Genomic DNA, 56,279 nt, shown 5'->3' on the forward strand with positions numbered 1-56,279 from the left:
CCGTTCAGACGGTTTGAAGTTCGTACGGTAGAGATGCAGTGCCTGGTGCAGCATATCGGGTGCAAAGTGTGAGGCAAATGCAAACGGCAGGCCGAGCTGTGCTGCCAACTGAGCACTATACAGGCTCGACCCCAGCAGCCATACCGGGATCTTTTCGCCGTAGCCCGGCACAGGGCGCACGTGCGGGTTCGGATCGCGCGCATCGAACCAGTCCACCAGCTCAGCAACATCACGCGGGAAGTTATCAATGTCACCACTCATATGGCGGCGAAGTGCGCGCATGGTCGGCTGGTCGCTGCCAGGCGCGCGGCCAAGCCCTAAATCAATTCGGCCGGGATAGAGAGTATTCAGCGTGCCAAACTGCTCGGCAATCACCAGCGGGGCATGGTTAGGCAGCATTACGCCGCCGGAACCAAGGTGCAGAGTCGTGGTGTTCGCTGCCAGATAACCAATCAGCACTGAGGTGGCAGCGCTGGCGATACCAACCATATTGTGATGCTCAGCCAGCCAGTAGCGGTGATAGCCGCGTTTTTCGGCCAGTTGAGCAAGAGCAAGTGAGTGCGAAAAGGCTTCTCTCGCGGAGGCACCTTGAGGGATCGGTGCCAGGTCCAGCACCGAAAATGGAATGGTTTTAGCGGTCATAGCAGCTCACTTTGTCGACGGTCAGTCTTTAATACTGCATCAAAGTTTAGTAACCGTTGTTAACAAAGTGAGCCTTTTTTAGGCCTGAAGTTCCAGGCCGGCGAGACGCTTCCAGTAACCATTGCAGTCACTATTAGCGGTAAGCGGCAGCGGAGACGAACCATTTTCGTTAGCGCGGAAGGCATCCAGCATCGCAAACACGTTGGTATCCAGCGGAGATAAGCGCACCATGTCCACCAGCCCGTTCATCGATGCCAGTTCGTTGCCGAGGTTGTAAACATAGCCACTCATGGTCTGAATACCGTTCAGGACAAAGACCTGCTGATTTTCCTGCGACAGCACACTGCGTCCGTTTGGATATTTGATGCAGCAGGTTTCGCATTCGTCTTTCGGGCGGTCTTCAGAGCGCGCGGTAAAACAACGCGCAGAGTAGGCCAGCGGCAGGTGGCCATAGCTCAACACTTCCACGTCGAACTGGTTACGGATACCCAGCTCTTCGCACTGTGTCAGCAGGTTTGCCAGCCAGTCGCGGGAGAGTTCGACCGGCATGCACCAGCGCGTCATTCCTTGTTTCAGCAGCAGACGCAGCGTGACGGCGTTATAGCAGTTCAGGGCATGTCCGGCGACAAACGGCAGTTTGCGTTCGGCGCACATGTTCACCACGCCAAGATCGCTTGCCTCTATCAGAAAATCACCGTTTTCCACATAGCGTTTCAGCTCGCCCAGTTCGGATGAGGCCTGAACCAACGCCAGGGTTGAGAGCACAATCTGCTTGCCGCTTCCCGCCAGGCTTTTGGCCATATCAAGCCAGTCACCCACTTTTGTTGCCCGGCGCTTGCTGCATACTGCCTCGCCGAGGTAAATCACATCGGCGCTGCTTGTCGCCGCCTGCTGGTAGAAATCTTCCAGTGTCTCTTTTGACCAGTAGTAAAGCACAGGCCCTAATGAATATTTCATGGTCTTCTCACTGCCATTTACGGTGATACGCGCCCAGCGTAGTTTGCGTGCCTTCGGACATTGAACCGAGCGTGTCCATCCAGGCGGGTTGCGGCGCATAGTTTTGTGGGTCTGCCATGCAGCGATCGATGGCCTGACGCCAGACTTTCGCTACCTGGCTCACATAGGCAGGGCTACGCTGGCGACCTTCGATTTTCACGGAAGCAATGTTTGCCGCCAGCAGTTCCGGCAGCAGCTCCAGCGTATTGAGGCTGGTGGGTTCTTCCAGTGCATGATAGCGCTCGCCATCGACCAGATAACGGCCTTTGCACAGCGTCGGGTAGCCTGCGTTTTCGCCGTCCTGATAACGGTCGATCAGCACTTCATTCAGGCGGGATTCCAGCCCTTGCGGCGTTTGCTGCCAGCGAACAAAGCGGGCAGGGGAACAGGCCCCCACAGTGTTCGGGGATTCACCGGTTAAATATGAGGAGAGATAGCAACGTCCTTCCGCCATGATGCACAGGCTGCCGAACGCAAAAACTTCCAGCGGAACTGGCGTGACGCGAGCGAGTTGCTTAACCTGATGAATAGAGAGCACACGCGGCAGTACCACGCGGGCCACGTCAAAATGGCGATGGTAAAAGCGAACGGCTTCTTCGTTGGTGGCGGATGCCTGAACAGAGACATGACGCTCAATATGCGGATAACGTTCTGCTGCATACTCAAGCATAGCGAGGTCGGCCAGGATCAGCGCATCGGCCCCTAGCTGTGCCGCCATGTCCACTGCGCGTTGCCAACGGGCGTAGCCATCAGGATGGGCAAAGGTATTGATAGCAATATGTAGCTTGCGGCGGTGCTGGTGGACGAAGTTAACGGCTTCCTGAAGCTTTTTCTCCGTAAAGTTGAGGCCAGCAAAATGGCGGGCGTTGGTATCATCTTTCAGCCCGATATAAACCGCATCGGCACCATTTTCGATGGCCGCCTTAAGCGCCGGAAGGTTTCCGGCAGGGCAGAGCAGCTCCATAATTTGTCCTGATAATCTCGATCTTGGCGATCGCAAAATTGTTAACGAACTGGGATTTTAATTAACCCATACGCGACAATTTTTGATTTAAGGCAGCTAATGGCGTATTGATGACACCAATAATGGCTCACGCCGGACGACGGTTTGTTGATTTACGCCGCTATGTTGGCCTCAGGATATGGCAAAATAACAGGACTATAGATTTCAGGGAGTAAAGCTCGTGCTGGATAAACTGCGTTCACGCCTCGTACAATTTGGTCCATCAATGCTGAGCGTGCCGGTAAAACTGACGCCATTCGCGCTGAAACGCCAGGTTCTGGAACAAGTACTGAGCTGGCAATTCCGCCAGGCGTTACAGGAAGGTGAGCTGGAATTCCTTGATGGCCGCTGGTTGAGTATTGAAGTCCGCGATATCGGGCTGCGCTGGTTTACTTCGGTAGAGAATGATCAGCTGATTGTTCGGGAATCTGCTGAGGCAGACGTAAGCTTTAGCGCTAACGCCAGCGATCTGCTGATGATCGTCGCGCGTAAGCAAGATCCTGACACACTCTTCTTCCAGCGTCGTCTGGTTATCGAAGGGGATACAGAGCTTGGCCTGTACGTGAAAAATTTGATGGATGCCATTGAACTGGAGCAGATGCCGAAAGCGCTGCGCGTGGTTCTGTTGCAAATGGCTGATTTTGTAGAGGCCGGGCTGAAAACCCCGCCTGAAAGTAAACACACTTCAGTAGGTGAGCCATGCTGATTCGAGTTGAAATTGGGATTGATGCACCGGGTATCGATGGGTTATTACGCCGTTCTTTTGCGAGCGATGCCGAAGCCCGACTGGTCCACGATCTCCGCGAAGATGGCCTGATCACCCTGGGTCTGGTTGCCACCGATGATGAAGGTCAGGTTGTCGGTTATGTGGCATTCAGCCCGGTGACGGTTCAGGGTGAGGAGCTTCAGTGGGTGGGAATGGCACCGCTGGCGGTAGACGAAAGCTACCGTGGCCAGGGCGTTGCCCGTCAACTGGTCTATGAAGGACTGGATTCGCTGAATGAGTTCGGTTATGCCGCCGTTGTCACGCTGGGTGATCCTGCGTTCTATGGTCGTTTAGGTTTTGAACAGGCGGCGCATTACGATCTGCGCTGTCGCTGGCCGGGCACCGAGTCTGCGTTCCAGCTTCACCGCCTGGCAGATGATGCCCTGAATGGCGTAAACGGACTGGTGGAATACCACGACCATTTCAATCGCTTTTAATCAGGCTCTCACGTAGCGCCTCAAAGTACCCGTCTCCGGTGACGAGGCGCTCTTTCTGGCGCTTCGTCAGCTGCTTGATGCGGTATTCCAGCCTGAGCGCCAGCGAACGATCGCCCACGTGAGCCGAAAAGACCAGCCGCAATTCCCCTTTCCCGCGTAGCGCTTTTGCCCCTTTCCCCGATTGATGTTCCAGGAAACGCCGCTCCACATCCGTGGTTATCCCGGTATAGAGTGCGTTATCAGCGGTGCGGACAAGATAAAGAAACCAGGACACAGTAAACAGATTCAGTATGTTAAGGTGAACGCACCTTAGCATGAGAGACAAGAAAAATGGAAACACTGACGGCCATTAACCGTTGGCTGGCGAAACAACATGTCGTCACCTGGTGTGTTTATGATGACGGTGAAATGTGGTGTGCGAATGCGTTCTACTACTACGATCCTGAGCGCGTGGCCTTCTACGTCTTAAGTGAAGATAAAACACGTCATGCGCAGATGACAGGCCAGCTGGCGAAGGTCGCTGGTACGGTTAACGGCCAGCCGAAAACGGTCGCTTTGATCCGTGGCGTCCAGTTCAAAGGTGAGATCCGTCGTCTTGATGGTGAAGAGAGCGACGCGCAACGCGGGCGCTACAATCGTCGTTTTCCTGTCGCCATTGCGCTTAAAGCGCCGGTGTGGGAAATCCGCCTTGATGAACTAAAATTTACAGATAACACACTGGGGTTTGGTAAAAAGATCCACTGGCTGCGTCAGGAGTAAGGTATGAGTCAGGTACTAATTACAGGTGCGACCGGGCTGGTGGGTGGGTATCTGCTGCGTATGCTGATTCAGGAGCGAAAAGTGAACTACATCGCCGCCCCGACGCGTCGTCCGCTTGCCGCCATGCCCGGTGTTTTTAATCCTCATGCGCCGAAACTGAGCGATGCACTGGCTCATGTGTGCGACCCAATTGATATCGCCTTTTGTTGTCTGGGCACGACCCGCCGTGAAGCGGGCAGTAAAACGGCGTTTGTTCACGCTGACTACGCGCTGGTTGTGGATACCGCACTCAGGGCGAAAAGGCTCGGGGCCAAACATCTGGTGGTCGTCAGTTCGATGGGGGCAAACGCAAACTCGCCATTCTTTTACAACAAAGTGAAAGGAAAAATGGAAGCCGCGCTGATTGCGCAGAAATGGGAACATCTGACGATTGTTCGCCCCTCCATGCTGCTGGGGCACCGCGACAAGCGTCGTTTTAACGAGTCGATTTTTGCGCCTTTGTTTCGGATCCTTCCCGGTAACTGGAAATCAATTCATGCGCGTGATGTCGCACGTGCAATGCTGAAAGAGGCGCTGTCGCCATCGCAGGAGGGCGTTAACATTATCCCATCGGCAAAATTACGTGAACTTGCGCGAGGTGAGGCGTAGTATCTTCGGGCTTATTAACACTCCCTGGGGAATGCTATGACTGGTCAGTCTTCATCTCAGGCGGCTACGCCATTTCAATGGTGGAAACCCGCTCTCTTCTTTCTCGTTGTTATCGTTGGTCTTTGGTATGTGAAGTGGCAGCCCTATTACGGAAAAGCATTCACTGCCGCCGAAACGCACAGTATCGGCAAATCCATTCTTGCTCAGGCTGATTCCAGCCCGCTTCAGGCGGCGTGGGATTACGCGATGGTCTATTTCCTTGCCGTCTGGAAAGCTGCAGTGTTGGGTGTGCTCTTAGGCTCACTGATTCAGGTGCTTATCCCGCGTAACTGGCTGGTGAAAACCTTAGGGCAGCCGCGTTTTCAGGGCACGCTTCTGGGGACGATATTCTCTTTGCCTGGCATGATGTGTTCTTGCTGCGCAGCGCCTGTCGCGGCCGGAATGCGCCGCCAGCGCGTTTCAATGGGCGGTGCACTGGCATTCTGGATGGGTAACCCGTTGCTGAACCCGGCTACACTGGTGTTCATGGGGTTTGTCCTCGGCTGGCATTTTGCGTTTATCCGCCTTGTTGCAGGGTTATTGACGGTGCTGGTGGTCGCAACGCTTGTGCAGAACCTGGTGAAAGACAAGACCGTTGAGCCTGTGTCTGTGGACGTGACCATCGCCGAGCCACAGGGCAGCTTCTTTGCGCGTTGGGGCAAAGCACTTTGGCAGCTGTTCTGGAGCACTATCCCGGTGTATATCCTGGCGGTTCTGGTGCTTGGGGCTGCGCGGGTTTGGCTATTCCCTCATGCGGATGGTGCTATCGATAACTCGATGCTGTGGGTGATTGCGATGGCCATTGCAGGCTGTCTGTTTGTTATCCCTACGGCCGCTGAAATCCCGATTGTTCAGACGATGATGCTGGCTGGCATGGGGACTGCTCCGGCGCTGGCGCTGCTTATCACCTTGCCTGCGATCAGCCTGCCGTCGCTTATCATGCTGCGTAAGTCATTCCCGGCCAAAGCCCTGTGGCTGACTGCGGGTCTGGTGGCATTGAGTGGAGTGATTGTGGGCAGTATTGCGCTGATATAAAAAAAGCCCGGTAGCGCTGGCGCTTACCGGGCCTACAGTCAGGTGTGTGGTTATTTGATGTAGGTAAACGCGGTGGTGACGTGTTTCACGCCGCTTACCCGGCTGGCGATATCGGCAGCCGCTTTCCCTTCACGGTCGGTGACCAGGCCCAGCAGGAACACTTCGCCGTTTTCGGTGGTGACTTTCACGTTGGAAGATTTCACCTGGTCAGTACCCAGTAACTGAGAACGGACTTTGGTGGTGATCCAGGTATCGGACGATGCGTCTCCAAGACCAATCGGCTGACCCTGACGCACTTCGTTAAAGACTTCCGTCGTACCCTCTACACCCATCGCGATCTGTTTGGCGCGGGAGGCGAGTTCCATATTCGGTGCCTGGCCTGCCAGTAGTACTTTGCCCTGATACGCCGTTACGTTGATGCGCGCTTCTTTCTTAATCTGTTCGTCTTTCGACAGTGCGCTGTTTACGCGCAGTTCCAGTGTACCGTCATCAACCTGAGTACCCACGGAGCGAGGATCGGTTGCTGCCTTTGTACCAACGGCTGCGGTACCCACAACAGCCGCAGCAATACATCCCTGAAGTAGCAGTGCAGACATCAGGACTGCGAGGGTCGATAAAGCCTTCATGAATACTCCTTAATCATCCTGGTGAGGGAAAAGCGTGTTATCGATCAGATCGCATAAGCAATTCACCGTTAGCATGTGCATTTCCTGAATGCGTGCGCTGCGATGAGAAGGAATGCGAATTTCCACATCCTGCGGCCCCAGAAGGCCTGCCAGCTCACCGCCGTCATAACCCGTTAACGCCACGATAGTCATATCGCGGGTGACAGCTGCTTCAACGGCTTTGACGATGTCGCGGCTGTTACCACGCGTGGAGATAGCCAACAGAACATCTCCGGCGTGACCCAGGGCGCGCACTTGCTTCGCGTAAATTTCGTCATGCAGACGATCGTTAGCAATCGCTGTTAAGACCACATTATCGGTGTTTAGTGCAATGGCAGGTAAACTAGGTCGTTCTGTTTCAAAGCGATTTATCATGCTGGCAGCAAAATGCTGTGCGTTGGCGGCCGATGTGCCATTGCCACAACAGAGGATTTTGTTGCCATTAAGCAGGGACTGTACCAGCGTCATCGCTGCGCGAGAAATCGCGTCCGGGAGGGCTTCCGCCGCTGCAATCTGAGTCTGAATGCTTTCTGTGAAGCACACTTTAATTCTTTCGAGCACGTTATCCCTTTAAATCGTATTCAGGTGTCTTCGCCAAACGCGTTTTTCAGCCACTCAATGTCGTTTCCGGTGAAGGCTACCACATCGAACCGGCAATCCACAGTATCAAAGCTCCCATTATGGCGGGCAAGCCACAAGAGGGCTGTCTGTAATAATTTTTGTTGTTTGGCGGGCGTCACGCTGGCGGCAGCCCCGCCAAATTGCGATGACTGCCTGAAGCGTACTTCGACAAACACGGTCGTTTGACCGTCTTTCATAATAAGGTCGATTTCGCCGCCCCGTCCGCGAACGTTGGCGGCGATAAAGCGCAGTCCCTTGCCTTCAAGCCAGCGACGCGCTTTGATTTCCCACGCGTCACCGGTCTGTTTACGGCTTAACTGGCCGGGACGACCTGCCCCTGCTGGTATTTGAGCCATGATAACTTCCTGTTAATCACGCAGTCCTGAGTGGCGGTCAAATCGCCGGTGTTGCCGTTGAGTTCGAACCCTGGCACCTGGCGCATCTGAGTAAAGTGGTTTGCCAGCGCCCATGCATCAACACCCATGGCATACAGGCGTGCCAGAGAGTAGTCGTTACGCACGGCGCCCAGCGCCTGCTGCATCAGTGCCGGGTTACTGCCCGCCAGCATTGGAATTTCGCTGTATTGCAGGCCTTCCATTTCCAGACGGAAATCTGGGCCAGCCGTGCCTTGTGCGCTGCGAGAGCTTGCGTACAGTGTTGCACCGCTCTGGCTGCCGTTACGCATGGCGATCATCGGTTTGATGAACGCGATCTCTTCCGGGGTCGCGACGATGTAAGCAGCATCAACTTTACCGCCACCGCTGATTTGCGCATCGGTCGGTGGGGCAGGAATGTTCAAGCCACCAATGGTGACACCCTGCTGTTGTGGCAGGCTTGCCGAAACCGGGCTGCCGCTGAGCGAAATGCCCGCACCGCCGTTGACACCGCCTCTCAGCTCAGACACTGAGCCAAACTTCTGCTGTAAAACAATGCCACCGCCCAGTTTCTGCCACTCTTGTGCGAATGCAGTCGCTACGCGGTCACCCAGCGTGCTGCGCGGAATGAGCAGCAGTGGCGCTTGTTTACCCTGCTCGTGAATATGGCGCGCCGCATCACGGGCTTCATCTTCCGGAGAGAGAGCGAAGTAACAGATATTCGCACGATTCTGAACTTGCTCTGGCTGGTTAAGCGCCAGGACGTTCAGGGTGGTATTGCTTTTCATCAGCTCATCGACGTTGTTTTTCAGCAATGGGCCAACCACGATGCTGGCACCGTCCTGCTGAACCTGCGCCAGAACCTGATCGAGCGGCTGTGAGCTGGTGTCGTAGATTTTCAGCTCTGCACCCGGATTTGCGCCGGTTGTCGCCACAGCCTGAGGCTGTGCTGCCGGTTGTTGGGCAGGCTGTGTCGTCTGAGGTTGTTCAGTCGCCTGCGGCTGTGCAGTTGTTGCAGGTGCTGCCTGAGTGGCAGGTGCAGCCTGCGTTGCCGCTGGTGTCTGTACCGGCGCCGCTGCTGGTGTAGTCGCGGCTGGCGTTGTTGGCGCCGTGACCGGGTTTTGCAGAGTTCCCTGGGCTGGCGTTTGTGCTGTCGTCAGGTCGCTGGTTTCCGCAGCGGAAGGGCTGACCACGGTGTTGACGTTAGCAGCCTGCGCGGCTTGCTCTGGCACGGCATTGCCTGCAACGGCAGTTGTGCCGTTTTTCGCCGCTTCAAAACCCTGCTGGATCGCGCGACTGAATACCGCCGCCTGGCCGTTTAACGGCAGCAGCAGGGCGATTTTGCTGGTGGACGCAGGTTTAAAGTTCTGCACGTTAACCAGCTGCGTTGGCAGCATTTTCGCACCAGGGTTTTGCGGGTAGCGAGTCTGCCAGTCGGTAATACCGGCTTTCAGCATGTTCGGATCGTTGCGGTTGTTAAACCACATCTGTTGCAGATCCAGCCAGCCCTGCAATACGTTTTCGTCGGCGTTGATCACCAACTGCTGCGCTTGTTCCTGCGTCATTGAGGAGAGCGCCTGCCAGGTGGCATCGATATTTTTTTGTTTGTCGGCAGCGCTAAGCAGTGGCTCCTGGGCAATCAGTGCGCGGAGCAGCGGCAGGGAAGCACGGCCCTGTTCTGCGGTGATACCTGCTTGCCAGAAACGAGCCTGCTGGTTTTTATCCAGCGCGCTGACGTCGATGTCGCCGAGGATCTTTTTGGCGGCCGCATAATCTTTCTGTGCCACTTTCAGCTCTGCTGAAAGCAATACCTGCTCACGACGCTGCGTGTCGTTAAGATCTTGCGGCAGCTGGTTGAACAGATCGGCGGCCTGCTGGGTTTTATCTTCTTTCAGCAGTGCACGAATGGCGAGTAATTGCCAGTTGGTCTTGGTATCATTTGAGCTCTGCGACATTTGTTGCAGATAAAAGCCAGAATCAGCCTGCGCGGATCCCTGCATATGGGCAGCGCTTTGATCGGGTGCCTGGGTGCCACAGCCTGCAAAGATCAGGGCTGCCAGCAGCAGAGGCACGCTGCGCGCGGCTTTTGTTCGAAGAAACGTTAACGGTACCATACTGTATCCAGTGATTTTTTTTACGCAATGCTCAATATTAAATCGGCAATACGGACTAAACAATGAAACAACACGAAACGGCAGATAATTCTCAAGGCCAGCTTTATATTGTACCTACTCCTATCGGGAATTTGTCTGATATTACCCAACGTGCCCTCACTGTATTACAAGCCGTTGATTTAATTGCTGCTGAAGATACCCGCCATACCGGTTTACTGCTGCAACACTTCGCCATTAACGCCCGAATGTTTGCCCTGCACGATCACAATGAGCAACAAAAAGCTGACACGCTGGTGGCGAAACTGAAAGAGGGGCAGAACATCGCCCTGGTGTCCGATGCCGGAACACCGCTGATTAACGATCCTGGCTACCATCTGGTGCGTACCTGTCGTGAAGCGGGTATTCGCGTTGTACCATTGCCGGGACCGTGCGCCGCGATTGCCGCATTGAGTGCGGCGGGTTTGCCGTCCGATCGTTTTTGCTATGAAGGCTTCCTGCCGGCGAAATCAAAAGGCCGCCGCGACGTGCTAAAAGATCTGGAAACCGAACCGCGCACGCTGATTTTCTATGAATCTACCCACCGTTTACTGGAAAGCCTGGACGATATGGTCACCGTCTGGGGTGAAGCCCGCTACGTGGTGCTGGCGCGTGAGCTGACGAAAACCTGGGAAACCATCCACGGTGCCCCTGTTGGCGAGCTGCTGGCGTGGGTAAAAGAAGACGAAAACCGTCGTAAAGGCGAGATGGTACTGATTGTTGAAGGCCACAAAGCAGAAGATGACGCACTGCCTGCTGATGCCATCCGCACCCTGACGCTGCTGCAAAGCGAGCTGCCACTCAAGAAAGCGGCTGCGCTGGCGGCGGAAATTCACGGCGTGAAGAAAAATGCGTTGTATAAGTATGCGCTGGAGCAGCAGGGAGAGTAAACGCATGAGCCGCTATCAGCCTCCATTTACTATCACACCATCGATTCTCAATCAGGTTGTTGAGATTGGTGAACTGCTGGGGCATTGGGCGGATCTGGCAGACGCTGATTCATTTCCAGCAAGAGTGCTATTACCAGATTTTAGGGCAATGTGATCGGTTGAGTGATTGCACTGCTTTCGTCGAGTTTATGTTGCACAACATGGCAGAAGCTCTGCGCGAAGGAATCGCGGCACCGACGATTATGTCGGAAAAAATGTCGGAAAAGGAGACCGCTATCCTTGAGCTCCTTACTGTTCAACCGCAGATGACCGCTGCAATGCTGGCATCCGTGCTGGGCGTGACTTCCCGTACCGTGGAACGTTATCTGAGAAACTTGCAATCGAAAGGTAAATTAAAACCCCTTGAGGCAAGGAAAGGAGGAAGCTGGCAGGTTATAGCTTGACCTGCCAGCAGGGCATGTTTTATCTCCCTGGCGTCGCCTCAAACACCAGCGTTTCCAGCGGCTGCAGCGTAATCACCACCGCATTTTTATACTCACCCGGTACGGTAGCGTTACTGCCATAAACGGCTTTCAACGTAAACTGTGTTGCATTGCCTGCCGGGATTTCAAAGTCTTTTGCCAGATCCAGATAGTAGCTTTGCGGCTTATCCGACGGGTTACGCAAGCCGAGGATCGCTTTGGCTTTACTCCAGGATGCCCAGCCGTAAGCCTGAAGCGCGGTTGGATCCCCGCCAATCCAGTGCGTATCCACCAGCACGCTGGTGTTATCCCTCGACCATTTCGCAGCCTGCGCCAGGGTATCCCACTTCGCCTTGTTCAACATCGACGGGGTGATATACAGCTCCTGCAGCTGGGTTCCGGTGGCGAAGTAGCTCCAGACCTGGTCGGCAAAATCGCTGTCAGTTTGCACTTTCTCAAGGCCGTAGTAGGCATTCTCCGCGCTGACGATACCGTGATACATCAGCGAGTTGAGCGGGAAGAGCGGGCCTTTGCGCACAATGGAGCGGTAGGTTTCGGCATCGCGATAGGTCATCCATTGCTGAACGGGCGTGCCGGGTCCGTACAGGTTGATGTCATCGCCCTGACGCCAGATAGAGTCGGCGTATAACAGCCAGGACGGGCTGGCATCGGTGCCGGTCGTCAGGTTGATAAACAGATTCGGATTTGCGCTTCGCATGTTATGCAGCAGGGCGATCGAGGCATCAAAATCTGAGGCGAACTGGCTACCCTTGATATGTGAGTTAGCGTTGCCCATTCCGTCGAGCTTAAACGAGGTAATCCTCTCGTTTTTAATCAGCTTGATGATCTGCTCGTTGAAATTTTTATAGTAGTTCGGACCTGATAAGGCCAGTTTCCCGTCCACAGTTTCGAAGCCGTATTCCTTCGCGTGTGAAACGCGAATGTCGCGCGGCTTGTTGTAGCCGCCCCACGGTGAAAGCCAGAGTCCGATTGAACTGTGCAGGCTGTCGGCTTTTTCCCTGACTTTGCCAAAGCCGTGGCTGAATGCCGGGCCAAACAGCCAGCGTCCGGTACGGTCGTCCCAGCCGTCGTCCAGCAGAAATGCATCCAGCTTCACGCCGCGACCAGCAATGAATTCTTTATTCCATTCATCCATGCGGCCCAGTACATCCTGTTCCGTGTACGGATTAAAGAAGCCAATATCCATCCAGCTGTTGTAGTGCAGGTAAGGTTTGTACGGACGAGGACGCACGGCATCGATAAACAGATTCACGCTGCGGCGCAGCTGATTGGTTTCCGGGAAGGTACCGAAGTATGTGGTGAAACTGACCGGTGTCTCCGGCTGAATCGGCGTTTTCAGCTCGACGTTGAGATTGGTTGTCGCTTCATAAGCGTAGGTATTCACGATGGGCTTATCCGGCAGGATAAAGAATGAATCAGCAACGATCGGCGAGCTGTTGATTGCCCCGTCAACGTAAGGTGCCTGCGACTGCTTTTTGGTCGGGAAGAAGGTGATTTTCGCCACGTCTCGGGGCTGACCAACGGCTGCAATGGTGTAGTCGATGCTGGCATATTTTCCCTTCACCAGGTTCAGCTTCACCGTTACGTTAAAATCCGGATGGGTAAAGTCGATGGCAATCGCGCTGTCCTGTTTCTCTACGTGTTTGATTTTAAAATCCGCAGTGTGGATTTTGGTCTCATCCGGCAACGTTAAAAAGAACAGCTCCTGCGGTGAGAGCGGGTGATTGGAGTTTTTGTCTTTCACCACCACCGCTGAACTGGCGTCATCAAATGAGAGGGCGATGTTGTCATTATCCAGCGCGTAGTTCGCCGCCAGCGCGCCATGAGAAACAAACAGGGCAAGCATCGAGAGTGTGAGCACTTTTTTCATCAGGGTAAGATTCCTTATTAGTAATGCTTCAGCATTCGGTTGATGGATTGTTCCAGCCAGTAGCGCTGGGTGCCGAAGTTGATACGCAGGTAGTTCTCGCCGTTTTGCACGTAGTGGCTGCCGTCTTCAATGACGACACCGGCCTGTTGGGCAAAATGTTGGGTCAATTCTGTGGCGCTGCGGTCGTCTGCGCTGACGTCTATCCAGGCCAGATACGAGGATTCCGGGTTCATCATTTTCCAGGCCGGGAAGTGGGTCTGTATGGCATCCGCAAGGTAGTGGGCGTTACCGCGCAGATACCCGTTTAGCGCGTCGAGCCACGGCAGGCCGTGCTGGTAGGCCAGGATAATCCCCCATACGCCAAACATGTTGGGTGAGGTAATGGAATTCTTCTCGAGCTGTTGGCGGAAACGCTGGCGCAGCGAAGCATCAGGGATCATCGAGTAGGAAGTTTTCAGTCCGCCGAGATTGAACGCTTTGTTCGGGGACGTCAGTACAATCAGGTTGTCCTGTGCGGCGCAGTCAGAGGCCAGACAACTGACGAATTTGCCGTCGAGCAGGTGCTCGGCATGAACTTCGTCGACTACCAGAATCGTGCCGTAGCGCTTACAGAGATCTGACACCTGACGTATCTCATCCGCACGCCAGATTCGGCCCGAAGGGTTATGCGGCGAGCAGAAGAACCACAGCTTTGGACGGTGGGCTTTGAGCTGGGCTTCGACCAGATTAAAATCGAGCTGATAGCGGTCCTCCTCCACGCGCAGTGGATTAGCAAGTACCTGCACGCCCTGGCGTTGCGTCGCCATCGCAAAAGGATCGTAGACCGGCGTGTTCATCATCACGCTGTCGCCAGCCTCACAGAACGCCTGCACTGTGTAGTGCAGCGTGGAAACGGTGCCGTAGGTCAGTGTGATCCACGACTTCTCCACCTCAACCTGATGGCGGGTGCGCTGGAAGGCGATAACCGCGTCGTAGAATTCGTCGAAGCACCAGGTATAGCCGAAGGTGCCATGCTCCACGATGCGCTGAAAGCCCTCAATGACGGCGGGCGGTGAGGTGAAATCCATGTCTGCGATCCACAGCGGGATAAATCCCTCCGGGACATCACCAAAGCGCGAGCAGACAAACGCATGATCCCACTTGCGGCACTTATCGCTTTTACGCTCGATGATTTTGTCGAAATCAAACACAACTACCCCCTGTTAAATTAAGGCTTCAATGCCGGTTTTGACGCTCTGGACCTGCGGGCCGATAATCACCTGAACGCTATGAGCATCAAGCACCACCACCGACAGCGCGCCAGCCGCTTTCAATGCCTGCTGGTCGAGAAGGCCCATCTCTTTCACCACCAGACGCAACCGGGTGATGCAGTTATCGAGCGAATCAATGTTCTCTTTGCCGCCGAGCGCACGCAGAATCAGCCCATGATCATATTTCGATTTTCCGCGCGCACGGGTGTTAGCCTCCACGGCCTGCAGCGCACCTTGTGTGTCTACTTCACGGCCAGGCGTTTTGATATCGTGCTTGAGGATGTACCAGCGGAAGACGAAGAAGTAGATGGCAAACCAGGCAATACCGACCGGGAACAGCAGGTACCATTTGGTCGACATTCCCTGCATCACGCCGAAGATCAGTAGATCGAGGATTCCGCCGTCGGTGTTGCCGATGGTTACGCCCAACAAGGCCATCACCATCAGGGCCAGGCCAGACATCACGATGTGGAAGGCGTACAGCGCCGGGGCAATAAACAGGAACAGGAATTCAATCGGTTCTGAAATACCGGTGACGACGGAAACCAGCACGCCGGAAAGTAGCAGCCCTTTAATCACCGGGCGGTTCTCCGGGCGAGCGGTGCGATAGATGGCGTAAGCCACAGCCGGTAAGCCGAAGATAAAGGTCGGCATAAAGCCCTGCGACAGGAACGCGGTGACGTGTGGGCTAAACGGTAGACCGGCTTTCAGCTCGGCGTAGAAGATATTCAGCGCACCGGCGACCTCATGGCCATTCACCATCTCAATGCCGCCCGCTGGGGTGAAACGCACCATCGCCAGCAGGATGTGGTGCAGGCCAAAAGGCTTAAGCAACAGCACGCCTACGCCGTACAAGAATGGCCCAAAAACGCTGGTGCTCTGGATGATATGACCGATTCCGGCAATCCCCAGCGCCACGTATTCCCACAACAAAGGGATGAACAGACCGACCAGCGAAAGGGTGAGGGCGGTGATAATTGGCACGAAGCGAATGCCACTAAAGAAAGCGAAAGCATCGTGTAAGACCGTATCCTGAAAACGCTCATGCAGGAAATAGGTGATGACGCCAACCACGATGCCCCCCAGCACGCCCATCTCCAGGGTTTGGATCCCCAAAACGATCGATTGCCCAACCTGTCTCATGGTCGCGGCATCAGCAAGCTGGTGGGTTGCGGTCAGATAATAGTTGATGCTCATGTTCATCAGCATATAGCCAACAAACCCGGCAAACGCGCCCACGGCCTTGTTGCGTTTCGCAAGGCCCATAGGGATCGCCATGGCAAACATCAGCGGCAGGTAGGTAAAGGCAAAGCCGCCGACCATGGCAATAAAACCAAAGGTGAGCTGCGTTAGCTCGCCGCCCAGAAAGGGAAAACTCTTGATGGTGGAAGGGCTGGTAACAGAGCTACCGATACCTAACAGCAGCCCCATAAAGGCCAGCAGGGATACCGGGAACATAAAGGTCTTTCCCAGACTTTGAAAAAACTCCCACGCTTTTGATTTAAAGGACTTTTCCTTTGTCATGTAGGGACTCCTCGGATTTTTAGGATAAAGGAAGACGCTGTCCGGCTTAAGGACGCGCCTTCATATTTGCGAGGCTTATAGTTATTTTTTAGTTATTGATGTAATGCGCGATGGGATCAGGCTTCCGCCGGAAGCAGTAGCCGGTTTGCGGAACCACAAACGGTGATTTTGCTTCTGACCACCTCTTTCATGGCGTCCATGCCAACCCGCATGTAGAAGCGCGGATCGTTGCCCTGCGGGTTTTCGGCAAACCAGGCTTTGACCGCGTCAGAGAAGGCGATTTTCAGCTCAGTTGCCACGTTGACTTTACAAACGCCAAGCTCAATGGTGCGGCGAACAAACTCATCGGGGACATCGCTCGCGCCGTGCAGCACCAGCGGCACGGTGACCACCTCGCGGATTTCAGCCAATCGCTGGAAGTCGATTTTTGGCTGTTTGGTATAGAGGCCGTGCGCGGTGCCGATGGCAACAGCAAGGCTGTCTACACCGGTCAGTTCGACAAAGCGCTTCGCTTCCTGCGGGTCGGTCAGAAAGGCGCTTTCGGCGTCCACGCTCATGTCATCTTCCACACCGCCCAGACGGCCCAGTTCGGCCTCGACGCTGCAGTCGTTGAGGTGGCAGAAATCGACGACGGACTTCACCAGCTTCACGTTCTGTTCAAACGGATAGTGGCTGCCGTCGATCATCGCACTGCGCACACCGGCGTTGACCTTGCGGCGAATATCGTCCAGCGATTCGTGATGGTCGAGATGCAGCGCCAGCGGCATGTCATAAGTGAGGGAGTAAGCGCTGCACAGAGCGTAAATCTCTTCGAGCGCAATATGCTTAAAGGTGCCCGGCGTGCCTGCGAGGATCACCGGCGATCGCATTTCGCTGCACACTTCGAGGATCGCCTGGATAGTCTCTGCATTATGAATATTGAACGCCGGAACGGCGTAGCCTTTTGCCTGTGCGTCCTGCAGGAGATATTTCGTCGAGATGATACTCATAATCAGATCCTCTTAAGCCTGCCATGGATGAATAACAACGCCCTGTACCACACGGTTAACCGTACCGCTGGCGGATGGCGTATCTGGCGTGTTGCCTACGCTAAGCGACTGCGTGAGCGCAAAGACCTGGGCGTACATCAGGAAGCAGAACGCCTGTTCCATATCGATAAACGGACGGGAAGATGGCAGCAGAATATGCGGGCCCGCTTCAATTACTGGATCCGTAACGGCGGCAATGGCCACGACTCGCATGGCCTGGCGATCGCGGCGTAGTTCGGCCAGCAGATCCAGATCGTACTGACGCGTGTACGGGTGGCTGGAGACATACACCACCACCAGCGTTTCTTTGTCTACCAGTGATTTAGGCCCGTGACGAAAGCCGGTTGGGGAGTCGTAGAATGCCGCCAGCTTGCCTGCCGTCAGCTCCAGCACCTTCAGCGCTGATTCGCGTGCGGCACCTTGTAAACCCCCGCTTCCCAGATAAACGATCCTTTTCCAGGGCTCGTTGCCAAAGACGCCGCAGCTTAAATCACCGAGTGAGGCGAGGATCGCCTGGCAGCGTTCGGCAACGTCGCGGAAGGTTTTGCTGTTGATCGTTTCCGGCGCGAATACTGCCAGGCAGCTCGCCATCATGGTGGTAATGCTGCTGGTCATGGCAAACCCGCGATCGTGCGTTTCGGCAGGCATCAGCAGGGCAAATGCATTCTCGCTGTCGACGGCGTTCTTATACAGGCTGCCCGCCTCATTGCAGGTGATCGACAGGTGGTAGCACTCCGGCACAAACTGGTTTGCCAGCTCAACGGCTGCCACACTTTCCGGGCTGTTGCCGGAGCGCGCAAAAGAGACCAGCAGCAACGGATGCGACGCGCTGAGGTAATCCATCGGGTTCGTGACCAGATCGGTTGTGGGTACGGCGGTGATGTTTTTCCCGGTGTGGCTCGCGAGCCACGGCGCAATGATATCGCCGATAAAGGCGGAAGTGCCTGCGCCGGTCAGGACGATCCGCAGATCGTTCTTGTGTAGCAGTGGAGCCAGGAAGCTATCGATCGATGAACGCAGGCTATCGATATTATTGAGAGAGCGGAGCCAGCAGGAAGGCTGTTGACGGATCTCTTCTTCAGTCCATGTGCCTGTTGTGGCGGAGGTGGGGGTGTACGTTTCTGGCATAACTCAGTCCTTAGTCGCGTGAATTCCACATCAGACGCTTGGCAAATATGTCGCTATCTTTCGTTTCGTTTCACTTGTTCACGTAAGCAGTTAAATAAAATTTATAGAAAAGAAATCGAAAGTTCAATGAAAGAAAAGAAATAAAACGAAAAGTGTGATCGCAAAGGGAAAGGCAATGAAGAAGGAAAGGAAAAGAAAGGCCTTACGATCGGGTTTCGTAAGGCCAACAGGAGACACAATGAAAGGGCTAAAGGGGGAGAGCCTGACCCTGAATCCAAATCTGCTGGAGGTGTAAACCACCGTCCAGCGCAATAAGATTTGCACGTTTGCCCGGTGCTAACGATCCAAGCAGGTTAGCTATACCCAGCAGCCGGGCAGGGTGCAGAGAGGCCATGTGGATAGCGTCTTCAGCAGAGATGTCCGCGTGTTCCACCATATTGCGTACGGCGGCGTCCAGCGAGAGCGTACTCCCTGCCAGGCCACCAGCGGCGGTACGCACGACACCGTTTTGCATACTGACCGCTTCCCCGCACAGGGTGTAGCGCCCGTCCGGCATACCCGCAGCCTGCATTGCGTCAGTAATCAGTACCACGCGATCTTTCGCACAACAGCAGCACAGGCGCATGGCACCCGGATGGACGTGATGTCCGTCGGCTATCAGCTCCAGCCAGGCTCGCTTGTCCGTAAGCCCTGCGCCAACCATACCCGGTTCCCGATGATGTAGCCCGCTCATGCCGTTATAACAGTGCACCAGGCCATTCGCACCCGCGTCAAAAGCCGCAAGGGTTTGCGCATAGGTGGCTCCACTGTGGCCTAACATTACGCGTATACCGCGTTGTTTCAGGTGCCGGATTGCCTGCACCGCGCCGGTTTTTTCCGGGGCAAGCGCCACCACACGCAGCGTATTTTGCGAAACGTCAGCCAGGGCGTTCAGCTCAGCAATATCCAGCTCCCGGAACAGCGCTGGCGGATGCGCCCCTTTGTTTAGCGGCGTAAAGTACGGGCCTTCCAGATAGCTGCCCAGAACCTCCGCGCCAGGCCCACCGGACAGGGTGCGCCGGGCAATTCGCCGGAGTGCGCCGCGGATAGCTTCAAGCGGCGCGGTGACGGTAGTGGGAAGAAATGCGCCCACTCCTTCACGCGCTTTATGCATCGCCAGGGTATCCAGCACGTCAGGTGCTTCATCCATCACGTCCACGCCCGCGCCGCCGTGTACGTGAGTATCGATATACGCCGGGCAAAGCAATTCAGCATCCCGCACCGTCATGCCCGCAGGGATGGGTTCAATCGCGGTGATGACGCCATCGTCAATGCGTAGTTGGTAATCGTTTAGCCAGCCCTGTTCAGTGAGCACACGACGAGCGCGTAACAGCTGGCTCATATCCCTTCCTCTGCCGGGGCTTCTTCACGGCAGCGTGTAAGCTCATCCACCAGGCTGGTCAGCCCACGATGCCCGCATTCCAGCGCCTGCAGACGAAACGCTTCACTGGTTAATCCGTCGCGTTCCAGCACCATCTCCAGCAGAAGCTGCAGGTTGGTGCCGGTGATCACTTCGCTGCCCGGTTTCTGCATGGCCAGGGTCGACGCCACGCGAAACGGTGTGCCGCCCAGCAGGTCGGTGAGAAACACAATATCGTGCTGCTCGTCGAGCCCGTTTACCGCCTGTTCCAGCTGCTCAGTCAGCCGCGCGGTGGTGGATGTTTCAGGAAAATCAATGGCGATGAACTGCGGTTGCTCGCCAAGGATCTGCTTCATGGCCTGCTCAAGCCCACTGGCAAAACCACCGTGACCCGTCAAAATAATGCCTAACATCGCAACCTCTTTGCTTTACAGGAAGTGACAGAATTTACCCACAACGCCCAGCAGCACGGTGATACCGATCAGACGCAGTGGACTCCAGCCGCGGCGAACCAGCCAGAACATGGTCAGGGTGTAGACCAGCGGCAGGAACGCGGGCATGAGCTTGTCGATAACGTCAGCCTGCAGTTTGACAACGGCATCACCCGCCTTGATTTCGAGCGTCGTATTGAGGCGGACATAGGTTGCCACCAGTGCGCCAATCACCGTCATCCCGACAATGGAGGCCGCATGGCCCACTTTTTTGGTGTTGGCTTTGATCAGTGGTATTGCCGCTACGCCCATTCGATACGCGTAGTGTGCCAGGCCAAAACGCAGGCCGAGGTGTACAACGTTAAAAAGCACTATAAAGACCACTGCACCCAGAATCGATCCCTGTAGCGCCAGGCTTGCGCCAATACCGCCGCAGATGGGCAGAAGGGTGAGCCAGAACATGGCGTCACCAATGCCGCCGAGCGGTGCACCGACGGCAATTTTGGTGCTCTGGATGCTGTTCACATCCTGTTTAGAGCGCTCCATCGCCAGGATGATGCCGATAACAAAAGTCACCAGGAAAGGGTGGGTGTTGAAGAAGCCCATATGGCCTTTCATGGCGCGCGCCAGATCCCGTTTATTGGTGTGGATCTTTTTTAGCGCAGGGAGCAACCCGTACAGCCAGCCGGATGCCTGCATACGTTCGTAGTTGAACGATGCCTGCAGCAGCATGGAACGCCAGGCCACGCGATTAATATCCTTTTTCGTCAGTTCAGCACCGATGCTTTGGTCTTCGTAGACGTTTTCGTTAACGCCAGTCAGTAGTGTCTCTTCACTTTCAGACACGCTCGGTAACGTTGTTTGATTAGATGCCATCTTCGAATTCCTCTTTCCGGGCCGCAGGTGCCGTCGGTTCAGGTGATTTACGCATCAGGTCGATCAGCGCCATTGCCAGGGCCGCAGCCGCGATCGCCAGTACCGGAAGCTTGAGCCAGGCCGCAGCCACAAAGCCGATAATGAAGTAAGGGATGTAAACGTTTTTCATCATGATCTTCAGCAGCACGGCAAAGCCAATGGCTGGCATGATGCCGCCGGCGACGCCGAGGCCGTCAATCAACCGTGCTGGCAGGACGTCAATAGCGGTTTTCGCATGTTCCGCGCCGAAGTAGATCGGCAGGAAAGCGCACAGAAAGTAGAAGATACCGAGTGCCAGCAACGCCAGATAGTTGACCCGTTCAATGCCGTTGGTGTCGGCGTTTGCTGCCATGCGATCGCAGCGGGACATCACGCCAGACATAACGGAAAACAGGAAGGTGATCCCCATCTGTACCGCGACGGCAAACGGGACGGCAACGCCAACGGCCACTTCTGGTTTCACGCCGGTGCTTATGGCAAACGCGGTGCCCACGATCGTGCCGATAATCACGTTAGGTGGCTGTGCGCCCGCCAGCGGGGCCAGCCCCATCCAGACCAGCTCTAATGTACCGCCGGTCAAAATACCGGTGTGCAGATCGCCCAGAATCAGGCCGACCAACGGCCCAAGCACCACCGGGCGGTGCATGTGCGTTAAGCCGTTAAACATATCCAGACCGGCGATAAAGGCGAGAACGCCCAGCGCCAGAGCCTGCAACAGACTGATTTCCATTGTGAATCCCTCAGAGCAGTTTAAAGAGATCCAAAGCAGTTTCTGTTGGCACGCCCTGAACGAAGCATTCCACTCCGGCAGATTTCAGGCCGTTGAACGCAGCGATATCGCTCGCGTCGACAGATACCGTTTTGGCAATTTGTTGTTTGCCATTGGCGTAGTGCATGTTTCCGACGTTGATCCGGGTGATGGGCACGCCGCCCTCAACCAGTGTCAAAAAGTCGGCGGGTGATTTGCAGACCAGCAGGATTTTTTGGCGGTCGGCGGCGCGGTGAATGTTGTCGATCACTTTTTGCAGTGACCAGAAACGCACGGCGATCCCTTCCGCGAGTACCATTTCCATCAGGTTTTGTTGAACCGGATCTTCAGCTACCTCATTGTTAGCGACCAGTACCAGGTTCGCCCCTGCAAACCCCACCCACTGCACGCCCACCTGACCATGGATCAGGCGTTCATCAATGCGGCATAAGACAATGTTTGGCATAGCGTTTTCCTCTTTTCTAATTATGCGTTTTGAGTCGTTACGCCTTCGCAGGCGGCGTGGTACTGCTGGAGTATGTCCTGAATATGGTCGATGATGAGTTCCCGTGGTGTTGACTTGAGAGCACCCTCGCGAACTTTGCCGTACTGTAGCGGCAGGTACTGGCTGATAAGTGGTAGCGGTATGGGGTCGTCTGCCAGGTTTCGCACCAGCTGTTCAAAAGCGTCGTCAATTTGGCTGTCAGGCCAGTAATAGCGCACACGGTCGGAGTAGCTATAGCCGCGCGCCAGTCGTCGGGCGTTGCTGTCACCGTGGTAATGGCTCTGCCAGTATTCCGGTCGGTCGAGCATCACGTTTTCCAGAATATGGCGCAGACCAGAGCTGGCTTTTACTGGCAGCAGTTCCTCTTCAATAGCGGCCAGAGAGAAGAGGGCTTCACGCAGGGCAAAGGTCAGGGCAGGGCCGACTTTCAGAATCGCGAAGTGATCGTTTACCAGCTGGCGCAGCGCTTGCGGGGTCTGGTAGTCAGTGGAGTGCGCTTCAAATACCAGCGTGTCGTAGGTTTCAACCATTTTGCTTAGCGCGACGGCTTTCTGCGGTTGATAGTCGCAGACATGCGCATGGTCGAATTCCACGCCAGGCTGAACCACCAGACCAATAATGCGTGGCCAGATGTCGTTTAATCCTTCCTTTTCAAAGGCGTGCCGATGCGCTTCAAGCGTCGCGCGGGCCGCATCTGGCGTGGTGACTTCAAGCTCGGTAAGCGTTTCGTGCGCGCCGCCGGGAACCGGAACTTCCGTGCCGATAACGTAAACCAGATCGGATACACCAAACAGTGCGCGGCAGGTCTCTTCGGCAATCTTAGCCAGACGCGCGGCGCGATCGGCGACGATCGCATCGGTCAGAGGAACCGGATCGTCTTTGCAGGACATGCTGCAGTCGAGGTGGATCTTTTTGAATCCGGCTGAAACATAGCTTTTGATTAGATCGTCGGCATTTGCCATCGCCTGTTGAGCAGGCAAATTTTGCCAGCGGTTGGGGCCTAAATGGTCTCCACCGAGGATAAGTTGTGACGTCGGGAAACCAAGAGATTCTGCCAACTTGCAGACAAACCCGTGAAAATCAGCAGGTGTCATGCCGGTGTAACCGCCAAACTGATCCACCTGGTTGGAGGTGGCTTCAATCAGAAGCGGTGTTTGATGCGAATGCGCATAACGAATTGCAGCGTCAAGTACCAGTGGATGTGCGGAACAGACGGCATAGATCCCGTTTGCATTCCCCCGTTTATGTTGTTCCACCAATTTTGTCAGATGTTTCACTTTCCTCTCCGTTTCGGATGGTTATGACTCTTATCTTTCGTTTTGTTTCATTTAATCCTGCATCATGGTGGTATAAAAATAAAACGAAAGATAATAGTTTTCCGATCTGTTTCACAAAAGAAACATAATGAAAGGTTTCAGCGCCAGGCTATCTTGCGTCCACCTGCCTGAGAGGGGTTGCATTCCCGTAAAAGAAAGGCCTTAATAGTCAAAACGAAATGAAACGAAAGTTTATTTATTAAGGAGCTCGTATGAGCAGCACCGATTCATCCGCGGAAAAGCGCGTCACAGGCACCAGTGAAAGGCGAGAGCAGATCATTCAGCGGTTGCGGGCGCAGGGAAGCGTGCAGGTTAACGATCTTTCTCATCTTTACGGCGTTTCGACGGTGACGATCCGCAACGACCTGGCCTTTCTTGAGAAGCAGGGCATTGCTGTTCGTGCTTATGGCGGCGCGTTGATTTGCGAAGGCAATATGCCGGGCGTTGAGCCTTCCGTGGAGGATAAAAGCTCGCTGAATACGGCGGTGAAGCGCAGTATCGCGCAGGCCGCTGCTGCGCTGGTGAAACCCGGGCACCGTATCATCCTGGACTCCGGTACCACGACATTTGAAATTGCCCGAATGCTGCGTCAGCACACGGAGGTGATTGCCATGACAAACGGGATGAACGTGGCGAATGCGTTGCTGGAAGCGGAGGGGGTGGAACTGCTGATGACCGGCGGGCATTTGCGGCGTCAATCGCAATCCTTCTACGGAGACCAGGCGGAGCAGTCCTTACAGAATTACCATTTTGACCTGCTGTTTCTGGGCGTCGACGCCATCGATCTCGATCGCGGTGTGAGCACACATAACGAAGACGAAGCCCGTCTGAATCGCAAAATGTGCGAGGTTGCCGAGCGCATTATCGTTGTCACTGACTCCAGCAAATTTAACCGCTCAAGCCTGCATAAAATCATTGATACGCAACGGATTGATATGATTATTGTCGACGAAGGTATTCCTGCAGAGAGTCTGGAAGGGTTACGGAAAAGCGGGATTGACGTGGTGCTGGTTTAAGTTTTTTTACCCTCTCCCTTATGGGGAGAGGGTAGGATGAGGGGGAATCAGGTCACAGGAGCCGGGTTAAACACCGCCAGCTGGTTATGTAATCCCCATTGATCAGAGTAGGTTTTCTTGCGTCCGCTTGCCACATCCAGAATAAAGTGGAACAGTTTCCAGCCCACCTCTTCAATGCTCTCTTCCCCGGTGGCAATGGTCCCGGCGTTAATGTCCATTAAGTCATACCAGCGGTTGGCAAGCTCGGTACGAGTTGCCATTTTAATGACAGGCACCGCCATCAGGCCGTACGGCGTGCCGCGCCCGGTGGTAAAGACCTGCACCGTAATGCCGGACGCCACCTGTTGCGTGCCGCAGACAAAATCACTGGCTGGCGTTGCGGCGTAGATCAGGCCGCGTTTGGTTGGGCGCTGGCCGGGAGAGAGCACTTCCACAATGGCGCTCTGGCCGGATTTGGCAATCGACCCCAGGGCTTTTTCCACCACGTTCGCCAGGCCGCCTTTTTTGTTACCCGGAGACGGGTTGGCGCTGCGGTCGGTTTGGCCTATATCGAGATAATTATCGTACCAGGCCATCTCTTCCAGCAGGCGTTTACCCACCTCTTCATTGATGGCGCGTGGCGTCAACAGGTGGATGGCGTCACGCACTTCGGTGACTTCAGAGAACATCACCGTTGCGCCGCAGCGTACAAACAGGTCAGAGGCATAGCCGACTGCCGGGTTCGCCGTTACGCCGGAAAACGCATCGCTGCCGCCGCACTGCGTGCCGACCACCAGCTCAGAGGCCGGGCAGGTTTCACGCTGGCGCTTGTTCAGTTTATCCAGATGGCGTTCTGCAACCTGAAGAATATCGTCGACCATCGATTTAAAACCGACATGGTGCTCATCCTGCAAACGGACAATACTGGCATCGTCCACCGGAATGGCTTTTACATCCTCGGTGCCTTGCAGCAGGCGCTCTGGTTGCAGCTTCTCGCAGCCCAGACCAATCACCATCACTTCGCCGCCAAAGTTCGGGTTCAGGGCGATGTTGTGAATAGTACGAATAGGCACAACGGCCGCCGGCGCGTTGATGGCCACACCGCAGCCGTAAAGGTGGTTCAGGCCTACCACACCATCTACGTTGGGGTATTTCGGCAGCAAGTCGCGTTCGATGATTTTTACCACGTAGTCCACCACGCCCGCCACGCAGTGTACGCTGGTGGTAATGCCGAGCAGGTTTTTGGTACCCACGCTGCCGTCTGCATTGCGGTAACCTTCGAAGGTATAGCCTTTCAGCGGCGGCAACGGTTCAGGAACGCGGGTCGCCAGTGGCAGCGTATTCAGCGGCGGTGCTTTTGGCAGCTCAACCAGGGACTCTTCAATCCAGCTTCCTTGCGGGATGGCACGAACCGCGTAGCCGATGACCTCGCCATAACGAACGATTTCGCCATGAGCAGGGATATCCACCAGGGCAACTTTATGTCCTTGTGGAATATGCTCAATCAGTTCCAGCCCGTCCGGGAATCGGGTTCCGGCTTTTAAACCATTGTCGTTGACAATAATCGCCACATTATCTGTGTCGTGTACTTTTATATAGAACGCCGTCGGCGACGCTTGTCGGATTTCAATGTCGGCCATTGTTCAGTATTCTCCAGCAAAGTGTCTGATAATAAATGCAGCTGATTGGGTGTTTATTTTCTTATTAGCAAATAAAGATGCTGCTTTCTTAAATAAAGAATGTCAGGACTTAAAGGATAGGAATGTGATCCAGATCACTCAACAAAGCCAGAGATCGCGCGTCCTGGTCAGTAATACGTGATTCTGTGCATCAGCGCCCAGTGCTTTGTGCATATGCTCAATATAATATTGAGATTTGGAGTAATAATTGAGCATTAAAACAATGTGCGGCAGCCGGGTGATGATTATACTTAATCACGATTCCATTGCATCTGGTTAATTACCTGATATTGCCTGCTATCGATAAATAATCAGGAAATATTATTTCTGAAAATTATAAATATAAATTTATCGATATGCCAGAGGAAATAAACATGATACTGGATACTGCTGTAGAAGCTAAAAAGGGTGTGCCTACCCGATATTTAATTCTACTGATTATATTTATCGTTACGGCGATTAACTACGCTGACCGTGCGACGCTGTCAATTGCTGGTACTGAAGTGGCGAAGGAGCTGCAACTGGGTGCCGTATCGATGGGCTATATCTTCTCCGCGTTTGGCTGGGCTGGTCGGTGATTTCCGACACGGCACCAAAAAAGATAGTGGGCCTGTGCGGTGGTGTGTTTAACGTCTTTGGTAACGTGGCGTCCATTGTGACTCCACTGGTATTCGTTGGCTGTTCAGCGTTGATGGCGATGGTCTGCTACCTGTTCGTAGTCGGCGACATCAAACGTATGGAATTGCAGAAATAAGCAAAGGTATAAGCGATGAGTAACGAAATCTTCCCGAATAAGTTTAAAGCGGCCCTCGCGGCACACCAGATCCAGATTGGCTGCTGGTCAGCTCTGGCAAGCCCAATCAGCACAGAAGTGCTCGGCCTGGCGGGATTCGACTGGCTGGTACTGGACGGCGAACATGCGCCGAACGATATCAGCACCTTTATCCCACAGCTGATGGCGCTGAAAGGCAGCAACAGCGCGCCAGTCGTTCGCGTCCCGACTAACGAACCGGTGATCATCAAGCGCCTGCTGGATATCGGTTTCTACAACTTCCTGATCCCGTTTGTGGAAAATGTCGAGGAAGCGGTGCAGGCCGTGGCATCAACACGCTACCCGCCAGAAGGTATTCGCGGCGTGTCTGTTTCTCACCGCGCCAACATGTTTGGCACCGTGCCGGACTACTTTGCGCAGTCCAACAAGAACATCACTATCCTGGTGCAGATTGAGAGCCAGCAGGGTGTCGATAACGTCGATGCCATCGCGGCGACCGAGGGCGTTGACGGTATTTTCGTTGGCCCAAGCGATCTGGCTGCCGCCTTTGGACACCTTGGTAATGCGTCTCACCCGGAAGTACAACGCGCCATCCAGCATATTTTTGCCCGTGCCAAAGCGCACGGCAAACCGTGCGGCATTCTGGCCCCGGTTGAAGCCGATGCCCGTCGTTACCTGGAATGGGGTGCGACGTTTGTTGCCGTCGGCAGTGATCTGGGCGTATTCCGCTCTGCCACGCAAAAACTGGCTGATTCCTTTAAGAAATAACCACCCCTGAGAGAAAGAGAGAGACGCAATTATGACACTGAAAGTTGGTTTTATTGGCCTGGGTATCATGGGTAAACCAATGAGTAAAAACCTCATTAAAGCAGGTTACTCACTGGTGGTTTCTGACCGTAATCCAGAAGCGGTTGCTGAAGTGATTGCCGCAGGGGCAGAAACAGCAACTACCGCCAAAGCCATTGCCGAGCAGTGCGATGTGATCATCACCATGCTGCCAAACTCACCGCATGTGAAAGAGGTTGCTCTGGGTGAGAACGGCATTATCGAAGGCGCCAAACCGGGCCTGGTAGTGATTGATATGAGTTCTATCGCCCCGCTGGCGAGCCGTGAAATCAGTGAAGCGCTGAAAGTGAAAGGCGTGTATATGCTGGATGCCCCGGTAAGCGGTGGTGAACCCAAAGCGATCGACGGCACGCTGTCGGTGATGGTGGGCGGTGATAAAGCGATTTTCGACAAATACTACGACCTGCTGAAAGCGATGGCGGGATCTGTTGTACACACCGGTGAAATCGGCGCAGGTAACGTAACCAAGCTGGCAAACCAGGTGATTGTGGCGCTGAACATTGCCGCCATGTCCGAAGCGCTGACACTGGCGACCAAAGCGGGCGTGAACCCGGATCTGGTGTATCAGGCTATCCGTGGCGGTCTGGCAGGCAGCACCGTTCTGGATGCGAAAGCGCCAATGGTGATGGATCGTAACTTCAAGCCAGGCTTCCGTATCGACCTGCACATTAAAGACCTAGCGAATGCGCTGGATACCTCTCACGGCGTGGGCGCACAGTTGCCACTGACCGCGGCGGTAATGGAGATGATGCAGGCGCTGCGTGCCGATGGTCTGGGCACTGCAGATCACAGTGCGATTGCGTGTTACTACGAAAAACTGGCGAAGGTAGAAGTTTCTCGCTAATAAAAACGGGCGCGGGAACGCGCCCGATATTTTTGCCGAGTGCAGTAACAGGCTACAACTATGAAAATCGTAATCGCTCCAGACTCTTATAAAGAAAGCCTTTCTGCCACCGAGGTAGCTCAGGCGATAGAAAAAGGATTTCGGGAGATCTTCCCCGATGCACTTTATGTTTCTGTTCCTGTTGCCGATGGTGGGGAAGGCACGGTCGAAGCGATGATTGCCGCAACCCAGGGCGCGGAGCATCATGCCGTTGTGACCGGGCCCCTGGGCGAAAAGGTGAATGCCTGCTGGGGCATGTCCGGCGATGGTAAGACTGCATTTATCGAGATGGCGGCGGCAAGCGGCCTGGCACTTGTGCCTCCTGCGCTGCGTAACCCACTTGTCACCACCTCACGCGGTACCGGAGAGCTTATCCTCAGTGCGCTGGATAAAGGCGCACGCAATATCATTATCGGTATTGGCGGTAGCTCAACGAACGACGGTGGGGCTGGCATGGTGCAGGCGCTGGGCGCAAAACTCTGCGATGCCAACGGCAAAGAGATTGGTTACGGTGGCGGTAGCCTGATGGCGCTCAACAGTATTGATTTGTCAGGCCTTGATCCGCGTCTGAAGAGCTGCACCCTTCGCGTGGCGTGTGATGTGACGAACCCGCTGGTGGGGGAAAAAGGGGCATCCCGTATCTTTGGCCCGCAGAAAGGGGCGGATGAGGGGATGATCCTGGAGCTGGATGCCAATCTTAGCCACTATGCGGACGTGATTAGAACGTCCCTGCGAATCGACGTGAAGCATGTTCCGGGCGCGGGTGCTGCGGGGGGAATGGGTGCGGCTTTGATGGCATTCCTGGGCGCAGAGCTGCGTAGCGGTATTGAGATAGTCACTCAGGCGCTTAACCTGGAAGAACATATTCACGACTGCACCTGGGTTGTGACGGGAGAGGGGCGGATCGACAGCCAGAGTATTCACGGCAAAGTGCCCGTCGGCGTGGCGAATGTCGCCAAAAAATACCACAAGCCGGTGATTGGTATCGCCGGTAGCCTGACCAAAGACGTGGGCGTTGTACACCTGTACGGTATCGATGCGGTGTTCAGTGTACTGACCAGCATTGGTTCGCTGGAAGAGGCTTTCCGGGGAGCATTCGACAACATTTACCGCGCCTCACGCAATATCGCGGCGACTTTGCAGATGGGGATGCGCACGCAAGGGTGACAGCGGCGCGCAAACCCTCTATACTGCGCGCCGAAGCTGACCAGACAGTCGCCGCTTCGTCGTCGTCCTCCTTCGGGGGGAGACGGGCGGAGGGGAGGAAAGTCCGGGCTCCATAGGGCAGGGTGCCAGGTAACGCCTGGGGGGGAAACCCACGACCAGTGCAACAGAGAGCAAACCGCCGATGGCCCACGCAAGTGGGATCAGGTAAGGGTGAAAGGGTGCGGTAAGAGCGCACCGCGCGGCTGGTAACAGTCCGTGGCACGGTAAACTCCACCCGGAGCAAGGCCAAATAGGGGTTCACAAGGTACGGCCCGTACTGAACCCGGGTAGGCTGCTTGAGCCAGTGAGCGATTGCTGGCCTAGATGAATGACTGTCCAACGACAGAACCCGGCTTATCGGTCAGCTTCAACTCATTCAAAAACAATACGTTGGTGTGTCTCAGGCTTACTAAGGCAAAACTGTGACACAGACTGTGATACAAACGAGGCACACCAACGGCTGTTCCATCTCGAATGTCCTAAAGCGTGGCAACCGCTACAGCCTTCATTTCAGACTCCCGTCAGGCGGCCTTTTTCGTGCCTCTCTGGGCTGCGATTCAGCCAGCAGTGCGGGGTCGGTCCAGCAGCATTTATACCTTTACCTACGTCACCAGGTCAAAGCATTGCCCCTATAGCTAAACCTTTGACACTTCATAAAGTGAATGAAAAAGCAGGAAATATTCACCTTGTAAATTATTCAAAATGCGGTTTTATTTAAAGCGAAAACCCTTTCTTTTTTGTGGTTATTATTTGTACAATGAATGCCGTATGGAGATTAATATACTGTAATTAGAGGGAGTTATGGCTAAGGGATATATCCTTCATATGTACGATCCCACCACTTGTGGCGGTCGTGTGCTGGAAGGAGCACCAAACAGAAGAACCAATGGGACTTCAGTTGCCCGGATGGGTGATCGGGTATCATGTGGTAAAGATGGCAATACCTACCGCATCGTCGGTGGCATTGGATGGATTAAGACGGATGGTCGCCTTGTTGCAGGCAGTCTGGACAGTTTCAGCAGTTGCCCCTGTAATGCAAAAATCATCCCGCAGATAACCGTACAAACCTATGAATCGCACAGTGAATCCGGAAAAATGGCATCGGTAACTGTAACCACACCGCCGACAATCGTTTCCTCACGTTCATCACCAGTGGTTAGCACTGCTGTACTGCTGCCTGTCCCTGTCTTCGCTAAATCCCGCGAGCGTGGCTCAGGGAATACAGATGCAGGGAAACAACAAGAACCTCATACTAATTTTGCAGAGATGGGCCTGTTCCGGGCAGCACCTGCTGCCGATGCTGTAACAGATTCAGATGCGCCACAGCACGCACAGACGGCAAAGAAAAAACCACAAGCCCCGGAAGATATCCCTAAACCGAAGAAGCGCAGCGCTCTTTATAAGTGGCTAAACGGCAATCACGAAGAGTTACAATACCAGGCCGCAGTCGCAGCCGCTGTCAGCGCGACCAGAGCACAGACAGCCACCGCAGGGGCAGGCGTTCTGGAACAAGTTGCCGGGCGATTTGCTACATATGGAACATGGGCGGTACGAGGTGCGGAAATTGCCGCTGGTGGCGTTGGTGCCTCCGTTGCCGGATTCTTAGTAGGCATGATGCCCGGCAAACTCAATGAAGGAGAACAGGACTTCATCGACCGTATGCGGCTTGCACAAATGAGGGAAGCCCCTACGCGTGTTCGCTATTCGTGGGAGAATGACACCAACGGAAATCCCGTACCGCGTGGATATCACACGCCACCGGGTAAAGATATGGTGCGAGTCCGTAAGATGGAATGGGACCGCCGCTATGAGGCGTACACCTTCACCACTGAGGAAGAAAGCCCAGTAACAATCATCTGGACTCCGGACAGTTCGGGAGTTAACACACCATCAAACACAGGCAACCAGACACCGCCACGGCTACCGGGAACCATCCTTGTTAACCCGTTACCGGATGGAACTCAGATCACCAGCACAACAACTCCGGCACCGGATGAGAAAAATTTCGCGGATTATATTCTGATCCTGCCCGTGTCAGACATCCCGCCGATTTATATCTATATTCGCAACAATCCGGGGCAAGTCACAGGCAAAGGCCAGAAGGTTACTGGCACCTGGTTAGCTGATGCGGGACAGGGTAACGGATCACCAATACCGTCTCAGATAGCAGATAAACTGCGTGGTCGTACATTCTCCAACTTTGATGGCTTCAGGGAAGCATTCTGGCAAGAGGTCAGCAAAGACCCTGAACTGTCAAAGCAATTTGATCCACGCAACTTAGCTACGATGAAAAATGGTCGATCCGCCTACGCAAGAAAACCCGATAGCATCGGGCAAAGGGTCAAGTATGAACTTCATCATATTGAAGAAATCAGAAATGGTGGTGCAGTTTATGACGTCGATAATTTAGGTGTCACTACACCAAAGCGGCACATCGAAATTCACCAAGGAAAATAAAATGGCAACGCATAAAGAAATCACTGATTTTACTGAAGCTGAATTCCTGAGTTTTGTTGAAGATATTTGTATGGATACCTATCCCTCAGAAAAGGCTCATATGGCTGCTGTAGCAGAGTTTGAGCGGCTTTCTGAACATCCGTCAGGTTCTGATTTGATATATTACCCAGAAGAAGGGAAAGGTGGTCCGGTCGCGGTTGTTCAAGAAATCAAAGAATGGCGTAAAGCCAATGGAAAACCCGGCTTTCGAGATGAATAAGTCGCAAATTTTTGAGGCCAAGATGTTATGCCCCTGTTGTGAGCAGTTCGAGTTTAGCGGAGAGGGAAGTTTTGAATTATGCCCTGTCTGTGACTGGGAAAATGATTCAGTTCAGAGCGGTGATCCTGATTATGCTGGTGGAGCTAATATCATGAGCTTGAACGAAGCGCGCGAAGCATTCCGGCAAGGTCGAAAGGTAGGGTAACCCTGCTTTGGCGAATTCAATCTGTGAGTTGAACGGTTGGGTTTTGTCCCGGCCTTTCTTTTGCTTGTAAACCAACTTTATCTGCAACACCAACTGAGATACAGTCTGCGACAGAAGGCAACGCCAGCGCCGTAGATACCCGACGAGTTGAATGAACCCGCTTTATCGGTCAGCTTCAACTTCTTAAAGAACCCCCGCTTCGGCGGGGTTTTTGCTTTTAAACGCCGCCCGGCAATGTTTACAAACGATATCAATTCTCAAATTTGCGACACTTAGCACATTTCACTGTTTTTATCGCTTCAGTATCTTACCGCTCGCCGTTAGCGATCGAAATCACAAAATTTCACGCTAAAAAACCTTCACTTTACAGTGTTGTTAAGTTGTAGCGATTGTTGCTTTAATGGGGATTATTCTTTTCTTAATTGGTGTGTATATATTGAAAATGAATACATTTGTCCTGTAAATGTGTGACGTATTCCACTCTTTCCGTTTGTTTCGGCAAATTATTATTGATAATTTTGATAAAGCATAAAAATCGTTTAAATTAATAATGACTACTTATTAGCCTTTAATTGCCTGAAAGATAGTCTTTATTGATATTGGTAAATAGAATGGTTCTGCTCATGTTATCGCCATAAAATTAATTTATTACGCCTGTATTTATTGATCAATATCAGCGTAATTATGTTTTCATAATGATGCAATTAATTGATATATATAGTTTTTAATGGGTTTTGATAGTGTGGGGCAACGGTATGAAAAGGCAAATTGTGAGTAACAGCACATACCCCTCTCAACGATATTGAGTAGAATCCTTCCCCGTCATATGGAAATAAGCGCAGAATATTATGAACACTATTATTCTACCGAAAACACAGCACCTCGTGGTATTTCAGGAAGTCATTAAAAGTGGCTCCATAGGTTCTGCAGCAAGACAACTGGGCCTGACGCAACCCGCTGTCAGCAAAATTATCAACGATATCGAGTCCTACTTCGGTGTTGAAGTGATGGTTCGCAAAAACACCGGCGTAAAACTGACTGCCGCAGGCCAGGTGCTGCTGTCCTACTCTGAGTCGATCACCCGCGAAATGAAAAACATGGTGAGTGAAATTAACAGCCTCAGTTTCAGCACCGTTATGGATGTTTCCTTTGGCTATCCGTCGCTGATTGGTTTCACCTTCCTGTCGGAAATGATCAAAAAATTCAAGGAAGTGTTCCCAAAAGCGCGAGTCTCTATGTATGAAGCGCAGCTCTCCTCTTTCCTGCCAGCCATTCGCGACGGGCGACTCGACTTTGCGATTGGTACCCTGAGTGATGAAATGTTGCTTCAGGATCTGCATGTTGAGCCGTTGTTTGAATCCGAATTTGTGCTGGTGGCCAGCAAATCCCGAACATGCACCGGATCGACTACACTGGCATCGCTCACGGATGAACAGTGGGTGATGCCGCAAACCGATATGGGCTACTACAAAGAACTCCTGACCACCCTGCAAGACAACCACATCAGCATTGAAAACATCGTCCAGACCGATTCCGTCGTCACCATCTACAACCTGGTACTGAATGCCGATTACCTGACGGTGATCCCGCGCGACATGATTGCGCCTTTTGGCTCAGACCAGTTTATTATACTGCCGGTTGAAGATGAATTACCCGTAGCGCGTTATGCCGCGGTGTGGTCTAAAAATTACAGTATTAAAAAATCGGCGTCAGTATTAGTCGAACTGGCAAAACAATATTCTTCACTGAACAGTGAACGACGACGATGATTCATTACTAACGTTAACAACAATACGTTTAACCCTTTTTAAAAACACCCAGAGTTTAACTTGTTAAAACTCTGACACCCTGATCTTGCCTGAAAAAAATGAATTATTATAACGAGGATATTATGCACATTACCTACGATCTCCCGGTGACAATTGAAGATATTCAGGACGCCAGAAAACGACTGGCAGGAAAAATATATAAAACCGGAATGCCGCGCTCAAACTATCTCAGCGAACGTTGTAAAGGTGAGATATTCCTGAAGTTTGAAAATATGCAGCGTACCGGTTCCTTTAAAATTCGCGGTGCATTTAATAAATTAAGTTCGTTGACCGATGCCGAAAAACGTAAAGGTGTGGTGGCATGTTCAGCGGGCAACCACGCGCAGGGCGTCTCTCTTTCCTGCGCGATGCTCGGTATCGACGGCAAAGTGGTGATGCCGATGGGCGCGCCGAAATCCAAAGTCGCAGCAACACGTGACTACTCGGCAGAAGTGGTGCTGCACGGTGAGAACTTCAACGACACCATTGCCAAAGTGAGTGAAATTGTTGAGATGGAAGGGCGTATTTTTATCCCGCCTTATGACGACCCTAAAGTCATTGCCGGACAGGGCACCATTGGTCTGGAAATCCTCGAAGATTTATACGATGTCGATAACGTGATTGTGCCCATTGGCGGCGGTGGTTTAATTGCCGGGATTGCAACAGCCATTAAATCCATTAACCCAACCATTAATATTATTGGCGTACAGTCTGAAAATGTTCACGGTATGGCAGCATCCTATTATGCCGGAGAAATAATGAATCACCGTACCACCGGTACATTAGCCGATGGTTGCGATGTTTCTCGTCCGGGGAATTTAACCTTCGAAATTGTTCGTGAATTAGTTGACGACATTGTACTGGTCAGTGAAGACGATATTCGCAACAGTATGATTGCCCTCATTCAGCGAAATAAAGTGGTCACTGAAGGTGCTGGCGCACTGGCGTGTGCGGCGTTATTAAGCGGCAAGCTTGATCATTATATTCAGGGCCGTAAAACCGTGTGCATTATTTCCGGCGGCAATATCGACCTGTCCCGCGTTTCCCAAATTACCGGCTTTGTTGACGCATAAAAGGATGACCTATGAGCAACACTGAAAGCATTATCGTTGGCCAGACAAAAACGTCCACCTGGCGTAAGTCTGATACCACCTGGACGCTCGGCCTGTTTGGTACCGCCATTGGCGCAGGCGTGCTGTTCTTCCCCATTCGTGCAGGCTTTGGCGGTTTGATTCCCATCCTGCTGATGCTGGTACTCGCCTTCCCGATTGCGTTTTATTGCCACCGCGCGCTGGCGCGTTTGTGCCTGTCCGGTAGCAATGTTTCCGGCAACATCACCGAGACAGTGGAAGAGCATTTTGGTAAAACCGGCGGGGTGGTGATCACCTTCCTCTACTTCTTTGCCATTTGCCCGCTGCTGTGGATTTACGGCGTCACCATTACCAACACATTCATGACCTTCTGGGAAAATCAGCTCCAGTTGCCTGCGCTGAACCGCGGCTTCGTGGCGCTGTTCCTGTTGCTGCTAATGGCCTTTGTTATCTGGTTTGGTAAAGACCTGATGGTGAAGGTCATGAGCTTCCTGGTGTTCCCGTTTATCGCAAGCCTGGTGCTGATTTCCCTGTCGCTGATCCCATACTGGAACTCCGCAGTTATCGACCAGGTCAACCTGAGTGACATTGCCTTTACCGGGCATGACGGTATTCTGGTTACCGTCTGGCTGGGGATTTCCATCATGGTCTTCTCCTTTAACTTCTCACCTATCGTCTCTTCATTCGTGGTGTCGAAACGTGAAGAGTACGAACCGGAGTTCGGCAAAGAGTTCACCGAGCAAAAATGTTCCAAAATCATCGGTCGCGCCAGCCTGTTGATGGTCGCCGTAGTGATGTTCTTCGCCTTTAGCTGCCTGTTTACGCTCTCTCCGGAGAACATGGCGGAAGCCAAAGCGCAGAACATCCCGGTGCTCTCATACCTGGCGAACCACTTTGCGTCGATGTCAGGAACTAAATCTACGTTTGCGACGGTTCTGGAATACGGTGCGTCGATCATTGCGCTGGTCGCTATCTTCAAATCTTTCTTCGGCCACTACCTCGGCACGCTGGAAGGGATGAACGGCCTTGTCCTGAAGTTTGGTTACAAGGGCGATAAGAAGAAAGTTTCGGTGGGCAAACTGAACACCATCAGCATGGTCTTCATCATGGGCTCTACCTGGATTGTGGCCTACGCCAACCCGAACATTCTCGACCTTATCGAAGCTATGGGCGCGCCAATCATCGCCTCTCTGCTGTGTCTGCTGCCAATGTATGCCATCCGCAAGACCCCAGCGCTGGCGAAATACAAAGGCAGAACGGAGAACATTTTTGTCACCGTTGTCGGCCTGCTGACCATTTTGAATATCGTATACAAACTGTTCTAAATCAAAGCTCAGGATGAGCGGAGTCACACCATGATTGAATTTCCGGTAGTACTGGTTATTAACTGCGGATCGTCCTCTGTTAAGTTTTCGGTACTGGACGCCAGCAGCTGCGATGCCCTGGTGACGGGCATTGCAGACGGTATCAATACTGAAAAAGCCTTTATTTCCGTGAATGGGGGTGAGCCAGCCAGACTGGCTCACCATGACTACGAAGGGGCGCTGGCTGCCATCGCCCTGGAGCTGGAAAAACGCAACCTGATGAGCAGTGTGGCCTTAATTGGCCACCGCATTGCTCACGGTGGTGAACTCTTCAGCGAGTCGACCCTTATCACCGAACAGGTTATTGAACAGATTCGCCAGGTTTCCGCGCTAGCGCCCCTGCATAACTACGCCAACTTAAGCGGTGTGGAAGCCGCACAGCAGTTATTCCCCGGCGTGCAGCAGGTGGCGGTGTTTGATACCAGTTTCCACCAGACGCTGCCACCGCAAGCGTATCTGTACGGACTGCCTTATCACTATTTTGAAGAGCTGGGCGTGCGTCGCTACGGTTTCCATGGCACTTCTCACCGCTATGTTTCTGGGCAGGCGCATCAGTTGCTGGCGTTATCAGGAGATGACAGCGGTCTGGTCATCGCTCATCTCGGTAACGGCGCCTCTATCTGCGCGGTGCGTAACGGCGAAAGCGTGGATACCTCCATGGGAATGACGCCGCTGGAAGGACTGGTGATGGGCACGCGCTGCGGGGATGTCGATTTTGGCGCGATGGCGTGGATTGGCCAGCAAACGGGGCAATCTTTTGAGGATCTGGAGCGCGTTGTGAATAAGGAGTCCGGCCTGCTGGGGATCTCCGGGTTGTCGTCCGATTTGCGCACCCTGGAAAAGGCCTGGCATAACGGGCATCAGCGGGCACAGCTGGCGATAAACACCTTTGTCCATCGCATTGCGCGGCATATCGCCGGCCACGCGGCATCACTGCATCGTCTGGATGGCGTGGTCTTTACCGGAGGCATTGGCGAGAACTCAATCCTCATTCGCGCCCTGGTGGCAGAGCACCTGAAGGTTTTTGGCATCATCCTGGATGAAGCCAAAAACGCGCTACCGGGCAGTGCGGGTGAGCGCGTTATTTCCACTGATTTATCCCGCGTGGCCTGCGCGGTGATCCCAACTAATGAAGAAAAAATGATCGCGCTGGACGCCCTCCGTCTTGGAAAGGTGACCCCGGCTGCGGCTTACGCCTGATAAAGCGAGAATGTCATGAAAGTAACAATCGATACGAGCGTTGCACCCTACAGTGATGCATGGGCCGGGTTTCGCGGTGAAGAATGGAAAGACGCCGTTAACGTGCGCGATTTTATTCAGCATAACTACACCCCTTATGAAGGCGATGAAGCTTTCCTCGCGCAGGCGACGCCTGCAACGACGGCGCTGTGGCAGAAGGTGATGGTCGGTATTCGCCAGGAGAATACCACCCATGCCCCGGTGGATTTCGACACCAATATCGCTACCACCATTACCGCCCACGGGCCGGGCTACATCGACGAAGATCTGGAGACGATCGTCGGCCTGCAAACCGATAAACCGCTCAAGCGCGCGCTGCATCCGTATGGCGGGATCAACATGATCCGCAGCTCTTTTGAAGCCTACGGGCGCGAGATGGATCCGCAGTTTGAATATCTGTTTACCGACCTGCGTAAAACCCATAATCAGGGCGTATTTGATGTCTACTCACCGGAGATGATGCGCTGTCGTAAATCGGGGGTGCTGACGGGCCTACCGGACGGTTACGGACGTGGGCGCATCATTGGGGACTATCGTCGCGTGGCGTTGTATGGCATTAGCTATCTGGTGCGTGAGCGTGAACTCCAGTTCGCGGATCTTCAGTCAAAACTGGAGCGCGGTGAAGATCTGGAAGCCACGATCCGCCTGCGTGAAGAGTTGGCTGAACATAAGCGCGCATTGCTGCAAATTCAGCAGATGGCGTCGAACTATGGCTTTGATATTTCTCGTCCGGCGATGAATGCGCAGGAAGCGGTGCAGTGGGTCTATTTTGCCTATCTGGCGGCGGTGAAATCGCAGAACGGCGGGGCGATGTCGCTCGGGCGTACGGCCAGCTTCCTCGATATCTATATTGAACGCGATATGCACGCCGGAAGGATAAATGAGGTGCAGGCGCAGGAGTTGATTGACCACTTCATCATGAAGATCCGCATGGTACGCTTCCTGCGCACCCCGGAATTCGACACTCTCTTCTCAGGCGATCCTATCTGGGCTACAGAAGTGATCGGCGGTATGGGGCTGGATGGCCGCACGCTGGTAACCAAAAACAGCTTCCGTTATTTGCACACGCTGCACACCATGGGGCCTGCACCAGAGCCAAACCTGACCATTCTCTGGTCGGAACAACTTCCGATTGCTTTCAAAAAATACGCCGCGCAGGTGTCGATTGTTACCTCATCACTTCAGTATGAGAATGACGACCTGATGCGTGCCGATTTCAACAGCGATGACTACGCCATTGCCTGCTGCGTTAGCCCGATGGTAATTGGCAAGCAGATGCAGTTCTTTGGCGCGCGTGCCAACCTTGCTAAAACGCTGCTGTACGCAATCAACGGCGGGGTGGATGAGAAGCTGAAAATCCAGGTCGGACCGAAAACCGAACCACTGCTGGATGATGTGCTGGAATACGACACCGTTATGGCGAGCCTGGATCACTTTATGGACTGGCTGGCGGTGCAGTACATCAGCGCACTGAATCTTATTCACTACATGCATGATAAGTACAGCTATGAAGCCTCGCTGATGGCGCTGCATGACCGGGATGTACATCGCACGATGGCATGTGGGATCGCGGGGTTGTCGGTCGCGGCTGATTCCTTGTCGGCCATTAAATACGCCACGGTGAAACCGGTGCGTGACCACACCGGCCTGGCGGTCGACTTCGTAATAGAAGGCGATTACCCGCAGTACGGCAACAATGATGACCGTGTGGACAGCATTGCCTGCGACCTGGTTGAACGTTTTATGAAGAAAATTCAGGCGTTGCCAACCTACCGCAACGCGGTGCCGACCCAGTCTATTCTGACCATTACCTCTAACGTGGTTTACGGCCAGAAGACCGGTAACACACCGGACGGACGCCGCGGCGGCACGCCGTTCGCCCCGGGGGCAAACCCGATGCACGGGCGCGACCGGAAAGGGGCTGTGGCATCATTAACCTCAGTGGCGAAGCTGCCGTTTACTTACGCGAAAGATGGCATCTCCTATACTTTCTCGATTGTGCCGCAGGCACTGGGTAAAGATGAAATGGTGCGCAAAACCAACCTGGTAGGGTTACTGGACGGGTATTTCCATCACGAAGCGGCCATCGAAGGCGGGCAGCATCTGAACGTCAACGTCATGAACCGGGAAATGCTGATGGATGCTATCGAACATCCAGAGAATTATCCGAACCTGACGATCCGCGTTTCAGGCTATGCGGTGCGTTTTAATGCGCTGACGCGTGAGCAGCAGCAGGATGTGATTTCAAGGACGTTTACGCAAGCGATCTGATATAAGCCAGCAACCATGCCCCCTTCCAGCAGGGGGCTTTTTTTGTCCGCTTAACATACAAAATTGTTTATATAATTATTCACACATATTCATCCGCTCTTGAAAAACAATGCACCTGTTTTCCACGTAAACAGTATTTAAGGACAGTAAGATGATGAAAATGACCCGTATTGCTTTGGTTGCTGCGTCGCTGGCAGTGTGCAGTTTTACGGCACAGGCGGCCAATGTTGAAGCCGCGCCGTCGCCTTCGCAGGATCCGCTGGTACAGCACCTGAAGCTCAGTAACGAGCAGGTGAAGAAGATTGAATCGCTGCATCAGGCGCTGGAACAAAACGTCGCTAAAATCCCAATGACGGGCGTGAAAGATGGCGCGTTAATCGACATGTTCCAGGCCGGAAAATGGAATGAAAGCACGGTGAAAAGCCAGTTGGCGGCTTTCAGCAAAATTGAAGAACAGACCCGCTACTACCGCGTGAAATACTACTTCGACGTAAGCCAGGTGCTGACGCCTGAACAGCGTAAGCAGATTCGAACCGATATGGCGAATGCGCTGGCTGAATGATTTCTGACCCGCGCCTGGCGCGGGTTTTTTATTTCTTGATCCCCATCACTTTTAGAAAAATCACGCTTAATTTCTATATATCGAAGTAATTTTTCCTCCCATTACGTAAAAGCCACATAAAACTTGTGACTTTTTTCTCCCTCTCTCCAGGTATGATCTTTTCACTCTAATAACAAGCACCTGCAAACGTCTGGCTCATTATCGCTGGTGGGCAGAACCTTATAAAAACAACTGTTTACCCTACAAAATAAGCGAGTGCCTTATGGATACGGCAACAAATAGCAGTGTGATTGTGAACGACTCTCCCGCGGCAAGGCGGGCAGGGATGAGTGAAAGCGAATGGTGCGAGGCCATTAAATTCGACAGCACCGACACGGGCTGGGTCATTATGAGTATCGGGATGGCCATCGGCGCGGGGATCGTTTTTCTCCCGGTGCAGGTGGGGTTAATGGGGCTGTGGGTCTTTTTGCTCTCGTCGATTATTGGTTATCCGGCCATGTATCTGTTCCAGCGCCTGTTTATTAATACGCTGGCGGAATCCCCGGAGTGCAAAGATTACCCGAGCGTGATTAGCGGTTATCTGGGGAAAAACTGGGGGATTTTATTAGGGGCACTTTATTTTGTGATGCTGGTGATTTGGATGTTTGTCTATTCCACCGCCATCACTAACGACAGCGCTTCGTATCTGCACACCTTCGGCATCACCGACGGTTTGCTTTCAGAAAACCCGTTCTACGGTTTATTTTTGATTTGTATTTTGGTGGCTATTTCATCTCGTGGTGAAAAGTTGTTGTTCAAAGTTTCCAGCCTGATGGTGCTCACCAAGCTATTTGTGGTTGCCGCTCTGGGGCTGTCGATGATTGGCCTCTGGCATTTAGCCAACGTCGGTATGCTGCCACCGATGGGGTTGCTGATCAAAAACGCCATTATTACGCTGCCTTTCACCTTAACGTCGATTCTGTTTATCCAGACCTTAAGCCCGATGGTTATCTCTTATCGTTCCCGGGAAAAATCGGTTGAAGTGGCGCGACACAAAGCGCTACGAGCGATGAATATTGCCTTTGGCGTGCTGTTTGTGACGGTTTTCTTCTATGCCGTCTCCTTCACGCTGGCGATGGGTCACGATGAGGCGGTAAAAGCCTATGAGCAAAATATTTCGGCTCTGGCGATCGCTGCACAGTTTATTAGCGGCGACGGTGCGGGCTGGGTCAAAATCGTCAGCGTGATCCTGAATATTTTCGCCGTTATGACTGCCTTCTTCGGCGTTTATCTCGGCTTTCGCGAAGCCACGCAGGGCATTGTGATGAATATCCTGCGCCGCAGAATGCCGGCAGAGAATATCAATGAACGTACCGTTCAGCGTGGGATCATGCTGTTCGCCATCCTGCTCGCCTGGAGCGCCATTGTCTTAAACGCACCGGTCCTGAGCTTCACTTCTATTTGTAGCCCTATCTTTGGAATGGTTGGCTGCCTGATCCCAGCGTGGCTGGTCTACAAAGTCCCCGCGCTACATAAATATAAAGGCGTATCTCTGGTGATTATTGTCATCACCGGGCTGCTGCTTTGTGTTTCTCCTTTCCTCGCGTTCTCCTGAGGAGCAATAAAGGTCGTAACGATGTCTGAGCAAATCAACCCTTTATGGAACCATTTTATTCGTGCCGTGCAGGAAGAAGTTAAACCTGCGCTGGGGTGTACAGAGCCTGTCTCACTGGCGCTGGCCTGTGCCATTGCCGCGGAACAACTTCCCGGTGAGGTCACGCAGATAGATGCGTGGGTGTCGCCAAACCTGATGAAAAACGGGCTTGGCGTTACGGTACCGGGAACAGGCATGGTCGGGCTACCCATTGCCGCAGCACTGGGCGCTATTGGCGGTAACGCGCAGGCCGGGCTGGAGGTGTTGAAAGATGCCTCAGGCGACGCGTTGGCAAAGGCAAAAGCACTTCTGCAAGCCGGACGGGTACAGGTGAAGCTGCAAGAACCTTGCGATGAGATCCTTTATTCCCGCGCCTGCGTTCAAGCTGGCAACACATCTGCAATGGTCACCATTGCCGGTGGGCATACCCGCGTCGTGGAGATCGTTTGTCAGGGTGAAACGCGCTTTGTCCTTAACGAGCAGCCCGATGAGATGGGCGGCGATCCGCTGGCGGTGTTTTCACACACCACGCTGTCGCAGATCGTCGAATTTGTGAAGCAGGTACCGTTCGATGCGATCCGCTTTATCCTGGAAGCGGCACGTCTGAACGATGCGCTCTCTCGCGAAGGGCTAAGCGGAAAGTGGGGGCTGCACATTGGTGCCACTCTGCATAAACAGCGCGCGCGTGGATGGATGGCGCAGGATATAGGTTCAGACATTATTATCCGCACCAGTGCGGCCTCTGATGCCAGAATGGGTGGCGCAACGTTACCAGCTATGAGTAACTCCGGCTCGGGCAATCAGGGGATCACCGCGACTATGCCGGTTGTGGTGGTGGCTGAGTATGTTCAGGCTGATGATGAACGTCTTGCCCGGGCATTGATGTTGTCGCATCTGGCGGCCATCTATATCCATTACCAGCTTCCGCGCTTGTCGGCGCTGTGCGCTGCAACAACGGCGGCCATGGGCGCGGCGGCAGGAATGGCGTGGCTGATGGACGGGCGTTACCAGACGATTGCGATGGCCATCAGCAGCATGATCGGTGATGTCAGCGGGATTATCTGTGACGGAGCGTCTAACAGCTGCGCGATGAAGGTATCAACCAGCGTCGGGAGCGCCTGGAAGGCGGTGATGATGGCGCTGGATGATTCAGCTGTGACAGGCAATGAAGGGATTGTCGCGCACGATGTTGAGCAGTCTATCGCTAATCTGTGCTCACTGGCGTGCCGCTCGATGCAGGCAACAGACCGGCAGATCATTGAGATAATGGCGAGTAAGGTGTAGGTGTTTCCCCTCTCCTCCAGGAGGAGAGGGTTTTTACGTTATACCGGCAAATCAATCAACAGCGCGCGCAGCGGCGTATCGGCCACCAGCGTAATATTCGCTTCATCACGAATAAACGCCCCGTCACCGCAGGTGAGCGCTTCTTTTTCTTCCGTGTGCGTCACTGCATGTACCGTGCCATGAATCGACTGTAAATAGGCGCGCGGGCCGTGGAGCTGGAAACTCACCTGCTCACCTTTTTTCAGTTCGATATGGTGCAGCCACACTTGCTGGCGCAGTTGCAGGCTGCCGTTGCTGCCATCAGGCGATGCAAGCAGCTGCTGTTTATCGCCCTTCAGATCTATCTTCTGTAGTAGCGGATTTTCCCGCTCAGGGCAGGCATCCAGCCACAGCTGCATTCGGGTCAGCGTCTTTTCTTTGCTGAGATTATGCTCGCTGTAGCTAATGCCGGGTTGCGTTGAAATCAGCAACGCTTCGCCAGCCTTCGCCTGGACATGATTGCCCTCGCTGTCGCGGTATTCTGCTTCGCCTTCCAGGATCAGGTTCAGGATATCGACTTTCGGATACGTGCGCGGCTGGAAGGACGCGCCTGGGGCGAGCACTTCCTGGTTCAATACGCGCAGTGATGCGTAACCGAGGAGTTTTGGGTCAAAGTAGTGTCCAAAGGAAAAGGTGTAGCGGGCCTGGAGCCAACCGAAATCAGCTTGTCCGCATTGTTTAGCTGTTCTTGTCGTAATCATAAAACTTGACCTCTCTTTACACTAAAACAATGGTAAAGGTATGGACGCTTCATTGTTAGCCAGATATTCTGCCTGGTATGTTCAAATTTCCTGAATGAGAACGAAATGGCAAAAGAAAGAGCATTGACGCTTGAGGCGCTTCGCGTCATGGACGCGATTGACAGGCGTGGCAGCTTTGCCGCTGCGGCAGATGAACTGGGGCGCGTTCCGTCTGCGCTGAGCTACACCATGCAGAAGCTGGAAGAAGAGCTGGATGTGGTGTTATTCGATCGTTCCGGTCATAGAACAAAATTCACCAACGTTGGCCGGATGCTGCTGGAGCGTGGCCGTGTGCTGCTGGAAGCGGCCGATAAACTAACCACCGACGCCGAAGCGCTGGCGCGTGGCTGGGAAACGCATCTGACGCTGGTAACTGAAGCACTCGTGCCTACTGAGGCGCTGTTCCCGTTGGTGGACCGCCTGGCGGATAAAGCCAACACCCAGCTGTCGATCATTACCGAAGTGCTGGCGGGGGCATGGGAGCGTCTGGAAACGGGCAGGGCGGACATCGTGATTGCACCGGATATGCACTTCCGTTCATCGTCTGAAATCAACTCCCGTAAGCTTTACAGTGTGATGAACGTCTACGTCGCCGCACCGAATCATCCGATCCACCAGGAGCCTGAGCCGCTGTCTGAAGTGACACGCGTGAAATATCGCGGTGTGGCGGTAGCAGATACCGCGCGTGAGCGCCCGGTATTAACGGTACAGCTGCTGGATAAGCAGCCGCGTCTGACGGTGACATCGCTGGAAGATAAGCGCCAGGCGCTGCTGGCTGGCCTCGGGATGGCGACCATGCCTTATCCCTTCGTCGAAAAAGATATCGCCGAAGGACGGCTGCGCGTGGTGAGTCCGGAGTACACCAGTGAGGTCGATATTATTATGGCGTGGCGCCGTGACAGCATGGGAGAAGCGAAGTCGTGGTGTTTGCGAGAAATACCGAAGCTGTTTGCCCACTACAATAAATAGGTTCGTAGGCCCGGTAAGCAAAAGCTACCGGGCAACGAATCAGGCGTTGAGTTTAGGATCGGCACCAAAGCGGTTTTCACCCGGCGTGCCGCTCTGACAGTTAAAGACCAGAATCACCAGCCAGCCGATAATCGGGATCAACAGCAGCAGTAGCCACCAGGCCGAACGGTCGGTGTCATGCAGCCGGCGGAACAGCACGGCCCATGATGGCAGCAGAACCAACAGGCCATAAATTGTAGTGAGAACACCTTCACCGCCAGCCCGTTCCCAGCCGAGAATTTTATCGACAATGCCCAGCACCATGATCAGGACGAAGTTCACCAGAACGAACATCCAGTACTCTTTGCGGCGGGCACGGCCACCAAATCCAATGTAGTTGCGCAGTACTTTTAAATACCAGTCCATTTTTTCCTTGCCTCAATGATCAGTCAATCACTTGTTTTCTAAGCAATCAAAGTAAGGATAGATGGATATTGTGAATTAAAAAAGGGCATCTATTGATGCCCTAAATATTTATCCAAATCGAACGTCGCGCCCGTGCGGCTCATCCAGATCCTGCCATGGCCCAATAGAAATAATGCCCGTTGGGTTGATGGTTTTATGGCTGCGGTAGTAGTGGGTGCGGATATGGCCAAAATCGACCGTTTCAGCAATGCCCGGTATCTGGTAGATGTCACGCAGGAACCCGTACAGGTTCAGATAGTCGCTGATACGATGTTTATCGCACTTAAAGTGGGTAACGTAGACCGGATCAAAACGTACCAGCGTAGTCCACAGACGGATGTCCGCTTCCGTCAGGCGATCACCCGTCAGGTAGCGATGCTGACCGAGGATCTGCTCCAGGCGCTCCAGCGATGTAAAGACGTTCGCGACCGCTTCGTCATAGGCTTCCTGGCTGGTGGCAAAACCGGCTTTGTAGACACCGTTGTTCACGTTGTCGTAGATCCAGCTGTTCAGCTCATCAATTTTATCGCGCAGCTCAACCGGATAGTAATCACCGGCGCGGGCGCCGTGCGCATCAAATGCGGTGTTGAACATGCGGATGATTTCAGCCGATTCATTACTGACGATCGTCTGGTTTTTCTTGTCCCAGAGCACCGGTACGGTGACGCGGCCGGTATAGTGCGGATCTGCGCGCAGATAGAGCTGGTACAGAAAATCGTGATGGTAAAGGTCGTCACCCGTTGCGGCAGGAAAATCACTGTCGAATGTCCAGCCGTTTTCCAGCATCAGCGGATTAACAACTGAGACAGGCAGTAATGATTCCAGACCTTTGAGTTTACGCACCATCAGCGTGCGGTGTGCCCACGGGCAGGCGAGTGAAACGTAGAGATGATAACGGTCTTTTTCGGCTGCAAAACCACCTTCACCGCTGGGGCCTGGCGCGCCATCGGCGGTAAGCCAGTTACGGAAGGCCGAAACAGAGCGCTTGAAGCGTCCTCCGGTGGATTTAGTGTCATACCAGACATCCTGCCAGACGCCGTCTACGAGTTGTCCCATTTTTTCCTCCTCCGTCAGATAGCAAAAGCGAGGAGATATCTCCTCGCTTTTTTAAATCAGTATAGCGTGCTTACCACTTCTTATTCAGAACACGGTCGATGCTGAATGCGCCAGGACCGGTCACAGCCAACAGCAGGAAGCCGCCAGCGATAGTCAGGTTTTTCATGAACATCAGGGAGTTCACACCTTCCGCAAAGTTGCTGTGGAAGATAAATGCTGTCAGCAGTGTGAAGCCCGCGGTAAACAGTGCAGTGGTACGGGTCAGGAAGCCGAACAGTACTGCCAGGCCGCCGCCGAACTCAAGCAGAATGGTCAGTGGCAGCAGGAACCCCGGCACGCCCATTGCTTCCATATACTGTTGTGTACCCGCATAACCGGTGATTTTGCCCCAACCTGCAACGATGAACAGAATTGGCATCAGAATGCGTGCTACCAGTACACCAACATCTTCTAATTTTTTCATTTTACTCTCCAGGAAACCACATGAGCGGCTGATCTTTATTTGTGTGCAAATTCGGGTAGATACCGCGTCTTTGCTGTCGATGGAGAGAATCATAAACGTGACGAGTGACAATTGTTAGCAAGGAAAACTGTCAATCTTTATCAAAGATATTGAGTAAGGGGGATTTTGCCGGGGAGGCGCAGCGCCACCCGGCGAGAAGACTATCGCAGTTGCTGCTGACGAAGGGTTGCCTTTACCAGACGCCAGGCGCTCCAGACACCAAAGCCGCGACGCGTCCAGCGAATCAGCTTGCTGGGATGACGTACACCCCAGATTGCCATCACGCTGCTGCCGACCAGTACCCATGAACGCAGGTTCAGGAAGGTATTCCAGCTACGATCCAGAGGGCGTGTCGCATCCACCCAGTCGCGACGGCTGGCGGCCAGATCCAGCCGTTGCTGCTGGATCTGGCTTAACAGAAACGCTTTTCGCTGCCTGAGCTCGGTTTTGCTGCTCATGGCTTGTCGTCCTCCAGTAGCGTGCGGTCGGCTGCAAGCTCCTGACGGGTATGACGCAGTAGCGTAGATTTGCGCGCTTTTTGCAGCGTCCAGATACCACCTATCACAGCACCCAACAGCAACACTACGGTGGTCGCAATCATGGCATTCAGACGATACTGAGGATCGACAACCCAGATAACCAGTACCAGCAGGCTCATCAGGCCAAATGCGGCAAAGAGGAGTGTAAGACCGAGCATCAGCAGGATCTGGAAGATATTGGCTTTCTCTTCTTCCAGTTCAACCACGGCCAGACGAATACGCGTTTCAGCAATACCGACGAGCGTGGTTAATATCCGCTGTCCGATGCCAATAATGTTCTTTGCCGGACCTTCAGTATGACGATTATCTTCCATAATCAACGACGCGTGAGCAGGACACCCAGAACCACACCAACAGCGGCACCAATGCCTACACCAGTCCATGGGTTATCGCGAACGTATTCGTCAGCGCGTGCAGCCGCTTCACGGGTCTGCTTAGCCAGGGCATCACCGGTTTCACCCAGGCGGGTACGGCTCTCTTTCAATGCTTGCTCGGCTTTACTGCGCAGTTTGCTGACTTCTTCCTTTGATTTATCGGTAGAGGAGTTCAGCACTTCTTCAAGGGTATCCGCCAGGGATTTCAACTCAGCGCGCAGGTTTTCTGACGTAGTATCTTTTGACATGATTTTCTCCTGTGAGACTTCCGTTAACTCAATAATCGCGGGATTCCAGCGCGTTCAGTTCGTCTTGCGCTTCTTTCAGTTTCTTCTCGCGTTTGGCAATTTTATCCGCATCCCCTTTCTCTTTCGCTTCCTGAAGATCGCGACGGCGCTCGGCAACTTCATCCTTTTGCGCCGCGATTTTCTTCTGGTGGCTGGCGCGAAGCTCTTTGTCGGAACAGTTAGCTTTCACTTCGCTAAGCGCTTTTTTCAAGCCATTGATTCGGTTCTGATTGTTATGCTTTTCGGCATAACTGATTTCTCGCTGAATATCTTTCTCCTTCTCCAGACACAGGGAGGTGGCGAAAGAGGCTGTGCTTAATGAAAAAAGGGCCAGAGCCAGGGTGATGCGGTATTTCATTATTGGAACCTTCCATTGTTTGCAGCACGTCCGGGGAGTGCGCCGATGTCCAAAGTCATGCGAAGAACATAGATATGATGCTCCGCGTACTTAAGCATAGTAAGTAAACGGGGTAATCACCAAAGTGAGTGAAAAGATTCAGAATCCTGGAGATTATCCAAACCGGTGTGATGTGTCGCGCAGTAGTGACAACCAGGCCGCTGGCTGGCTGTCATCTTCCTGCTGAGCAATGATGTATCCATGCGGCAACGTTCTGTCGAGCACGGCTTTGGCTGCCGCGCTTTGCGCACTGGAGTCAAATTTAATCAGTAAAACATCATCTTGCGGCGTGATGCTCTTGAAGCGGATCCCGTTTGCATCCAGGTGATGCCAGATGGAAAAACCGTCTGGCACGCTGGCTCCTTGATTCACCGGTCGGATTGCCAGTGTGGATTCCTGGTGCTGGAGCGCCGTCCATACCAGCAGCATTGCGCTGATGAATACCAGCACAATCAATGCGTAAGACAAGCGGCGCAGGGATAACGGTGAAATGACCATTGTTATCCCTTGGCTCCGTATTTTTTCTTCCACAGGACAACCAGCGAACCGACCAGACCAAAGACCAGAAGCACAACTGGCAGCAGCATCAGGCATGACATTAACTGGTCTTCATATTTCATAAACACAGGCGTTTTGCCAAGTGCGTAGCCTAACGTCGTCAGGATCAGCACCCACAGCAGGCCACTCATCCAGTTAAAGAACTGGAAGCGTGTGCTGCTCAGGCCAGAAAGCCCTGCAATGGTGGGCAATAAGGTGCGTACAAACGCGATGAAACGGCCAATCAGCAGCGCTGAAAGCCCATGTTTGTGGAACAGGTGGTGCGCCCGCTGGTGGTAATGCGCCGGGAGATGCGAAAGCCAGTTTTGCACGATGCGCGTATTACCCAGCCATCGTCCCTGGATATAGCTCACCCAGCAGCCGAGGCTTGCAGCAATAGTTAATAGCAGGATGGTCTGGGGGAATGCCATTGCACCTTTGGCACAAAGCACGCCAACCAGCACTAACAAACTGTCGCCAGGCAGGAAGGCGGCAGGAAGCAATCCATTCTCAAGAAACAGGATCATAAACAAAACGAAATAGAGCATCCCAATCATAGACGGATTGGCCAGCGTTTCGAAGTCCTGAGCCCATAAGGCATGTAGTAGTTGGGTCAAAAGTTCCATTCAGTGTTCCTGGAAATCGGTTAACGTCACGCCTGTTATCCGGGAAAAACAGTACGGCGACATTTTTATGATTTCATTATGGTCGCTCGCGGACACATTGGTGGTGGCCAGAACTGTTCCCTGTTAAATGGCTGGTATGCAAGCACTAACTTACAAGAGAGCAAATTGAATCCAATTGTAACAAAGCCCAACGTTCTGCGTCACAGATTTTGTACGGGCGGAATGATTTTGGCTTAAGCAATGAAGGTGAGCGAGGGGATTTACAAAGGCTGACACTATATATGTTTTGCTTACCCACCTGCGCCGAAAGGCGCAGCGAAGCGCCTGTCAGCGGAAAGGGGAACTATTTTGCGAGATTGGCCGCCGTATCGAGATGAACGACAGGATTATCAGCAAAAAGATAGCGATCGGCGTTAAATTCGAAGTCATCACTGGTTTCGTTAAACAGCATCTGCTTGGTATTTTCCAGGTGCTGCCACATGGCCAGTTTTGCCGCGTGTGGGTCTTTACGAATCAGCGCTTTAAGAATTTGGTCGTGATCGTCGCACCAGTTATCCACGGTGCGCAAATCGATGTGATCGTGCAATTTCTTCCAGTACGGGTTATGAACGCGCTGAGTCCACATTTTTTCAACAATTGCTGCCAGGGCGGTATTTTGCGTTGCCAGCGCAACCTGAACATGGAACTGCAAGTCCCATTCTGAATCGCGGAAGCATTTTTCCTTACGCGCATTCTCCTGGATTTCCATCAGTTTCATGATGTCCTGCTTGGTCACCTGCGTGGCGGCAAATTCGGCAATATTGCTCTCGATCAGCTGACGTGCCTGAAGCAACTCAAACGGCCCGTAGCTGGCGAACTCCAGACTTTCGTCCGGCACCGGGGAGTGTTTTGCCTGGTTGGAAATCACATGAATACCGGAGCCTTTGCGTACTTCAACATAGCCTTCGACTTCCAGCATAATGATGGCTTCACGCACCACCGTGCGGCTCACGCTTTTCTCATCAGCAATAAAGCGTTCAGCAGGCAGTTTATCACCGACAAGATAGACACCTTGCTCGATGCGATCTTTCAGCTCGGCAGCAAGTTGCTGATATAAACGACGTGATTCGGTGATTTCCATATGCGCTCCAGGCAGGGTACGACGGATTATTTGTTATACCACTTTTGCGAGCCAGTCTCCAGATTTCGCCATGAAAAAAGCCGCCCTAAGGCGGCTTTCTTGCTGTACTCGCCGGGTTGACCCGGCCTGCGGTTTTATTGGATTTTGTAGGCCGGGTAAGGCGAAGCCGTCACCCGGCATAACATCATCAACGCTAACTCTGCGTTGCGGGTCCCCCAACGGACTCTTTCTGCAACTCTTCTGCCGATTTGCTTTTCAGCACTGTCCAGATAACTATCGCACCCAGCAGGTCGAAGACAGCCAGTACGGCGAACAGTGGGCTAAAGCCGATGGTATCTGCCAGAGCACCAACCACCAGAGCAAACATGGTACTCGCGGTCCAGGCAGCCATACCGGTCAGGCCGTTTGCCGTTGCCACTTCGTTACGACCAAAGACGTCTGATGAGAGCGTAATCAGTGCGCCAGACAGGGACTGGTGAGCAAAGCCACCAATACACAGCAGGCCAATTGCTACGTATGGGCTGGTGAACAGACCAATCATACCTGGGCCAATCATCAGCAGTGCACCCATGGTAACAACCATTTTACGAGAGACAATCAGGTTCACACCAAACCAGCGCTGGAACAGCGGTGGCAGGTAACCCCCCACGATACAACCCAGGTCAGCGAACAGCATTGGCATCCAGGCGAACATCGCGATCTCTTTCAGGTTAAAGCCATACACTTTAAACATGAACAGTGGGATCCAGGCGTTAAACGTACCCCAGGCTGGTTCTGCCAGGAAGCGTGGCAGTGCGATACCCCAGAACTGACGGGTGCCCAGAATCTGCCAGACAGTCATTTTTTTGCCGTTGTTGGTCTGGTGCTGAGATTCCTGACCGCCAATGATGTAATCACGTTCTTCAGTAGACAGTTTTTTCTGGTCGCGTGGGTGTTTATAGAAAATCAGCCACGCCATTGCCCATGCAAAGCTCAGGACACCAGAGATGATGAACGCCATCTGCCAGCTGTGCATCACGATAGCCCAGACCACCAGTGGCGGAGCAATCATCGCACCAATGGAAGAACCCACGTTAAAGTAACCGACCGCAATAGAACGTTCTTTCGCCGGGAACCACTCGGAGCTGGCTTTCAGGCCTGCCGGGATCATGGCGGCTTCAGCTGCACCTACCGCACCGCGCGCCAGTGCCAGACCGCCCCAACTGCCTGCCAGTGCTGTTGCACCGCAGAAAATGGCCCATGCGACCGCGAAGAACGCATACCCGATTTTAGTACCAAGAATATCAAGAACATAACCTGCTACAGGCTGCATTACGGTGTAAGCCGCGGAGTAAGCAGCAATGATGTAAGAGTATTGCTGTGTGGAGATATGCAATTCTTCCATCAACGTAGGAGCCGCTGCTGCCACGGTGTTACGTGTCAGGTAGCCCAGCACGGTGCCCAACGTCACCAGTGCAATCATGTACCAACGTAACCCTTTAATTTTACGCATGTAAAACCTCATCGTTATGTTATTTCCGTGCCGGGGCACGGCAACCTCTCAACCGTTTCCGGGAGCTGTTGTGTAACGGGAGGGGCGTAACCGGGATAATTTCCCGGAACGGCCCGAACCTTGCCATAAGTAATCGTGCATAAGTCGGTATCCGTACCGTTAAATCCGATGTTTTTCACACCAGTAATGCATTCCGTCGGCTAATTGTTGCGACGGCGAAAAGATAACTTGTCATACAACTTTAAAAGGTGAGTGACATCACAAAAGTGTGATTCTTTGTGGGGATATTATGTTCTGCACGCAAAGCCAGTTCTGGTGCGGGCTGCGAGAGGGTTTACTCCGTTGAGGGTAATTTATTTGTTGACGTTTATTGATCTAACTCACGAAAAAAACTTCGGTCTCTGGAAATTGGTGTGATAACTTTGCAGCATCTGAACATAAGCTTTTTGACGCACTCGTTAAGAGGAAGACGATAAATGACTCCGTTTATGACTGAAGATTTTCTGCTAGACACTGAATTTGCTCGCCGGCTGTACCACGACTACGCAAAAGACCAGCCAATTTTCGACTATCACTGCCATTTACCTCCGCAGCAGGTTGCCGAAAATTATCGCTTCAAAAACCTGTATGACATCTGGCTGAAAGGTGACCACTACAAATGGCGCGCAATGCGCACCAACGGTGTGGCTGAGCGCCTGTGTACCGGTGACGCGACTGACCGCGAGAAGTTCGACGCCTGGGCAGCGACCGTGCCGCACACCATTGGCAACCCGTTATACCACTGGACGCACCTGGAGCTGCGTCGTCCGTTTGGTATTACCGGCAAACTGCTCTCCCCAACCACGGCTGATGAAATCTGGAACCAGTGCAACGAATTGCTGGCACAGGATAAGTTTTCCGCGCGCGGTATCATGAAGCAGATGAACGTGAAGATGGTGGGTACTACCGACGATCCAATCGACTCGCTGGAGCATCACGCGGTTGTGGCGAAAGACACCTCTTTCGATATCAAAGTGCTGCCAAGCTGGCGTCCGGATAAAGCGTTCAACATTGAGCTGGCAACCTTTAATGACTATATGGCGAAGCTGGCGGAAGTGTCTGATACCGACATTCGTCGTTTCACTGACCTGCAAACCGCCCTGACCAAACGTCTGGATCACTTTGCTGCACACGGCTGTAAGGTGTCTGACCACGCGCTTGATGTGGTGCTGTTCGCGGAGTCAAACGAAGCCGAGCTGGACAGCATCCTGGCGCGTCGTCTGTCCGGTGAGCAGTTAAGCGAGCATGAAGTTGCCCAGTTCAAAACCGCGGTACTGGTGTTCCTTGGTGCAGAATATGCCCGTCGCGGTTGGGTACAGCAGTATCACATTGGTGCGCTGCGTAATAACAACCAGCGTCAGTTCAAACTGCTGGGCGCGGATGTGGGCTTTGACTCTATTAACGACCGTCCGTTGGCGGAAGAGCTGTCAAAACTGCTGAGCAAACAGAACGAACAGAATCTGCTGCCTAAAACCATCCTGTACTGCCTGAACCCGCGTGATAACGAAGTGCTGGGCACCATGATCGGTAACTTCCAGGGCGAAGGGATGCCAGGCAAGATGCAGTTCGGTTCCGGCTGGTGGTTTAACGACCAGAAAGACGGCATGGAGCGTCAGATGACGCAACTGGCACAACTGGGCCTGTTAAGCCGCTTTGTCGGGATGCTGACCGACAGCCGCAGCTTCCTGTCCTATACCCGTCACGAATATTTCCGCCGCATTCTGTGCCAGATGATTGGCCGTTGGGTGGCTGCGGGCGAAGCGCCAGCGGATATTCAGCTGCTGGGCGAAATGGTAAAAAACATCTGCTTTAACAATGCGCGTGACTACTTCGCCATTGAACTGAACTAAGGCCGTTTGAGGTTGATATGCAATACATCAAAATCCATTCGCTGGATAACGTTGTCGTAGCACTGGCGGATCTGACCGAAGGTACCAACGTGACTGTCGAAAATGAGACAGTCACGTTGCGACAGGCGATTTCACGTGGGCATAAATTTGCCATACGCCCCATCACCGAAGGGGAAAACGTCGTGAAGTACGGTTTGCCTATTGGTCATGCGCTGGCGGATATTGCGGCGGGTGAACATATTCATTCCCACAATACCCGCACCAATCTGAGCGATCTGGACGAGTATAGCTATCAACCTGAATCCCCGGCGGACATCGGGCAGGCGGCAGATCGCGACGTACAGATTTACCGCCGTGCCAACGGTGACGTGGGGATCCGCAACGAACTGTGGATCCTCCCGACGGTGGGCTGTGTTAACGGGATCGCGCGTCAAATCCAGACGCGTTTCCTGAAAGAAACCAACGATGCCGAAGGCACCGACGGTGTGCACCTGTTTAGCCATACCTACGGTTGTTCACAGTTAGGGGATGACCATATTAATACCCGCACCATGCTGCAAAACATGGTGCGCCACCCGAATGCGGGCGCGGTACTGGTGATTGGCCTGGGTTGTGAAAATAACCAGGTGGATGCCTTCCGCGAAACGCTGGGTGAGTTTGATCCTGAGCGCGTGCACTTTATGGTGTGCCAGCACCAGGACGATGAAGTGGAAGCTGGGCTTGAGCAGCTGCATCAGCTGTATGAAGTGATGCGCCATGACAAACGTGAGCCAGGCAAACTGAGCGAGCTGAAATTCGGGCTTGAGTGCGGCGGATCTGATGGCCTGTCCGGCATCACTGCGAACCCAATGCTGGGCCGTTTCTCGGATTACATGATCGTTAACGGCGGTACCACCGTGCTGACCGAAGTGCCAGAAATGTTTGGTGCTGAACGCATTCTGATGAGCCACTGCCGCGACGAAGAGACGTTTGAGAAAACCGTCACCATGGTGAACGACTTCAAACAGTACTTCATCGCGCACAACCAGCCGATTTACGAGAACCCATCGCCGGGCAACAAAGCGGGCGGGATCACGACACTTGAAGAAAAATC

Annotated in this window: 58 protein-coding genes, 1 other RNA gene and 1 pseudogene (2 of these 60 running past the window's edge); 28 read left to right on the forward strand and 32 right to left on the reverse strand. The window is 53.4% G+C overall.

Going from position 1 to position 56,279, the window contains the following annotated elements; genetic code table 11:
* The 3 genes from ACS603_RS10175 to ubiU all read right to left on the reverse strand — a co-directional run.
* Positions 1 to 642: the 5' portion of a luciferase-like monooxygenase gene (locus ACS603_RS10175; RefSeq protein WP_446491577.1), read on the reverse strand. The gene continues 360 nt to the left of window position 1, outside the view; 642 of the gene's 1,002 nt are visible here — the first part of the coding sequence; its start codon is at positions 640 to 642; the stop codon falls past the left edge of the window.
* Positions 643 to 720: 78 nt separating this feature from the next.
* Positions 721 to 1,599, reverse strand: a complete 879-nt coding sequence (locus ACS603_RS10180) for a U32 family peptidase (protein WP_474944177.1) — start codon at positions 1,597 to 1,599, stop codon at positions 721 to 723.
* Positions 1,600 to 1,606: 7 nt separating this feature from the next.
* Positions 1,607 to 2,602, reverse strand: coding sequence for a ubiquinone anaerobic biosynthesis protein UbiU (gene ubiU, locus ACS603_RS10185; protein ID WP_182062620.1), 996 nt, complete (start codon positions 2,600 to 2,602; stop codon positions 1,607 to 1,609).
* Positions 2,603 to 2,822: 220 nt separating this feature from the next.
* On the opposite strand from ubiU, the gene ubiT reads away from it, so the two are divergent.
* Positions 2,823 to 3,347 carry a ubiquinone anaerobic biosynthesis accessory factor UbiT gene (gene ubiT, locus ACS603_RS10190; RefSeq protein ID WP_446491575.1) on the forward strand — a complete coding sequence of 175 codons (525 nt, stop codon included), beginning with the start codon at positions 2,823 to 2,825 and terminating at the stop codon, positions 3,345 to 3,347.
* The gene (locus tag ACS603_RS10195; protein WP_315686924.1) at positions 3,341 to 3,844 is read left to right on the forward strand and encodes a GNAT family N-acetyltransferase; all 504 of its coding nucleotides are present in this window, start codon (positions 3,341 to 3,343) and stop codon (positions 3,842 to 3,844) included. Before ubiT ends, ACS603_RS10195 begins: the two co-directional genes overlap by 7 nt.
* Here the strand turns inward: ACS603_RS10195 and ACS603_RS10200 are convergent.
* On the reverse strand, positions 3,831 to 4,160 hold the full coding sequence (locus tag ACS603_RS10200; protein ID WP_315686923.1) for a GIY-YIG nuclease family protein: 330 nt from the start codon (positions 4,158 to 4,160) through the stop codon (positions 3,831 to 3,833). The two genes, ACS603_RS10195 and ACS603_RS10200, sit on opposite strands and share 14 nt — an antisense overlap.
* A 14-nt stretch (positions 4,161 to 4,174) precedes the next feature.
* On the opposite strand from ACS603_RS10200, the gene ACS603_RS10205 reads away from it, so the two are divergent.
* The 3 genes from ACS603_RS10205 to ACS603_RS10215 are packed head-to-tail and all read left to right on the forward strand — an operon-like array spanning position 4,175 to position 6,325.
* The gene (locus tag ACS603_RS10205) at positions 4,175 to 4,603 is read left to right on the forward strand and encodes a YhbP family protein (protein ID WP_182062612.1); all 429 of its coding nucleotides are present in this window, start codon (positions 4,175 to 4,177) and stop codon (positions 4,601 to 4,603) included.
* 3 nt (positions 4,604 to 4,606) lie between these two features.
* Positions 4,607 to 5,251: an NAD(P)H-binding protein gene (locus tag ACS603_RS10210; protein ID WP_182062610.1), complete on the forward strand. Its 645-nt coding sequence runs from the start codon at positions 4,607 to 4,609 to the stop codon at positions 5,249 to 5,251.
* Between the two features lie 36 nt (positions 5,252 to 5,287).
* Positions 5,288 to 6,325: a permease gene (locus tag ACS603_RS10215; protein ID WP_182062608.1), complete on the forward strand. Its 1,038-nt coding sequence runs from the start codon at positions 5,288 to 5,290 to the stop codon at positions 6,323 to 6,325.
* A 50-nt stretch (positions 6,326 to 6,375) separates the two neighbouring features.
* On the opposite strand, the gene dolP is transcribed toward ACS603_RS10215, so the two are convergent.
* From dolP to ACS603_RS10235, 4 genes are read right to left on the reverse strand one after another with little or no spacing between them, the layout of a single operon-like run.
* Positions 6,376 to 6,951, reverse strand: coding sequence for a division/outer membrane stress-associated lipid-binding lipoprotein (gene dolP, locus ACS603_RS10220; RefSeq protein WP_182062606.1), 576 nt, complete (start codon positions 6,949 to 6,951; stop codon positions 6,376 to 6,378).
* A gap of 9 nt (positions 6,952 to 6,960) precedes the next feature.
* Entirely contained in the window at positions 6,961 to 7,551 is a 591-nt protein-coding gene (diaA, locus tag ACS603_RS10225; protein WP_003861754.1) for a DnaA initiator-associating protein DiaA, read from the reverse strand.
* A 20-nt stretch (positions 7,552 to 7,571) separates the two neighbouring features.
* Positions 7,572 to 7,967 carry a YraN family protein gene (locus ACS603_RS10230; RefSeq protein ID WP_182062604.1) on the reverse strand — a complete coding sequence of 132 codons (396 nt, stop codon included), beginning with the start codon at positions 7,965 to 7,967 and terminating at the stop codon, positions 7,572 to 7,574.
* On the reverse strand, positions 7,925 to 10,099 hold the full coding sequence (locus ACS603_RS10235; RefSeq protein ID WP_315686922.1) for a penicillin-binding protein activator: 2,175 nt from the start codon (positions 10,097 to 10,099) through the stop codon (positions 7,925 to 7,927). The genes ACS603_RS10230 and ACS603_RS10235 overlap by 43 nt, the downstream gene beginning before the upstream one ends.
* 62 nt (positions 10,100 to 10,161) lie before the next feature.
* On the opposite strand from ACS603_RS10235, the gene rsmI reads away from it, so the two are divergent.
* Both rsmI and ACS603_RS10245 read left to right on the forward strand, forming a co-directional pair.
* Positions 10,162 to 11,025 (forward strand): 16S rRNA (cytidine(1402)-2'-O)-methyltransferase, encoded by an 864-nt coding sequence (rsmI, locus tag ACS603_RS10240; RefSeq protein WP_315686921.1) that lies wholly within the window; start codon positions 10,162 to 10,164, stop codon positions 11,023 to 11,025.
* A 68-nt stretch (positions 11,026 to 11,093) separates the two neighbouring features.
* On the forward strand, positions 11,094 to 11,468 hold the full coding sequence (locus ACS603_RS10245; RefSeq protein ID WP_474944219.1) for an HTH domain-containing protein: 375 nt from the start codon (positions 11,094 to 11,096) through the stop codon (positions 11,466 to 11,468).
* 19 nt (positions 11,469 to 11,487) lie between these two features.
* Here the strand turns inward: ACS603_RS10245 and ACS603_RS10250 are convergent, their stop codons facing one another.
* The 11 genes from ACS603_RS10250 to kbaZ form a co-directional block, all read right to left on the reverse strand.
* Positions 11,488 to 13,377: an alpha-galactosidase gene (locus ACS603_RS10250; RefSeq protein ID WP_315686920.1), complete on the reverse strand. Its 1,890-nt coding sequence runs from the start codon at positions 13,375 to 13,377 to the stop codon at positions 11,488 to 11,490.
* A 17-nt stretch (positions 13,378 to 13,394) separates the two neighbouring features.
* Positions 13,395 to 14,567: a MalY/PatB family protein gene (locus ACS603_RS10255; RefSeq protein ID WP_474944178.1), complete on the reverse strand. Its 1,173-nt coding sequence runs from the start codon at positions 14,565 to 14,567 to the stop codon at positions 13,395 to 13,397.
* 12 nt (positions 14,568 to 14,579) lie between these two features.
* Complete coding sequence (malX, locus tag ACS603_RS10260; RefSeq protein ID WP_474944179.1) at positions 14,580 to 16,151, reverse strand: maltose/glucose-specific PTS transporter subunit IIBC; 1,572 nt, start codon at positions 16,149 to 16,151, stop codon at positions 14,580 to 14,582.
* A gap of 116 nt (positions 16,152 to 16,267) precedes the next feature.
* Entirely contained in the window at positions 16,268 to 17,140 is an 873-nt protein-coding gene (gene kbaY, locus ACS603_RS10265) for a tagatose-bisphosphate aldolase subunit KbaY (protein ID WP_315686917.1), read from the reverse strand.
* Between the two features lie 12 nt (positions 17,141 to 17,152).
* Positions 17,153 to 18,307 carry an SIS domain-containing protein gene (locus ACS603_RS10270; RefSeq protein WP_474944180.1) on the reverse strand — a complete coding sequence of 385 codons (1,155 nt, stop codon included), beginning with the start codon at positions 18,305 to 18,307 and terminating at the stop codon, positions 17,153 to 17,155.
* 247 nt (positions 18,308 to 18,554) lie between these two features.
* A complete protein-coding gene (nagA, locus tag ACS603_RS10275; protein ID WP_474944181.1) occupies positions 18,555 to 19,688 on the reverse strand; it encodes an N-acetylglucosamine-6-phosphate deacetylase in 1,134 nt (377 codons plus the stop codon).
* Positions 19,685 to 20,119, reverse strand: coding sequence for a PTS galactosamine/N-acetylgalactosamine transporter subunit IIA (gene agaF, locus ACS603_RS10280; protein ID WP_315686913.1), 435 nt, complete (start codon positions 20,117 to 20,119; stop codon positions 19,685 to 19,687). Before agaF ends, nagA begins: the two co-directional genes overlap by 4 nt.
* A 15-nt stretch (positions 20,120 to 20,134) precedes the next feature.
* Complete coding sequence (gene agaE, locus ACS603_RS10285; RefSeq protein WP_315686912.1) at positions 20,135 to 21,013, reverse strand: PTS N-acetylgalactosamine transporter subunit IID; 879 nt, start codon at positions 21,011 to 21,013, stop codon at positions 20,135 to 20,137.
* Complete coding sequence (gene agaW / locus ACS603_RS10290) at positions 21,003 to 21,782, reverse strand: PTS N-acetylgalactosamine transporter subunit IIC (protein ID WP_474944182.1); 780 nt, start codon at positions 21,780 to 21,782, stop codon at positions 21,003 to 21,005. The genes agaE and agaW overlap by 11 nt, the downstream gene beginning before the upstream one ends.
* 10 nt (positions 21,783 to 21,792) lie before the next feature.
* Positions 21,793 to 22,266: a PTS N-acetylgalactosamine transporter subunit IIB gene (agaV, locus tag ACS603_RS10295; protein WP_315686910.1), complete on the reverse strand. Its 474-nt coding sequence runs from the start codon at positions 22,264 to 22,266 to the stop codon at positions 21,793 to 21,795.
* A 20-nt stretch (positions 22,267 to 22,286) separates the two neighbouring features.
* Complete coding sequence (kbaZ, locus tag ACS603_RS10300) at positions 22,287 to 23,582, reverse strand: tagatose-bisphosphate aldolase subunit KbaZ (RefSeq protein ID WP_474944183.1); 1,296 nt, start codon at positions 23,580 to 23,582, stop codon at positions 22,287 to 22,289.
* A 251-nt stretch (positions 23,583 to 23,833) separates the two neighbouring features.
* On the opposite strand from kbaZ, the gene ACS603_RS10305 reads away from it, so the two are divergent.
* A complete protein-coding gene (locus tag ACS603_RS10305; protein ID WP_315686908.1) occupies positions 23,834 to 24,637 on the forward strand; it encodes a DeoR family transcriptional regulator in 804 nt (267 codons plus the stop codon).
* A gap of 47 nt (positions 24,638 to 24,684) precedes the next feature.
* On the opposite strand, the gene garD is transcribed toward ACS603_RS10305, so the two are convergent.
* Positions 24,685 to 26,256, reverse strand: coding sequence for a galactarate dehydratase (gene garD, locus ACS603_RS10310; protein ID WP_474944184.1), 1,572 nt, complete (start codon positions 26,254 to 26,256; stop codon positions 24,685 to 24,687).
* A gap of 413 nt (positions 26,257 to 26,669) precedes the next feature.
* Between garD and ACS603_RS10315 the strand changes: the two are divergent.
* The 17 genes and pseudogenes from ACS603_RS10315 to ACS603_RS10395 form a co-directional block, all read left to right on the forward strand.
* Positions 26,670 to 26,864: pseudogene (locus tag ACS603_RS10315) on the forward strand (MFS transporter); the annotation flags it as partial.
* A 5-nt stretch (positions 26,865 to 26,869) separates the two neighbouring features.
* The gene (locus ACS603_RS10320) at positions 26,870 to 27,049 is read left to right on the forward strand and encodes a hypothetical protein (RefSeq protein ID WP_474944185.1); all 180 of its coding nucleotides are present in this window, start codon (positions 26,870 to 26,872) and stop codon (positions 27,047 to 27,049) included.
* A 15-nt stretch (positions 27,050 to 27,064) separates the two neighbouring features.
* Positions 27,065 to 27,835, forward strand: coding sequence for a 2-dehydro-3-deoxyglucarate aldolase (gene garL, locus ACS603_RS10325; RefSeq protein WP_182062583.1), 771 nt, complete (start codon positions 27,065 to 27,067; stop codon positions 27,833 to 27,835).
* Positions 27,836 to 27,866: 31 nt separating this feature from the next.
* Entirely contained in the window at positions 27,867 to 28,757 is an 891-nt protein-coding gene (gene garR / locus ACS603_RS10330; protein ID WP_474944186.1) for a 2-hydroxy-3-oxopropionate reductase, read from the forward strand.
* A 60-nt stretch (positions 28,758 to 28,817) separates the two neighbouring features.
* Positions 28,818 to 29,963 (forward strand): glycerate 2-kinase, encoded by a 1,146-nt coding sequence (gene garK / locus ACS603_RS10335; RefSeq protein ID WP_315686907.1) that lies wholly within the window; start codon positions 28,818 to 28,820, stop codon positions 29,961 to 29,963.
* A 32-nt stretch (positions 29,964 to 29,995) separates the two neighbouring features.
* An RNA gene (gene rnpB / locus ACS603_RS10340) (RNase P RNA component class A) lies at positions 29,996 to 30,375 on the forward strand.
* A gap of 428 nt (positions 30,376 to 30,803) precedes the next feature.
* Positions 30,804 to 32,459, forward strand: coding sequence for an S-type pyocin domain-containing protein (locus ACS603_RS10345; RefSeq protein ID WP_474944187.1), 1,656 nt, complete (start codon positions 30,804 to 30,806; stop codon positions 32,457 to 32,459).
* Between the two features lies 1 nt (position 32,460).
* On the forward strand, positions 32,461 to 32,718 hold the full coding sequence (locus ACS603_RS10350; protein ID WP_474944188.1) for a bacteriocin immunity protein: 258 nt from the start codon (positions 32,461 to 32,463) through the stop codon (positions 32,716 to 32,718).
* 22 nt (positions 32,719 to 32,740) lie between these two features.
* Positions 32,741 to 32,923, forward strand: coding sequence for a CPCC family cysteine-rich protein (locus ACS603_RS10355; protein WP_474944220.1), 183 nt, complete (start codon positions 32,741 to 32,743; stop codon positions 32,921 to 32,923).
* 848 nt (positions 32,924 to 33,771) lie between these two features.
* On the forward strand, positions 33,772 to 34,692 hold the full coding sequence (tdcA, locus tag ACS603_RS10360; protein WP_182062575.1) for a transcriptional regulator TdcA: 921 nt from the start codon (positions 33,772 to 33,774) through the stop codon (positions 34,690 to 34,692).
* A gap of 122 nt (positions 34,693 to 34,814) precedes the next feature.
* Positions 34,815 to 35,804: a bifunctional threonine ammonia-lyase/L-serine ammonia-lyase TdcB gene (gene tdcB / locus ACS603_RS10365; RefSeq protein ID WP_182063474.1), complete on the forward strand. Its 990-nt coding sequence runs from the start codon at positions 34,815 to 34,817 to the stop codon at positions 35,802 to 35,804.
* An 11-nt stretch (positions 35,805 to 35,815) separates the two neighbouring features.
* A complete protein-coding gene (gene tdcC, locus ACS603_RS10370; protein ID WP_182062574.1) occupies positions 35,816 to 37,147 on the forward strand; it encodes a threonine/serine transporter TdcC in 1,332 nt (443 codons plus the stop codon).
* A 30-nt stretch (positions 37,148 to 37,177) separates the two neighbouring features.
* On the forward strand, positions 37,178 to 38,386 hold the full coding sequence (tdcD, locus tag ACS603_RS10375) for a propionate kinase (protein ID WP_182062573.1): 1,209 nt from the start codon (positions 37,178 to 37,180) through the stop codon (positions 38,384 to 38,386).
* A gap of 15 nt (positions 38,387 to 38,401) precedes the next feature.
* Positions 38,402 to 40,696, forward strand: coding sequence for a formate C-acetyltransferase (pflB, locus tag ACS603_RS10380; RefSeq protein WP_315686904.1), 2,295 nt, complete (start codon positions 38,402 to 38,404; stop codon positions 40,694 to 40,696).
* A 151-nt stretch (positions 40,697 to 40,847) separates the two neighbouring features.
* A complete protein-coding gene (locus ACS603_RS10385; protein ID WP_182062568.1) occupies positions 40,848 to 41,258 on the forward strand; it encodes a Spy/CpxP family protein refolding chaperone in 411 nt (136 codons plus the stop codon).
* 262 nt (positions 41,259 to 41,520) lie between these two features.
* On the forward strand, positions 41,521 to 42,852 hold the full coding sequence (locus tag ACS603_RS10390) for an SLC5/6 family protein (RefSeq protein WP_182062567.1): 1,332 nt from the start codon (positions 41,521 to 41,523) through the stop codon (positions 42,850 to 42,852).
* Between the two features lie 21 nt (positions 42,853 to 42,873).
* Positions 42,874 to 44,175 carry an L-cysteine desulfidase family protein gene (locus ACS603_RS10395; protein WP_474944189.1) on the forward strand — a complete coding sequence of 434 codons (1,302 nt, stop codon included), beginning with the start codon at positions 42,874 to 42,876 and terminating at the stop codon, positions 44,173 to 44,175.
* Between the two features lie 38 nt (positions 44,176 to 44,213).
* Here ACS603_RS10395 and ACS603_RS10400 read toward each other — a convergent pair whose 3' ends face one another.
* Positions 44,214 to 44,915 carry a pirin family protein gene (locus ACS603_RS10400; protein ID WP_182062565.1) on the reverse strand — a complete coding sequence of 234 codons (702 nt, stop codon included), beginning with the start codon at positions 44,913 to 44,915 and terminating at the stop codon, positions 44,214 to 44,216.
* A gap of 105 nt (positions 44,916 to 45,020) precedes the next feature.
* On the opposite strand from ACS603_RS10400, the gene ACS603_RS10405 reads away from it, so the two are divergent.
* On the forward strand, positions 45,021 to 45,923 hold the full coding sequence (locus ACS603_RS10405) for a LysR family transcriptional regulator (RefSeq protein ID WP_182062564.1): 903 nt from the start codon (positions 45,021 to 45,023) through the stop codon (positions 45,921 to 45,923).
* Between the two features lie 39 nt (positions 45,924 to 45,962).
* Here ACS603_RS10405 and ACS603_RS10410 read toward each other — a convergent pair whose 3' ends face one another.
* The 11 genes from ACS603_RS10410 to ACS603_RS10460 form a co-directional block, all read right to left on the reverse strand.
* Positions 45,963 to 46,328, reverse strand: coding sequence for a DUF805 domain-containing protein (locus tag ACS603_RS10410; RefSeq protein WP_182062563.1), 366 nt, complete (start codon positions 46,326 to 46,328; stop codon positions 45,963 to 45,965).
* A gap of 108 nt (positions 46,329 to 46,436) precedes the next feature.
* Entirely contained in the window at positions 46,437 to 47,423 is a 987-nt protein-coding gene (locus ACS603_RS10415) for a glutathione S-transferase family protein (protein WP_182062562.1), read from the reverse strand.
* Between the two features lie 70 nt (positions 47,424 to 47,493).
* Entirely contained in the window at positions 47,494 to 47,886 is a 393-nt protein-coding gene (locus ACS603_RS10420) for a DoxX family protein (RefSeq protein ID WP_182062561.1), read from the reverse strand.
* A gap of 200 nt (positions 47,887 to 48,086) precedes the next feature.
* Positions 48,087 to 48,383, reverse strand: coding sequence for a YqjK-like family protein (locus ACS603_RS10425; protein WP_166718003.1), 297 nt, complete (start codon positions 48,381 to 48,383; stop codon positions 48,087 to 48,089).
* A complete protein-coding gene (locus ACS603_RS10430) occupies positions 48,380 to 48,778 on the reverse strand; it encodes a phage holin family protein (protein WP_182062560.1) in 399 nt (132 codons plus the stop codon). The genes ACS603_RS10425 and ACS603_RS10430 overlap by 4 nt, the downstream gene beginning before the upstream one ends.
* Before the next feature lie 2 nt (positions 48,779 to 48,780).
* Positions 48,781 to 49,086 (reverse strand): ElaB/YgaM/YqjD family protein, encoded by a 306-nt coding sequence (locus ACS603_RS10435; RefSeq protein WP_014071847.1) that lies wholly within the window; start codon positions 49,084 to 49,086, stop codon positions 48,781 to 48,783.
* A gap of 28 nt (positions 49,087 to 49,114) precedes the next feature.
* Positions 49,115 to 49,483 carry a DUF1090 domain-containing protein gene (locus tag ACS603_RS10440; protein WP_315686901.1) on the reverse strand — a complete coding sequence of 123 codons (369 nt, stop codon included), beginning with the start codon at positions 49,481 to 49,483 and terminating at the stop codon, positions 49,115 to 49,117.
* Between the two features lie 153 nt (positions 49,484 to 49,636).
* Entirely contained in the window at positions 49,637 to 50,020 is a 384-nt protein-coding gene (gene mzrA, locus ACS603_RS10445; RefSeq protein ID WP_182062558.1) for an EnvZ/OmpR regulon moderator MzrA, read from the reverse strand.
* 2 nt (positions 50,021 to 50,022) lie between these two features.
* The gene (gene yqjA / locus ACS603_RS10450) at positions 50,023 to 50,685 is read right to left on the reverse strand and encodes a DedA family general envelope maintenance protein YqjA (RefSeq protein WP_182062557.1); all 663 of its coding nucleotides are present in this window, start codon (positions 50,683 to 50,685) and stop codon (positions 50,023 to 50,025) included.
* Between the two features lie 343 nt (positions 50,686 to 51,028).
* On the reverse strand, positions 51,029 to 51,805 hold the full coding sequence (gene exuR / locus ACS603_RS10455; RefSeq protein ID WP_182062556.1) for a transcriptional regulator ExuR: 777 nt from the start codon (positions 51,803 to 51,805) through the stop codon (positions 51,029 to 51,031).
* Between the two features lie 193 nt (positions 51,806 to 51,998).
* A complete protein-coding gene (locus ACS603_RS10460) occupies positions 51,999 to 53,297 on the reverse strand; it encodes an MFS transporter (protein ID WP_182062555.1) in 1,299 nt (432 codons plus the stop codon).
* Between the two features lie 476 nt (positions 53,298 to 53,773).
* On the opposite strand from ACS603_RS10460, the gene uxaC reads away from it, so the two are divergent.
* Together uxaC and ACS603_RS10470 are read left to right on the forward strand one after the other, a co-directional pair.
* Positions 53,774 to 55,186: a glucuronate isomerase gene (gene uxaC, locus ACS603_RS10465; protein ID WP_182062554.1), complete on the forward strand. Its 1,413-nt coding sequence runs from the start codon at positions 53,774 to 53,776 to the stop codon at positions 55,184 to 55,186.
* Positions 55,187 to 55,203: 17 nt separating this feature from the next.
* Positions 55,204 to 56,279 carry the 5' portion of a UxaA family hydrolase gene (locus tag ACS603_RS10470; protein ID WP_474944190.1) on the forward strand. 412 nt of this gene lie beyond the right edge of the window, so only the first 1,076 of its 1,488 coding nucleotides appear in the window; it begins with the start codon at positions 55,204 to 55,206; its stop codon lies off the right edge, out of view.

It is taken from the genome of Enterobacter sp. Li2LvB3, assembly GCF_056156645.1.

What these genes read in the sequence shown, in the direction of transcription:
- ACS603_RS10180 (WP_474944177.1), bottom strand. Translation starts at nt 1,599, where the DNA reads ATGAAATATTCATTAGGGCCTGTGCTTTACTACTGGTCAAAAGAGACA.
- ubiU (WP_182062620.1), bottom strand. Translation starts at nt 2,602, where the DNA reads ATGGAGCTGCTCTGCCCTGCCGGAAACCTTCCGGCGCTTAAGGCGGCC.
- ACS603_RS10195 (WP_315686924.1), top strand. Translation starts at nt 3,341, where the DNA reads ATGCTGATTCGAGTTGAAATTGGGATTGATGCACCGGGTATCGATGGG.
- ACS603_RS10200 (WP_315686923.1), bottom strand. Translation starts at nt 4,160, where the DNA reads ATGCTAAGGTGCGTTCACCTTAACATACTGAATCTGTTTACTGTGTCC.
- ACS603_RS10205 (WP_182062612.1), top strand. Translation starts at nt 4,175, where the DNA reads ATGGAAACACTGACGGCCATTAACCGTTGGCTGGCGAAACAACATGTC.
- ACS603_RS10210 (WP_182062610.1), top strand. Translation starts at nt 4,607, where the DNA reads ATGAGTCAGGTACTAATTACAGGTGCGACCGGGCTGGTGGGTGGGTAT.
- ACS603_RS10215 (WP_182062608.1), top strand. Translation starts at nt 5,288, where the DNA reads ATGACTGGTCAGTCTTCATCTCAGGCGGCTACGCCATTTCAATGGTGG.
- dolP (WP_182062606.1), bottom strand. Translation starts at nt 6,951, where the DNA reads ATGAAGGCTTTATCGACCCTCGCAGTCCTGATGTCTGCACTGCTACTT.
- ACS603_RS10230 (WP_182062604.1), bottom strand. Translation starts at nt 7,967, where the DNA reads ATGGCTCAAATACCAGCAGGGGCAGGTCGTCCCGGCCAGTTAAGCCGT.
- ACS603_RS10235 (WP_315686922.1), bottom strand. Translation starts at nt 10,099, where the DNA reads ATGGTACCGTTAACGTTTCTTCGAACAAAAGCCGCGCGCAGCGTGCCT.
- rsmI (WP_315686921.1), top strand. Translation starts at nt 10,162, where the DNA reads ATGAAACAACACGAAACGGCAGATAATTCTCAAGGCCAGCTTTATATT.
- ACS603_RS10250 (WP_315686920.1), bottom strand. Translation starts at nt 13,377, where the DNA reads ATGAAAAAAGTGCTCACACTCTCGATGCTTGCCCTGTTTGTTTCTCAT.
- malX (WP_474944179.1), bottom strand. Translation starts at nt 16,151, where the DNA reads ATGACAAAGGAAAAGTCCTTTAAATCAAAAGCGTGGGAGTTTTTTCAA.
- kbaY (WP_315686917.1), bottom strand. Translation starts at nt 17,140, where the DNA reads ATGAGTATCATCTCGACGAAATATCTCCTGCAGGACGCACAGGCAAAA.
- ACS603_RS10270 (WP_474944180.1), bottom strand. Translation starts at nt 18,307, where the DNA reads ATGCCAGAAACGTACACCCCCACCTCCGCCACAACAGGCACATGGACT.
- nagA (WP_474944181.1), bottom strand. Translation starts at nt 19,688, where the DNA reads ATGAGCCAGCTGTTACGCGCTCGTCGTGTGCTCACTGAACAGGGCTGG.
- agaF (WP_315686913.1), bottom strand. Translation starts at nt 20,119, where the DNA reads ATGTTAGGCATTATTTTGACGGGTCACGGTGGTTTTGCCAGTGGGCTT.
- agaE (WP_315686912.1), bottom strand. Translation starts at nt 21,013, where the DNA reads ATGGCATCTAATCAAACAACGTTACCGAGCGTGTCTGAAAGTGAAGAG.
- agaW (WP_474944182.1), bottom strand. Translation starts at nt 21,782, where the DNA reads ATGGAAATCAGTCTGTTGCAGGCTCTGGCGCTGGGCGTTCTCGCCTTT.
- agaV (WP_315686910.1), bottom strand. Translation starts at nt 22,266, where the DNA reads ATGCCAAACATTGTCTTATGCCGCATTGATGAACGCCTGATCCATGGT.
- ACS603_RS10305 (WP_315686908.1), top strand. Translation starts at nt 23,834, where the DNA reads ATGAGCAGCACCGATTCATCCGCGGAAAAGCGCGTCACAGGCACCAGT.
- garD (WP_474944184.1), bottom strand. Translation starts at nt 26,256, where the DNA reads ATGGCCGACATTGAAATCCGACAAGCGTCGCCGACGGCGTTCTATATA.
- garL (WP_182062583.1), top strand. Translation starts at nt 27,065, where the DNA reads ATGAGTAACGAAATCTTCCCGAATAAGTTTAAAGCGGCCCTCGCGGCA.
- garR (WP_474944186.1), top strand. Translation starts at nt 27,867, where the DNA reads ATGACACTGAAAGTTGGTTTTATTGGCCTGGGTATCATGGGTAAACCA.
- garK (WP_315686907.1), top strand. Translation starts at nt 28,818, where the DNA reads ATGAAAATCGTAATCGCTCCAGACTCTTATAAAGAAAGCCTTTCTGCC.
- ACS603_RS10345 (WP_474944187.1), top strand. Translation starts at nt 30,804, where the DNA reads ATGGCTAAGGGATATATCCTTCATATGTACGATCCCACCACTTGTGGC.
- ACS603_RS10350 (WP_474944188.1), top strand. Translation starts at nt 32,461, where the DNA reads ATGGCAACGCATAAAGAAATCACTGATTTTACTGAAGCTGAATTCCTG.
- ACS603_RS10355 (WP_474944220.1), top strand. Translation starts at nt 32,741, where the DNA reads ATGTTATGCCCCTGTTGTGAGCAGTTCGAGTTTAGCGGAGAGGGAAGT.
- tdcA (WP_182062575.1), top strand. Translation starts at nt 33,772, where the DNA reads ATGAACACTATTATTCTACCGAAAACACAGCACCTCGTGGTATTTCAG.
- tdcB (WP_182063474.1), top strand. Translation starts at nt 34,815, where the DNA reads ATGCACATTACCTACGATCTCCCGGTGACAATTGAAGATATTCAGGAC.
- tdcC (WP_182062574.1), top strand. Translation starts at nt 35,816, where the DNA reads ATGAGCAACACTGAAAGCATTATCGTTGGCCAGACAAAAACGTCCACC.
- tdcD (WP_182062573.1), top strand. Translation starts at nt 37,178, where the DNA reads ATGATTGAATTTCCGGTAGTACTGGTTATTAACTGCGGATCGTCCTCT.
- pflB (WP_315686904.1), top strand. Translation starts at nt 38,402, where the DNA reads ATGAAAGTAACAATCGATACGAGCGTTGCACCCTACAGTGATGCATGG.
- ACS603_RS10385 (WP_182062568.1), top strand. Translation starts at nt 40,848, where the DNA reads ATGATGAAAATGACCCGTATTGCTTTGGTTGCTGCGTCGCTGGCAGTG.
- ACS603_RS10390 (WP_182062567.1), top strand. Translation starts at nt 41,521, where the DNA reads ATGGATACGGCAACAAATAGCAGTGTGATTGTGAACGACTCTCCCGCG.
- ACS603_RS10395 (WP_474944189.1), top strand. Translation starts at nt 42,874, where the DNA reads ATGTCTGAGCAAATCAACCCTTTATGGAACCATTTTATTCGTGCCGTG.
- ACS603_RS10400 (WP_182062565.1), bottom strand. Translation starts at nt 44,915, where the DNA reads ATGATTACGACAAGAACAGCTAAACAATGCGGACAAGCTGATTTCGGT.
- ACS603_RS10405 (WP_182062564.1), top strand. Translation starts at nt 45,021, where the DNA reads ATGGCAAAAGAAAGAGCATTGACGCTTGAGGCGCTTCGCGTCATGGAC.
- ACS603_RS10410 (WP_182062563.1), bottom strand. Translation starts at nt 46,328, where the DNA reads ATGGACTGGTATTTAAAAGTACTGCGCAACTACATTGGATTTGGTGGC.
- ACS603_RS10415 (WP_182062562.1), bottom strand. Translation starts at nt 47,423, where the DNA reads ATGGGACAACTCGTAGACGGCGTCTGGCAGGATGTCTGGTATGACACT.
- ACS603_RS10420 (WP_182062561.1), bottom strand. Translation starts at nt 47,886, where the DNA reads ATGAAAAAATTAGAAGATGTTGGTGTACTGGTAGCACGCATTCTGATG.
- ACS603_RS10425 (WP_166718003.1), bottom strand. Translation starts at nt 48,383, where the DNA reads ATGAGCAGCAAAACCGAGCTCAGGCAGCGAAAAGCGTTTCTGTTAAGC.
- ACS603_RS10430 (WP_182062560.1), bottom strand. Translation starts at nt 48,778, where the DNA reads ATGGAAGATAATCGTCATACTGAAGGTCCGGCAAAGAACATTATTGGC.
- ACS603_RS10435 (WP_014071847.1), bottom strand. Translation starts at nt 49,086, where the DNA reads ATGTCAAAAGATACTACGTCAGAAAACCTGCGCGCTGAGTTGAAATCC.
- ACS603_RS10440 (WP_315686901.1), bottom strand. Translation starts at nt 49,483, where the DNA reads ATGAAATACCGCATCACCCTGGCTCTGGCCCTTTTTTCATTAAGCACA.
- mzrA (WP_182062558.1), bottom strand. Translation starts at nt 50,020, where the DNA reads ATGGTCATTTCACCGTTATCCCTGCGCCGCTTGTCTTACGCATTGATT.
- yqjA (WP_182062557.1), bottom strand. Translation starts at nt 50,685, where the DNA reads ATGGAACTTTTGACCCAACTACTACATGCCTTATGGGCTCAGGACTTC.
- exuR (WP_182062556.1), bottom strand. Translation starts at nt 51,805, where the DNA reads ATGGAAATCACCGAATCACGTCGTTTATATCAGCAACTTGCTGCCGAG.
- ACS603_RS10460 (WP_182062555.1), bottom strand. Translation starts at nt 53,297, where the DNA reads ATGCGTAAAATTAAAGGGTTACGTTGGTACATGATTGCACTGGTGACG.
- uxaC (WP_182062554.1), top strand. Translation starts at nt 53,774, where the DNA reads ATGACTCCGTTTATGACTGAAGATTTTCTGCTAGACACTGAATTTGCT.